This is a genomic window from Curtobacterium sp. ISL-83, from assembly GCF_018613895.1.
Lineage (GTDB): Bacteria > Actinomycetota > Actinomycetes > Actinomycetales > Microbacteriaceae > Curtobacterium.
The window spans coordinates 284,399-341,198 of sequence record NZ_JAGGPH010000009.1; the positions used below are offsets into that span (position 1 = coordinate 284,399).

The following is a 56,800-nucleotide window of genomic DNA, read 5'->3' on the forward strand; positions in this document are numbered from 1 at the left end:
CGAGCAGCCGGCCGCAGGCGAGCGGCGGGGCCGTAGCAGACCCGCAGCGAGACATGCTGAGCCTGACGAAGCGAATTAGGTAGTACCTACCGATGCGGACACATCGACCGCTTGCCTATCGTAGAAGTCGCCGGGATTCGGACCCGACCCGAACGGGTCCGAACCCGGCGACAGGGTCCAAGGTACGCGACATCTGTCACAGCGTGTCAAACCACTCGGCGCGTCGTGCCGCAATCCGCAACGTTCGTGCGTGTTGGCGACGGCAACCGGAGCGACACGCAGTGCGCCCGCCCGTGGGACCCATCAGGCCGCCCGACCAGGCCGACCGATCAGCGTCGATCGTGCACGCCGGGTCACAGGTGCTCGCTGAGCTCCGTGCGCGCGTGCAGGTCCCACTTCGAGAACACCCGCGACAGGTGGGCGTCGATCGTCCGGACCGACAGCCCGAGGTTCTCCGCGATCCGCCGGTTGCTGAGCCCCTCGGCCGCGAGCGTCGCCACCTCGTACTCGCGGTTCGTCAGCGGGGGCTTCGCGCGGCCGGCGTGCACCGCCATCCCGTGGGCGGCGAGCACGGACTGCGCAGCGACGATCCCGGTCCGGTTGTCCGACCGGACCGCGTCGGCGTAGTCCACCAGGGCAGCCGCGAGCGACCCGTCCACCCGGAGCGCGGCCTCCCGGAGCCGTTCCACCGACGCCGTCGTGTCCCGGTCGTGCTGCAGCTCCAACGAGTAGTGCAGGGCGTGTCCGTACATCACGTGCGTCCAGGCGCCGCTCGCGGTCGCGCGGTCGATGACGTCGTCCATGTGCCGTGTCCCCGCGGGGTTGCCGAGCACGGCCTCGGTCCACGCGATCCACACGGCGATCTGTTCGCCGAGGATCCGCATCGCCCGTGGGGGTGTCTCCCGCGCCCGGGCCAGGGCGGCCGTGGCCTCCTCGGTCCGTCCCGCGTAGGCGTGGGCCATCGCGAGCCGTGCCCACGGGTACACCGCGAACCCGCCGTGGTCGGCGATGTCGTAGCGCTCGCAGGCGGCGGAGAATGCGGTGACGGCGTCGTCCCAGCGACGCTGGCTGATCGCGAGGTTGCCGTCGCCGATGAGCTCGAGCGTGAAGTCGTACTTCAGGTACGGGCTCGAGCGGCGCACCGGGACCTCGGTGATCAGGTCGGCGATGTCGCCGCGCCACATCTGCACCTGGTGCAGGACGGACACGATCTCACCGACGCCCCACGGCGACACCTCGAGGTGCTCGACCGCGGTCGCGAGTGCGGTGCGTCCGAACGTCGTGGCGTCGTCGAGCCGCCCGGCGGTGGCGAGCGCCATCACCGCGCACGGCGCCAGGCACAGGAAGGCCGCGGGGACCGTCGGCGCGTGCACCATCCCGGTGCGCTCGAGTTCCTCGCGGACCCCCTCGAACTGGCCGCCCCACCCGAGGTGCGCCAGGCGCAGCAGCCGAAGGCGTTCGGCAGCCTCTGGTCCGACCAGCGCGATCGCGGCGTCGGTGAGCGCAACCGCGGCGGCCACGTCGTCGTCGTGGAACTGCCGGATGTTGGCGAGCGTCTCGCACGCCTCGATGACGGCGGCGTCGTCGACCTCGTCGGGGTGCCGTCGGACCAGGTCCCACGCGGCCTCGGCATCGGTGCGGCCGGCTTCGCGGCCGTCGCTGTACGAGTGCGACAGCGAGCGGAGGACGTGGGCGCCGACCCGTTCCGTCCCGGTCAGCTCGGTGCGGAGCACGGCCGAGGCGAGCACGATGCCGTTCTCGTTCTCCTGCAGCCGCACGGCGATCTGTGCGGCGTCGAGCAGCTGGTCCACCGGCGGCAGGACCCCGCACTCGAGCGACCAGAGGGCGGCACGGAGCCGTGCGGCCGGCGGGGCGCCCTCGTGACGATCGGCGCGGAAGGCGTTGGCCCGGGCGAACAGCGTCGTCCGGCGGGCGACCGGAACGAGTGCGCGGACGACCTCACCGATCAACGGGTGCGACGGCCGGACGACGGGAGCGTGGTCCTCCCCGGACTCGATGCACACCAGGCCGAGCGCCACGACGCGGTCGACGTCGCCGCCGCTGGCGAGGCCGAGCAGCCGGGGGAGCGGGATCGGATCGGCGAGCGCCACGATGTCCACGACGTCCCGGAGGTCCTCCGGCAGCGAGCCGAGCTCCGTCCGGTACATGTCGGCCAGGCTGTTCGACGCGGTGATCGGCCCCCGCCAGTACCAGCCCGAGGCCGTGTGCCGGAGTGCTCCTGACGCCAGGGCGGCCCGGACGACCTCCCGCAGGTAGAGCGGGTTCCCCGCCGTCGCACGGTGCACCCGTTCGGTGGAGGCCGTCTCGAGCTGCGCGCCCAGCGCGGACGCGATCAGTTCGGAGGCCTCGTGCAGGTCGAGCGGCTCGAGGTCGATCCGCTCGAGCAGGTCGTCCTGCCAGAGTGCGCGGAGGGCCTCGGGGATGGCGGTGAAGTCGCGACAGGTCAGGACGAGCCGTGCGCCCTGGTCGCGGACGAGCCAGGCGACGTAGCGCGCCGACATGGTGTCGAGGTGGTCGGCGTCGTCCACGCGGAGCACCACGTCGCGATCGGCCAGGTCCGGGATCGCCCGCAGACGCGCCTCCGCCTCGGAGCCGTCGGACAGCTCCGTGATCGACGCCGGCAGGTCGCCGAACCGTTCGGAGGCAGCACCGAACGGCATCGTGCGACTCGCCGCGACGGCGGTGATCGGGACGACGAGCGTGCGGCCCGAGGCATCACGGGCGGCGACCCGATCGGTCACCCGGGCGGCGACGGTGCTCTTGCCGAGGCCGGGAGCCCCGACGATCGCGACGCTCCACCCGTGCTCGGCGACGACGGCGACGGCGCGGTCCTCTTCCCCACGCTGCACGATCGGCCACGCCACGCGGGCGGGGACACGGGGTCGGCGCTTCCGACCGCGGATCGTCCGTTCCTGCATGCGCCTCACCTCTTCCCCGTGGGATACCGAGCGGTAGCGATCATCCTCCCCTGGATCACGTCGGGGGGACAGACCGGGTGACGTCCCACAGTGGGGGACAATGGGAGCATGAGCGACACCGACCGACCCGACGAACGACCGGTGCCGGCGCCGAGCGCCGTCACTTCCTCCGACGAGGTGACGATCCGACGGGCCCCGAAGTTCGGCGTGTTCATCGTGGGCGGCGCCGTCCTCGGGTTCATCGCGACGCTGATCGTCGTGTCGCTCACCATGAACCTCGACCGCAGCGGCCAACAGGCCACCGAGAGCTTCGGGTCCCTCGTGGGGTACTTCAGCCTCTGGGGCGTCACGCTCGGAGCCTTCGTCGGCGCCGTCGTCGCCGTGGTGCTCGACCGGGTGTTCTCGCGTCGCGCGGCACGCCTCACCGCCGAACGCGTCGAGGTCGAGCTGCCGCCCGAGACCGTCGACGGCGAGCTCGACGGACACGGAGAGCCCACCGCCGGTCGCTGACCGGGTCGCAGCCGCTGCGACTGACGGACTGGAGGCGCGGTGCCAGCTGGCACCGCGCCTCCAGTCGGTCGTTCGGTCGCGAACGCGACCTAGCTGAGCTGGTTCGCCTCGACCCAGGACAGGTACTCGGGGCTGACCGTGCCGGTGACGTACTCGCCGGTGAAGCAGCTCATCTCGAGGTCCGTCACGTCGGAGCCCTCGATGATCGCGTCCCGCATGTCGCCGATCTCCTGGTAGATCAGGTGGTCGCTGCCGAGCACGCGGTTGATGTCCGGGATCTTCCGGCCGTGCGCGATGAGCTCGGCACGGGTCGGCATGTTGATGCCGTACACGTGCGGGAACCGGACAGGGGGAGCGGCGCTCGTGAAGGTGACCTCGTTCGCACCGGCCGCCCGGGCCATCTCCACGATCTCCTTGCTCGTCGTGCCGCGCACGATCGAGTCGTCGACGATCAGGATGTTCTTGCCCTTGAACTCGGACGACATCGCGTTCAGCTTCTGACGCACGCTCCGCTTGCGCTCCGCCTGCCCCGGCATGATGAAGGTGCGGCCGACGTAGCGGTTCTTGTAGAAGCCCTCGCGGTACTCGATGCCGAGCTTCCGCGCGACCTGCATCGCCGCCGGACGGGACGAGTCCGGGATGGGCATGACGACGTCGATGTCACCGGTCGGGGCGTACTGCGCGATCGTGTTCGCGAGCCGGTCGCCCAGGCGCAGGCGCGCTTCGTACACCGAGATGCCGTTCATCACCGAGTCGGGGCGGGCCAGGTAGACGTACTCGAACGAGCAGGGGACCAGGCGCGGGTTCTTTGCGCACTGCCGGGAGTGCATCTGCCCGTTCATCTCGATGAACACGGCTTCGCCCGGGGCGACGTCGCGGACGATCTCGTACCCGCCCGACTCGAGCACGAGCGACTCGGACGCGACGACCCACTCGGGCCGGCCGGCGTCGTCGAGCTTGTGCCCGAGGATGAGCGGACGGATGCCGAAGGGATCGCGGAAGGCCAGCAGCCCGTGTCCCGCGATCGTGGCGATCGTGGCGTACGAGCCCTCGACGCGCTCGTGCACGCGCTCGACGGCGTCGAACACCTGCCCGGGATCGAGGTCGCTGCCGCTCCGGACCTGGCCCTGCAGTTCGTGCGCCAGGACGTTGACGAGCAGCTCGGTGTCCGACGTCGTGTTCAGGTGCCGCCGGTCGATGTCGAACAGCTCACGCGTGAGCTCGCGGGTGTTCGTCAGGTTGCCGTTGTGCACGAGGACGATGCCGTACGGGGCGTTGACGTAGAAGGGCTGGGCCTCTTCCTCGTTGCTCGCCGCGCCCTTCGTGGCGTACCGGACGTGCCCGAGCCCCATCGTGCCGAGCAGGGCACGCATGTCACGGGTGCGGAAGGACTCCCGCACGTGCCCACGCGTCTTGTGCATGTGGTGGATGTGACCCTCGACCGTGGCGATGCCCGTCGAGTCCTGTCCCCGGTGCTGCAGGAGGAGCAGTGCGTCGTAGATGGATTGGTTGGCAGGCCCCTGCGAAACGAGGCCGACGATGCCGCACATTCGCGGAGTGCTCCAGACCGTAGGATCGGGTGGTACCGAACAAGTCTGCCATGCCCAAGCGGAGGACTACGCATGCCCAACCCGTACGCAGAGGCCGGCGTCGACACCGCTGCCGGTGACCTGGCCGTCGAACTCATGAAGTCCGCCGTCTCGGCGACGCACAACCCGTCCGTGCTGGGCGGGGTCGGCGGGTTCGCCGGACTCTACGACGTCTCGTTCTTGAAGGACTTCTCACGGCCGCTGCTCGCGACCTCGACCGACGGCGTCGGGACGAAGGTCGCCATCGCGCAGGCGATCGACAAGCACGACACGATCGGGCAGGACCTCGTCGGCATGGTCGTCGACGACATCGTCGTGGTCGGAGCGCGTCCGCTGTTCATGACGGACTACATCGCGTGCGGCCGGGTCGTCCCGAATCGCATCGCCGACATCGTCGCCGGCATCGCCCGCGGCTGCTCGGCGACGGGGACCGCCCTGGTCGGGGGCGAGACCGCGGAGCACCCCGGGCTGCTCGGGCCGGACGACTACGACGTCGCCGGTGCTGCGACCGGTGTCGTCGAGGCCTCCGCGCAGCTCGGCGCGCACCTGGTGCAGGACGGCGACGTGGTCGTCGCGATCGAGTCCTCCGGGCTGCACTCGAACGGGTACTCGCTCGTGCGGCACATCCTCGCGCAGCGCGGCGTCTCGTACACCGAGCAGCTGCCGGAGTTCGGCGCCGGGGTGTCCGTGGGCGAGGCGCTCCTCGAACCCACGCGCCTGTACACCTCGCCGCTGCTGGCGCTGCTCGAGTCCCACCCGGGTGCCGTGCACTCGCTGTCGCACGTCACCGGTGGAGGCATCGCGGCGAACCTGGCGCGCGTGCTGCCCGTCGGGTCCTGGGTGGAGGTCGACCGGTCCACCTGGCAGCCCCTGCCCGTGTTCCGGGTGCTCGCCGACATGGCCGGCACCCCGATCGAGGACACCGAGGGCACCTGGAACCTCGGGATCGGCATGTTCGCCGTGGTGTCCGCGGGCGCCGCGTCCGACGTCATCGCGTCGCTCGGGGCCGCCGGGATGCCGTCGTGGTCGGTCGGGACGATCGCGATGTCGGCGCGGGAGCTCGACGGGTTCGAGCAGGGTGCCAAGGGCGTCGACGGCGGGGCGGTCCGGCTCGTCGGGAGCTACGCGGGCTGAGGTCGCGCGGGGGCGTGCGCGCATCGGTCAGGTGCGCGCCGTCGGTGCGTGCTGCGCTGCGGCGACCGTCGCCGTGATGCGACGCCGGGCACGCGAAGACGCCGCGCCTCCGAGGAGTGCGCGGCGTCGACTGCCGACCGGTCAGGCGGACTTGTTCTGGTCCTCTTGGGTCTCGAGCTCATCCCCGTCATCGAAGGGTTCCGGGCCGTACTGGTCCGCCCATCGATCGATCAGGGAGTCTTCGTCGGAGTGCGCTCCGGCGGAGAGTTCGCGTTCGAGCGCACCGTAGTTGGTCTGAGGGCTGAAGTACTTCAGCTCCCGGGCGACCTTGGTGTGCTTTGCCTTCTGACGGCCGCGCCCCATGCGTGACCCCCTCGTGATCGGCTCCGGTCCGGTCCTGGCGAGCGAGAATGACACTCGGGGAACCGAACGATTCGTGGTTTGAAATCTGCCGGTCACTCTACCATGTACCCCGATCTGGACATGGCCGCAGGCGCTCCGCGCACAGCAGAATCGGATGTGATGAGCGACGCTGAACAGCCTCCGACCGAGGAGCACGCCCGGGTGGTCGTGATCGGTGCGGGCCAGGCAGGCCTGTCCGTGGGATACCACCTGCTGCGCGCGGGGCTCCGGGCCGGGACGGACCTCGTGGTCCTCGACCGCGCGCCGGACACCGGTGGCGCCTGGCAGTTCCGCTGGGAGGCACTCCGCCTCGGCGTGGCGCACCGCGTGCACGACCTCCCCGGCATGCGCGAGATGGGGCTGCACTTCGAGGACGCCGACCAGTCACGGCCCGCGCGGGACGTGGTGCGTGACTACTACCGGCGGTTCGAGGACCACTACGGCCTCCAGGTGCGGCGCCCCGTGGCGGTCGTGTCGGTGACGCGCCAGGGCGAGGGCTTGTGCGTGACCACGCGGGCACCGGACGGCTCGACGAGTCGCATCACCGCCGAGGTCGTCGTGAACGCGTCGGGGACCTGGGGGACACCGTTCCTGCCGTGGTACCCCGGCCGGGACACGTTCCGCGGTCGCCAACTGGACACGACCGAGTACCGGGACGCGCGGGAGTTCGCCGACCAGGACGTGGTCGTGGTCGGCGGCGGCACGAGCGCGATCGGGTTCCTGCTCGAACTCGACGGCGTGGCGCGGTCGACGCGCTGGTTCACCCGACGGCCGGTGACCTGGTCCGAGGGGTCCGCGCTCGACGTCGAATCGGCGGTGTCCGCGGTTGCCGAACAAGACCGGGCTGCCCGTGCCGGTGAGGTCCTGCCGAGCATCGTGAGCGGGACCGGCGTGCCGGTGTCGGCGCGGATCCGGACGGGCCTCGAGCACGGCGTGCTGGCGGCCGCGCCGATGTTCGCCCGCCTCGACGAGACGGGCGTGGTGACCGCGGAAGGGGAGCACGTCCACGCCGACGCGATCATCTGGGCGACCGGGTTCCGCGCGGACCTCCGGCACCTCGCGCCCCTCCACCTGCGCACCGGGTCAGGCGGGGTGGCCGTCGTCGGCGGACGTGCGGTCGACGAGCCGCGGTTGTTCCTGGCGGGGTACGGCCCGCAGGCGTCCACCATCGGCGCGAACCGGGCGGGACGGCTGATCGCCCGACAGGTGGTGGCGGCGCTGGCGGAGACCCGGGACTCGCGCTGAGCGACCGTTCTCGGCGCGGACGGGCCGAGAACGGTCGCGCCACCGAGTCTCGCCGCCGGACCCGCCGGACCCGCCGGACCCGCCGGCCCCGCCGGACGCGCCAGACCCGACAGCCCCGCCGCGGGCCGCGCGGGCCGGCAGGCTCAGGAGGCGCCGCGGCCGGTCTGCTGCTGGAGACGGTCGATGTGCTCAGAGGCCTCGGCCTTGGTGAGGTCGGCGGAGATCTCCTCGCCGGCCTCCCGCGCGAGCGTGTCGAGGTAGCTGCGCTGCGGCCCGGTCATCGGCTCGTCGCCGGTGACCCACTGCTCCGGGTCCTTGCTGGCCGTCGTCGACGGGTCGGGACGCGGGCCGCCCAGCGTCTCGCCGCTGTGGTCCTGGTTCGTCTGGTCCTGATTGCCGGAGTCCTGGGTGTCGGAGTCCGGGCTCGGTGCGGACTGGGTCTGGTCGTCGGGGTTCACGTCGCTCATGTCGGCGACGGTACGCGGGTCCGCTGACACGACCGCGCGGGAAACGGACACGCGCGGGCGGCATCGGACACGCGCGGGCGGCATCGGACACGAGCGCGCGGGCATCGGACGCGTCCGCGCGGGGAGTGGCACACGCCAGCGCGTTCCGCGACGGTCAGACCGGCGTCGCCTCGTACCGCACGAGGTCCGGCCCGACCCCGCTCGCCGCGATCGGCACCACCGCCTCACCACGCCGGATCCAGATCGTCGCCGCGGGTTCGTCGATGCGCTCGACCCGGTGCAGCTCGCCGTCCAGCAGCACCGCGGCACGCACGAGCACCCGGCCCGACGGTGCGCGCGGCGGGAGCCCCGGGACGTCGTCGCCGTAGACCGGGTACTCGCCGGGTTCCAGGAACGGGGACACCGGGGTCGTCACGAGCTCGAGGCCGTCCGCCACCGCGGCGACGGACACGAGGCGCACCGCCTGGTCCTTCGGCAGGGGCAGGTCGACGACCGGCGCATCGGCGGGGCCGGCCAGTGCGCGGAACGCGGGGCGACCGTCGGGGGCGAGCACGGCCTCCCGTCCGTCGATCCGGACGCGACCGCGCCCGCGCGAGTCGGCGTAGAGGCCGGGTTCGATGCCGGACTGACGCGCCTCGAGCCGGGTCACGACGACGCGGTCCGGGCGGTACCAGTCCCGGAGCGTCGCGGGGTCGACCCACCCGATGCTCGGGACCCCGCGGGAGAGGGCTGCTGATTCGTCGGCGGCACGCTCGTCCAGGGCGCCGAGCGGGTGTTCGCCGCGGACGGGGACGAGTCCGGCGTACGGACCGGAGGCGGTGGGTTCGTGGTCGAGGACCTCGACGCGCTTCGACACCTTGCCGCCGTGGCCGTCGAACGTCGCGTAGGTGCGCAGGTCGGAGTGCGTCATGGCCTCAGATGCTACGTCCGGCGTGCCGTCAGTCGTGTGAGGTCGGCGTGTGGACGGTCGGCGGCGACGCGACGAGCGTGGCCACCTCGCCGGTGCAGTGCGCGGGGTCCACACCCTCGGCGGGTCCGGCGGGACGGGTCGCGCGGCGCGGCTGCAGGCTGTTCCGTCGCGCCGAGCGGACCAGGCGGTCTTCTTCCTGCTCAGCGGACAGCGCCGCGGGCTGTCCGGCACGCCGCAGGGGCGGACGGACCGGCTCGCCACGGCGCTCCTGGCCGGGCAGCGGGCGGGACCGGCGCCCGTAGAGCAGCTCGGAGGAGTCGAGCAGCCACGGCACCAGGGCGACGGTGACACCGTGCACGAGCAGCAGCTTCTTGCGGATCCGACGGCCGCGGTGGTTGTGCAGCAGGCTCTCCCACCAGTGTCCGACGATGAAGATCGGCGTGTAGACCGTGACGACCTCGGAGCCGTGCTGCTGGCGGTGCGCCTTGATGTACTTGATGAGCGGCATCGAGATGTCGCGGTACGGGCTCGGGATCATGGTCAGCGGGACCTCGATCCCGTGCTCGGCCCACTGCTCGCGCAGGTGTTCGGCGTCGGCGTCGTCGATGGCCACGTGGATGGCCTCGAGTCCGGCGTGCTCGGCGGCGATCGCGTAGTCCAACGCCTTGAGCACGGGCTTCTGCAGGCGGTTCACGAGGACGATCGCGTGGTCACCGGTCGCACCGAACTGCGTCTCGGCGTCGGCCGCGATCTCGTGCGAGACGTCGCGGTAGTAGCGGTTCACGCCGAGCATGAGCACGAACAGGATCGGCATGATCACGAAGACCAGCCACGCGCCGTGGGTGAACTTCGTGATCGTGACGATGACGAGCACGACGAAGGTGAAGGTCGCGCCGATGGAGTTGATGGTCAGCGACCGGTAGACCTGCCCGCGGTTCACCGGCTCGGCGGCCCGTCCCGCGCGGTCGTCGCGCAGCAGCCGGGTCCAGTGGCGGACCATGCCGCTCTGGCCGAGCGTGAACGAGACGAAGACACCGATGATGTAGAGCTGGATCAGGCTCGTGACGTTCGCGCGGTAGACGATCAGGAGCACGACCGCGACGAGCCCGAGGACGATGACGCCGTTCGAGTAGATGAGCCGGTCGCCGCGCGTGGACAGGGCCTTGGGTGCGTAGGAGTCACGGGCGAGGATCGAGCCGAGCAGCGGGAAGCCGTTGAACGCCGTGTTGGCGGCCAGCAGGAGGACCGCGGCCGTCGTCGCCTGGATCACGAAGAACAGCACGGTGTTGTTCCCGAACGTCGCCGCCGCGATCTGCGCGATGAGGGACCGCTGCGGGGTCGCCTGGCAGTTCGCGAAGCCCTGCAGGTCGCAGGCGCTCTCCGCGTAGTGCACGCGGGAGACCAGCGCGAGCGTGATGAGCCCGATGAACAGGACGATGGCGATGCCGCCCATGAACACGAGCGTCATCTGCGCGTTCTTGATCTTCGGGCGGCGGAAGGCCTGCACGCCGTTCGCGATCGCCTCGACGCCGGTCAGCGCGGAACAGCCGGACGCGAACGCGCGGAGGAGCAACAGGATGAACGCGGCCTGCGTCGTGTGCTCGACGTTCTGCACCGTGTACGCGGCGGACTCGGCGACGGGAGCGTGTCCGGACGCCACACGGACCAGCCCGGTGACGACCATCACGAACACGCTCGCGACGAACAGGTAGGTGGGGATCGCGAAGGCCTTGCTCGATTCGCGGACACCGCGCAGGTTCACCGCCGCGAGCAGCACGACGAACACGATCGCGAGCTCGACGCGCATGTCGTTGAGGAACGGCAGGGCCGAGATGATGTTGTCGACGCCGGAGGCCACCGACACGGCGACCGTCATGACGTAGTCGACGAGCAGGGCGCTCGCCACGACGAGTCCGGCCTTCTCGCCGAGGTTCCGGTGCGCGACCTCGTAGTCGCCGCCGCCGGACGGGTACGCCTTGATGAGCTGTCGGTAGGACGCGACGACCACGACGAGCAGCAGGACGACCATCGCGGCGACCCACGGCGCGAACGTCAGGAACGACATCCCGCCGAGCAGCAGGATCATGAGGAGCTCCTGCGGCGCGTACGCCACGGAGGACAGCGGGTCACTCGCGAAGATCGGCAGGGCCAGGTGCTTCGGGAGGAGCTGTCCTTCGAGCTTCTCGGAGGGGAGGGGATCCCCGATCAGTCGTGCTTTCAACGACCGGATCTCGTTCGTCACGAGCGGCAAACCTACTCACATCCGGCCGCGAGTCAACACGGGGAGCGGCCACGGTATTCCGAGTTCGTCGAACCTCCGGTTCTGCACCCCGGTGTGGACCCTTGTGGTTGACGCCGCGTCAACGTCTACCGTCGTCAGCATGAGGGAACCGACAGACGGCAGCGGCACGGCTGCGAAAGCGCCCCACGGCATCGCCGAGGTCGCGCGATCCGCCGGTGTGTCCAGCAGGACGCTCCGGCACTACGACGCCATCGGGTTGCTGCCCGCGACCGCGGTGGGCGACGGCGGGCTCCGCCGTTATGACGACCGCGCACTCGTGCGGTTGCAGCGGATCCTGCTCCTGCGCGGCCTGGGGCTGGGTCTGTCGGAGATCCGACGCGTGCTCGACGGCGAGCAGGACGACGTCACGGCCCTCACCGCGCACGTGGCGTTGCTCGAACGAGAACGGGACCGCGTGGCCCGTCAACTCGCCGCCGTGCGCACGACCATCAGCAGGATCGAGAGAGGAGAGGACATGAACGCCACGGACACGTTCGACGGGTTCGACCAGACGCGGTACAAGCAGGAGGTCGAGGAGCGCTGGGGCGCGGAGGCCTGGCAGCAGGGCGCCGACTGGTGGGGCGCGAAGGACCCCGCCGCCAAGGAGGCGTTCCAAGCCGAGCAGCGCGCGATCGCCGTGGACGCTGCCGCGCTCGCCGCCTCGGGTGCCGGCGCCGATTCGGACCGGGGGCGGGCGCTCGCACGGCGGCAGTTCGCGTGGCTCGCCGAGGCGACGCCCGCCGCCGAGCTCACCGCGGAGCGGTTCCGGACGCTCGCCGAGATGTACGTGCACGACGAGCGGTTCAGCCACGCCTACGAGTGGGCCGGTGTCGGAGCGGCTCGTGCCCTGCGCGACGCCATGGTCGCGCTGGCGGACGACGGGTTGTGACCGGTTGCGGTGCTGTGCCCGGAACCAGGTTCCGGGCACAGCACCGCGGCGTTGCGCGGTGCCCTGTCCGGAACCTGGTTCCGTCCGGGAGGCGTACCACGGGACGGACCGCGGACCGCGCACCGCGGGACGCGCCGACCGGGAGGCCCTGGTCCGGACCGCCCCGCCGGCGCGCGCCGTCAGAGCGACCGGCGCAGGGCCTCCAGGCCGTCGCGCAGGCGCGTCACCGTTTCGCCGGTGAGCGTGCCGCGCGTCGCGCGACGCCGTAGGTCGGCGCGCACCTGCTGACGGAACGACGCGAGCGCCATCTCGACGTCGCGGAGCGCCCGAGCGCTCTCGGAGGGCACCGACACCGGCGGCTCGGACTGCGACTGCTGCGCGCTGGCCGCGAGGTCGGCGCGGAGGGACCGCATGGCCTCGCCGACCGAGGCCCGCACACCATCGGCGAGGGACTTGACCGAGTCGGTCACGCCCTCCTCGATGGATGCGACCTCGTCCGCGCGGGCGGCGAGCTCGGTGCGGCCGGCATCGGTGATCGCGTAGACGGTCTTGCGGCCGTCGGCGGTCTTCGTGACGAGGCCCTCGTCCTCGAGCTTCGCCAGGCGCGGGTAGACCGTGCCGGCGCTCGGGACGTACGTGCCGCCGAAGCGGTCGCCGAGTGCCTGGATGACCTCGTACCCGTGCATGGGGTGGTCGGCGAGCAGGACGAGCAGGTACAGCCGCAGGTGGCCGTGGGCGAAGACGGGACTCATTCGGGCACCTCGCTGTCGTGGATCGGCGTGGTCGGGGCGTCGCCAGCCGGGGCGTCGGCAGTCGGGGTGTCCGCCCAGGACTCGGGGGCGGCCGGCGGGGCGTGCAGGACCGCGATGTCACCGGACACCGAGTTCACCCGCAGGTCGAGCCAGGCGCCCGAGAGCTCCCCGCCCTGCTTGACGTACGATCCGCGGACGCCGCGGATCTCGCTGTCGTCGAACTGCAGCTTGCCCGAGGCCGTGCTCACGGTGCAGCGGTAGGGCACGCCGTCCTCGAGCCGGACGCTCACCGAACCGGACACCGTGTTCACGCGGGCCGAGTCCGGGGTGCCGTGCAGGTCGAGCACGACGTCCGCCGAGACCCCGTCGGCCGAGAACCGTGGGACGGTGCCGGTCGCGACGACGTCGCCGGAGACGGTGTGCACCGTGAGGGCGCCCTGCAGCTCGCGGATGGTGGTGGTGCCCGAGACCGCGTTGACGGTCAGGTCGCCGGTCACGTCGTCGACGACCAGGTCGCCCGAGACGGTGTTCAGCGTGGCACCGCGGTCGGTACCGGACAGCAGCGCGCCGGCCGAGACCACGCCGACGGTGATGCCGGCATCGCGGGGGACCAGGACGCTCACGTCGGCGTGCGCGCGGCCGCGGAACGACTTCAGGAAGCCGATCGGGTCGTCCCAGCGGATCTGTGGGTGGTCGATCGTCAGGGTGTCGCCGTCCAGCTCGATCTTGAGCGGCTTGCCCGACACGCTGTGCACCTCGACCCGTGCAGTCGGTTCGTCGTGGGCGACGACGTCGACCTGACCACCGGCGAGTCCCACGCGGAGCATGCGGACGATCCCGGTGTCGATGACCTTCGGCTCCTCGACGAGCCATTTCTCCTGCGCCATGTTGCGTCTCCCAACTCGCGATGTATCGCGTCTGTTGCGGACACGTTATATCGCGAGTCGACGGCGCGCAAGGGTTCGGCGTGCTTCCCCTGGACTTCCCGACGGACGCACACCGCGCCTCCAGCCCGGCCGCGGTTCAGGCGACCTCCGAGGCGGAGGTGGGCCGTGCCTCCAGGCCGCGCCGGGCGCTCCCGGCCCGCTCCGGGCTCCAGGGGAACCGGCGGAAGACGGGCATGAGCGGCTGCACCACCGGGCCGATCGCGAACGCCGCGATCACCGTCCCGACGCCGACGTCGCCGCCGAGGATCCAGCCCACGATGACGACGCTCACCTCGACGACCGTCCGCGCCAGCCAGACGGGCCAACCGAGTCGGTCGTGGAGGCCGACCATCAGTCCGTCACGGGCGCCCGTGCCGAACCCGGCGCCGATGTAGAAGGCGGTCGCGACCGCGAGGAGCAGCAGACCTGCGACGAACAGGCCGATCCGGGCCCACAGGCCGTCGGGGGACGGTACGAGCCACAGCACCAGGTCGGCGCTCGGGCCGATCGCCAGCGCGTTCAGCAGCGTCCCGATCCCGGGTCGCTGCCGGAGTGGGATCCACAGCAGCAGGATCACCCCGCTCGACACCACGGTGATCAGGCCGAAGGACCACGGGACCACGCGCTCCAGGCCCTCCGTCAGGACCGTCCACGAGCTCACGCCGACGACTGCGCGGACCTGCAGGGCGGTGCTGGCGCCGTAGAGGAACAGCCCGACGACGAGCTGGACGAACCGGAGGGTGAGGGCGGGACCGCGGGACATGCGTCGATCATGTCGCGGGATTGGACTGCTGGTCGAGAGCCAATCGCGCTACGGTGGACCCATGACGCCGGTCCTGCTCAGTGCTCGTTCCGCCGCCCTGCTGCTCACCGACTGGCGAGCCGGACCGGACGTGCCGGCGTACGAGGCCCTGTCCGACGCCCTCCGCGTCCTGGTCATCGACGGCCGGGTCCCGCTCGGCGTCCGGCTGCCGGCCGAGCGCGGCCTCGCCACGGCCCTCGGCGTCTCGCGGACCACCGTCGCGAACGCCTACGCGCGGCTGCGCGAGGACGGCTTCCTGGTGTCGGTCCGCGGGTCCGGGAGCGTCGTGCGGCTGCCCCGCGACCTGGTCGGCCGACCCGACCCGGAGCGGCTCGGCGGGGTCGTCGAGGGTGACGTCCTCGACCTGCGGAAGGCCGCGATGCACTCGGCGCCCGGCGTCGCCGAGGCAGTGGAGCGGGCGATGCGGCACGTCCCCGCCGCGCTCGCCGGCATCGGCTACGACACCGTCGGGGACCCCGTGCTGCGTGCGGCCATCGCTGCCCGGTACGCCGAACGGGGGCTCCCGACCGATCCCTCGCAGATCATCGTCACCATCGGGGCACAGCACGCGATCGCGCTGCTCGCGCGCGTCCTGGTCCGGCGCGGGGACGCGGTGCTCGTCGAGTCGCCGACGTACCCGCACGCGCACGAGGCGTTCCGCGAGGCCGGCGGCAGACTGGTGGGCGTGCCCGTCGACGCCCGGACCGGGTGGGACGCCGCGGCGCTCGAGACGACGCTCCGCCGCACCGCGCCGGCGGTCGCCTACGTCATGCCGGAGCTGCACAACCCGACGGGGGCGACGATGCCCGGGGCGACGCGGGAGCTGCTGCTGTCGGTGGCGGCCTCGGTGGGGACGACGGTGATCGCCGACGAGACCATGGGGGAGTTGCGGATCGACGGGGAGCCGATGCCGCCGTTGGCGGTGTGGGGTCCGTCAGGTGGTCCTGGGCCGTCAGGTGCGTCCCGGTCGTCGGGTGGTCCCGGCGGGCCGGGTGCGTCCGTCGTCATGATCGGGTCGGCCGCCAAGATCTTCTGGGGCGGTCTGCGGATCGGGTGGATCCGGGCGTCGCCCGAGCTCCTGCAGCGGTTGCTGCTGGCTCGGCCGACGGGCGACCTGGGCACCCCCGTCCTCGACCAGCTGGTGGCGCGGGAGCTCGTGCCACGGACGGCGGCCGTCCTGGAGGCGCGGCGTGCCTCCCTGCGACAGGGTCGCGACGACGTCGTGGGTGCGTTGCGGGCGCGACTCCCGGAATGGGACGTGCCGTCGCCGGCGGGCGGGTTGACGACGTGGGTCGGGCTGGGGCGGCCGGTGTCGAGCGCGCTGGTGCTGGCGGCCCGTGCCGAGGGCGTCGTGCTCGCGTCCGGCGGTGTGTTCGGGGTCGACGGAGGGTTCGAGCGGTTCCTCCGGGTGCCGTTCACGATGCCGCCGGCGGATCGGGCGCGGATGGTCGACGTGCTCGAGCGGGCGTGGGCGCGCGTGGGTGGGGAGAGCTCGGGCATGCGGGGGTCGTTGGCCGCGGTGGTGTGAGGGGTGTGCTGGGTGCTGGTGCTCGCGCGCTGTCGCGGCTCGGGTCATCCTGTGGGGGGACCCGGGTGAGCGCTTCTCGGTCCGAGGGGTGATGTGCGGCGGCGACCGTCCGGCGATCCTGGGACGGTGAACGCGACCCTGACCGACCGCCCCGCCGGACCCGCCCGTCCGGCGCCGGCCCCGACGTACCCCGTGCCCGCCGTGGCCCGGGTCTCGATGGCCATGACCGGTGCGCTGCTCGTCGGAGTGCTCACGTCGTTCGGCCAGGCCGTGCACGGCCTGTCGACCCTCTCGAACTCCGCGGGCCCCTGGTTCGTGGCCGCCGTCGCGCTCTGCCTGGCCATCCGGCCGGGGAGGGGCCGCCTCGCGCTCCCGCTCGCGATGGTGTCCGGAGTGGTGCTCCTCGAGCTCATGCACATCGGCTACTGGGCGACGACGAACCTGCGCGGGTACCCGGACGTGCTGTCGCCCACGAGCTCCTGGGTCGTGATGGCGCTCCCCGCGGGGGTGCTCGCCGGTGCGGTCGCCGTGGGGGTGCGGTCGCGCGACGGCCGGTGGCGGGGCGCTGCCACCGGGGCGACCGCGGCGATCCTGGTCGGCGAGGGCGTGCGGTCGCTCCTGCAGGTGGCGGCCACGACCGGCGCCGGCACGTGGATCGTCGAGATCGGCGTCGGCGTCGTCGTCCTCGCTGCCGGGGTGCTCCTCGCGCGGTCCGCAGTGGGACGCGTGGTCGCGCTCGGCACGGGGGTGCTCGGGACGGTCGGGGTGCTCGCGGTCTACCTCGCCCTCGGCGGCTGACCGAGTTCTCCACAGCCTGGGCCTGTGCTGATGACGGCCGTCCGCGGCCTGCGAGGATCGAAGCGTGCACCTCCTCTCGGTCTTCAGCCTGCGCAACCGGGCGCTCATCGCGCTCATCACCGTCGTCGTGGCGGTGTTCGGTGGCATCGCGCTGACCAGCCTGAAGCAGGAACTCATCCCGAGCGTCGAGTTCCCGCAGGTCGCGATCGTCAGCGCGTACCCCGGCGCCACGCCCGAGGTCGTGTCCAACGACGTCTCGACCAAGATCGAGCAGGGGATCCAGGCCGTCCCCGACCTGAAGTCGACGACCGCGACCTCCTCGACCGGGCAGAGCGTCGTCTCGGCCGAGTTCCAGTACGGGTCGAACCTCGCCAGTGCGGAAGACAAGATCCAGACCGTCGTCAACGCGTTGTCGCTGCCGGACTCGGTGCAGACGCAGATCGTGACGGGCTCGTTCGACGACCTCCCGGTGATCCAGCTCGCCGTGTCGGCGAAGGGTGACCAGGAACAGCTCGTCGACCGCCTGAACGCCACGGCGATCCCCGACCTCGAGAAGCTCGACGGTGTGCGTCAGGCCGACGTGTTCGGCAACCCGGGCCGGCGCGTCGTCGTCACGCCCGACCGGGCCGCCCTCGCCTCCAGGGGGCTCGCCGAGACGGCGATCTCCGACGCCCTGAAGGACAACGGGAAACTGATCCCGGGCGGGACGATCACCCAGGACGGCACCACGCTGTCGGTGCAGACCGGCGCCCGCATCGCCTCGCTCGCCGACATCGAAGCCCTGCCCCTGACCGGCGGGAAGGCCACGGCGACGATCGGGGACGTCGCCAAGGTCGCGATCAAGGAGTCCCCCCGGACGTCGATCAGCCGGGTGGACGGCCAACAGGCGCTGACGATCGCGATCACGAAGACGCAGCAGGCGAACACCGTCGACGTCTCCACGACCGTGCGGGATGCCCTGCCCGGGATCGAGCGGAAGATCGCGGGCGATCCCCGCGTCACCGTCGTGTTCGACCAGGCGCCGTACATCCAGCAGTCGATCAACTCCCTGGCCGAGGAAGGACTGCTCGGCCTCGGGTTCGCCGTGGTCGTGATCTTGTTGTTCCTGCTGTCCGTCCGGTCGACGATCGTCACCGCGATCTCCATCCCGACATCCGTGCTGCTCGCCGCGATCGGCATGCGCGCGGCCGGGTACACGCTGAACATCATCACGCTGGCCGCCCTGACGATCGCGATCGGCCGCGTGGTGGACGACTCGATCGTCGTCATCGAGAACATCAAGCGGCACCTGCAGCCCGGGGTGGACCGACGTCAGGCCGTGCTCGACGGCGTGCGTGAGGTCGCCGGAGCGGTCACCGCGTCGACGCTGACGACCGTGGTGGTGTTCCTGCCCGTCGCGTTCGTGGCCGAACTCGTCGGCGAGCTCTTCCGGCCGTTCGCGCTGACCGTGACGATGGCGCTCATCGCATCACTCCTGGTGGCGTTGACGATCGTGCCGGTGCTCGCGTACTGGTTCCTCCGCGCGCCCAAGGTCCACCGGCACGCCGGATCGCCGGAGCCGACCAGCGCGCGGTCGCAGGCCGACGGCGGGTCGTCCGCCGTGCCTCCCGTCGGATCGGACGCCGCCGCGGGTCCCGCGCGAGTCGACTCGCTGACGTCCGCCGCCGACCTGCACGACGCCGCCGCACCGGATCGACTCCGTCGGGGGTACCAGCCCGTGCTCCTGTGGGTGCTGCGCAAACCGTGGACGGTCCTGGTCCTCGCCGTGGTGGTGCTCGGTGGCACCGGAGCGGCCCTGCCGTTCGTCCAGACGAACTACCTCGGCGACTCGGGTCAGAACACCTTCACCGTCACCCAGGACCTCGCGCCCGGCAGCAGCCTCGACGTGCAGTCCGCCGCGGCGCGCAAGGTCGAACAGCAGCTGCGCGCGGTCTCCGGGGTCACCACCGTGCAGACCACGATCGGCACGAGCGGGCAGTCCTTCCAGGCCGCGTTCGGCGGGGGCAAGTCCGCGTCGATCCAGTACGCCGTCACGACCGACGCAGCACAGGACCAGACCCGCATCCAGTCAGACGTCCGCAAGCGGCTGGACCGACTCGACGGCGCAGGGACGCTGACGCTGTCGTCGTCCGGCAGCGGGTTCGGCGGCAGCAGTGACATCGAGGTGGACGTGACGGCGCCGACGCAGGCCGGGTTGCAGACCGCGGCCGACCAGGTGTTGCGGGAGATGCGGCACGTCGCCGACACGACCGCTGCCTCGAGCAACCTGACCGCCGCGGAACCGTACCTGGCGGTCCGGGTCGACCGTGCGAAGGCAGCAGGACTCGGGCTCACCGAGACGCAGGTCGGTGGCCTCGTCGCCGCAGCCGTCTCGCCGCAGGACACCGGGACCGTCGTGATCAACGACGCCTCGCTCGACGTCTACATCGCCGACCCGACCCCACCGACGACGATCGCCGCACTCCGCGCGCTCTCGGTGCCGACCGCCACCGGCTCGGTACCGCTCTCCGACGTCGCGACGATCGCCCGCGCTGAGGGGCCCACGACGGTGACGACCACCAACGCCGTCCGGACGGCCACCATCACGGTGACGCCGGACTCGGCGAACCTCGGGGCCGCCGTGCAGTCGGTGACGAGCGCGGTCGATGCGCTCGAGCTGCCACGGGGTGCCTCGGCGTCCATCGGTGGCGTCGCGTCCAGCCAGTCGTCCGCGTTCAGCCAGCTGCTCCTCGCCGCGCTCGTCGCGATCCTGATCGTCTACGTGGTGATGGTGGCGACGTTCCGGAGCCTGTACCAACCGCTGCTGCTCCTGGTGTCCGTGCCGTTCGCGGCGACCGGCGCGATCCTGCTGCAGATCGCGTCGGGCATCCCGATCGGGGTGGCGTCGTTGATCGGCGTGCTCATGCTGGTCGGCATCGTCGTGACGAACGCGATCGTCCTCATCGACCTGGTGAACCAGTACCGACGCCGCGGGCTCCGCGTGCGTGAGGCCCTCGTGGAAGGCGCCACGCGACGCCTCCGGCCGATCCTGATGACCGCGCTCGCGACGGTGTTCGCCCTGCTGCCGATGGCGATCGGGCTCACCGGGAAGTCCGGGTTCATCTCGCAGCCGCTGGCGGTCGTCGTGATCGGCGGACTCGTGTCGTCGACGCTGCTCACCCTCGTGGTGCTGCCGGCGTTGTACTTCGTCGTGGAGCGGGCGGTCGAGCGCCGCGCGGACCGGCGGGCGGGCAACGGCGGTGGCGACCCGGCCGGGCACGGAGCCCATGTCGCGGGTGCGGCTCGGGCCGGGGTGGACCTGCCCGGGTAGGGGTCAGCGCTCGGCGGGTGCGGCGGTCTCGACGCCGTGGAACCACGACACCAGGACGCACGTGGCGGTGACGACGAACACGATCGCGGCAGCCTGCGCCAGGACCGCCAGCTGGCCGGTCGACGCCGAGTAGCCGCCGAAGGCGACCGCGGCGGTGAACGACAGCCCGAGCAGCAGTTCGGCGACGGTGCGCACAGTCGTGCGGTTCGGCCACTCGGCTGGGGCCGGGCGTGCGGGACGGGTCGTGGTGTCGGTCACCCCGGAAGTCTGGGGTGCGGCGGCCGCTGCCGGCAGTCCCGATTCCGGGTGCCACCCACGTGGGGCACGGACTTCGCCGGGGCGGTCGCCGGCCCGGGCACGTGCACGGGCTCGGGCACGTGCGCAAGCGCGGGCACCCGCACGGCCGCGGTCGCGCGGTGACGGCCGTGCGGGTGCGGTGCCAGGATGGGGAGTGAGACCGCAGGAGGACCCGTGAGCCGTCGCAAGGCCTGGAACGCCGACCCCGAGCCGTTGCTCCGAGTCGAGGAGGGGTTCCGACTCGACCAGGTCGACCCCGACGCCACCCCCGGCTTCCCCGGTCGGAAGATCGACGGCCTCGAGGCGCTCGCGGCCGGTGCGCCCCGTCTCTCGGCGATGCAGGAACGGCTGCACGCCGCCTCCACCGCTGGCGACCACCGGCGGATCCTGCTCGTCCTGCAGGCCATGGACACCGCCGGCAAGGGCGGGATCGTCTCGCACGTCGTCAGCGCGGTGGACCCGAACGGCGTTCACTACGCGGGCTTCGGAGCGCCCACGGACGAGGAGCGTGCGCACGACTTCCTGTGGCGGGTCGAGCGCCAGCTGCCGTCGGCGGGCAAACTCGGGGTCTTCGACCGGTCGCACTACGAGGACGTCCTCATCCAGCGCGTGCGGGCCATGGCACCACCCGAGGAGATCGAACGCCGGTACGGGGCGATCGTCGACTTCGAGGACCGCTTGGTCGCCGAGGGCACGACGATCGTCAAGGTCATGCTCCACATCTCGAAGGACGAGCAGCGGGAACGGCTGGGAGACCGGCTCGACCGCCCGGACAAGCACTGGAAGTTCAACCCCGCCGACATCGACGAGCGGCTGCTGTGGGACGACTACCAGCAGGCGTACCAGACCGTGTTCGACCGCACGTCCACCGAGCGGGCGCCCTGGTACGTCATCCCCGCCAACCGCAAGTGGTACGCGCGCCTGGCGGTGCAGCAGCTCCTGCTGGGCGTCCTCGAGGACATGGACCTCTCCTGGCCGCCGGCCGACTTCGACGTGGCCGAGCAGCGCCGCCGGCTCGCCGAGTCCTGACCCGGCGGTTCGGACGGGAGGGCCGGATCACCTGATCACGCGCCATCCTCAGCAGCGGGGCTGGCCCCGGTGCGCCCGATCGCGTAGACTCCATCGGTCGGCCTTCGGCGCCGTGACATTGTGATCACGGGATTTCGTTTGGGTGTGTGTTTGCTCGAGGGCTGGATTCACGTCGATCCGCGACGGGAAGAACCCCCTCTCCGCATGCAGCCCCCGCCGATGTCGCTGCCGGGCGCTGCGGACGTCTGCACCCTCAGGAAGTAGCAATGGCCCCGTACAACAAGGGCGGCGCATCTTCGCGCCCCGACGACCGAGCTCGCCATGCGAACGGCACCCCCGCCGCCCGCAGCAGCAAGCACCGTGGCTTCAAGGCGCCGGAGACGTCGCAGCCGCGGCAGAAGCAGCGCTGGGACGCCGACGAGCGTCGCAACCGTTCCTCGCAGGGTGAGCGTCCGGCGCGTCCGAACTGGGAGCCCCGCGACGCCGGCCAGCGTCGTCCGGAGCGTGACGACCGAGGCGGACGTCGCTTCGACCGTGACGAGCGTGCCCCGCGCACGTTCGGCCGTGACGAGCGTGCTCCGCGCACGTTCGGCCGCGATGACCGTGCTCCGCGTCGTGACCAGGACGACCGCGCTCCGCGTCGTTTCGATCGTGACGAGCGCGCCCCGCGCACGTTCGGCCGCGATGACCGTGCTCCGCGTCGTGACCAGGACGACCGCGCCCCGCGTCGGTTCGACCGTGACGACCGGGCACCTCGCACGTTCAACCGTGACGAGCGCGCCCCGCGTCGTGACCAGGACGAGCGCGCTCCGCGTCGCTTCGATCGTGATGACCGTGCCCCGCGCACGTTCGGCCGCGATGACCGTGCTCCGCGTCGTGACCAGGACGACCGCGCCCCGCGTCGTTTCGACCGTGACGAGCGTGCTCCGCGCACGTTCAACCGTGACGACCGCGCCCCGCGTCGTGACCAGGACGAGCGCGCTTCGCGTCGCTTCGACCGTGACGAGCGTGCCCCGCGCACGTTCAACCGTGACGATCGGGCACCGCGTACGTTCGGCCGCGACGAGCGCGCCCCCCGCCGCGACCAGGACGACCGCCCGCGCCGCTCCTTCGAGCGCGAGGACGCCGAGCGCAAGCCGTTCGTCCCCGCGGACGACGTGAAGCTCGAGAAGCTGCAGGCCGACGCGATCGTCGCAGCTGACGTCGAGGGCGTGACCTTCGGCGACCTCGGCATCGGCGGCAACATCTCCCGCGTCCTCGCTGAGCTCGGTGCGACCAGCCCGTTCCCGATCCAGGCGGCGACCATCCCGGACGTCCTCGCAGGCAAGGACGTGCTCGGGCGCGGTCGGACCGGCTCGGGCAAGACCATCGCGTTCGGTGCGCCGCTCGTCGAGAAGCTCATGGAGAACGGCGGCGGCACGAAGCGCAAGATGGGCCGCGCCCCGCGCGCGCTCATCCTCGCCCCGACCCGCGAGCTCGCGCTGCAGATCGACCGCACCGTGCAGCCGATCGCGCGTTCGGTCGGTCTGTTCACCACGCAGATCTACGGCGGCGTCCCGTACGGCCGTCAGACGGGCGCCCTCGAGCGCGGAGTCGACATCATCGTCGGCACGCCGGGCCGCGTCGAGGACCTCCTCAACAAGGGCCACCTCGACCTGAGCGAGGTCGTCATCTCCGTGCTGGACGAGGCCGACCACATGTGCGACCTCGGTTTCCTCGAGCCCGTGCAGCGCATCCTCGAGGCGACGGCGCAGGTCACCCCCGAGGGCAACCGCGCGCAGAAGCTCCTCTTCAGCGCCACGCTGGACGCGCAGGTCGCGGCTCTCGTGTCGCAGTTCCTGCACGAGCCGTCGGTGCACGAGGTCGCGGGGGAGGACCAGGCGTCCTCCACGATCGACCACCGGGTCCTCGTCGTCGAGCAGCGTCAGAAGGACCAGCTCCTCGAGGAGCTCGTCTCGGGCGACGGCAAGACGATCGTCTTCGCCCGGACCCGCGCGTACGCCGAGCGCCTCACGGAGCAGTTCGAGGACGCTGGGATCCGCGCGACCTCGCTCCACGGCGACCTGAACCAGTCGCGACGGACGCGGAACCTCCAGCTGCTCACCAGTGGTCGGGTGAACGTGCTCGTCGCGACGGACGTCGCCGCGCGCGGCATCCACGTGGACGACATCTCGCTGGTCGTGCAGGCGGACGCGCCGGACGACTACAAGGCGTACATGCACCGCTCCGGCCGCACCGGTCGTGCCGGCAAGGAGGGCACCGTCGTCACGATCGTCCCGCGGAGCCGTCGCCGGAAGATCGAGGGCATCCTCGAGAACGCCGAGATCCAGGCGGACCTCGTCGACGCCGCGCCCGGCGATGGCATCGTCCGGGAGCTCGCCGCGCGCTAGTCGTGCACCGTCGAACGCCCCCGTCCTGCTCCAGCAGACGGGGGCGTTCGTGTGTCCCGCCGCCGTGCGCGCGAAACGCCCCCGTCTCGCCAGGACGCCGTCGTGTTGTCGAGACGCCGGCGTTTGCTCGAGACGCCGTCACCCGTTCGAGACGCCGCGGAAAGTCGCGGCGTCTCGGGTTCGTGCGGGTGTCTCGCGGGGACGCCGCCGTCTCGCCGTCAGCGGTTGAAGAAGAGCAGCCCGCGCACGTAGCCGGCCTGGCCGGCGTGCTGCACGCAGTCGTCGAGGATGCTCACCAGCCGGACGCCGGCGGTCACGGGCGGGTCCCATGCCTCGTCGACCACGGCGTCGAGGTCCTCGGCGGCGAGGGTCTCGATGTACGCAACGGTCCGCTCGTGCGCCGCGCGCAGGTACCCGGTCAGGAGTGCTGCGGAGGCCCGAACGCGTCCGACGTCGTCGCGTGACATGCCGTACCCGAGGGCGTCGGCGGGGAACGGCAAACCGAACCGCTCCACCCAGCCGTCCGCGGTCCAGACCTGCTCGGTACCGGCGAGTCCGGCGATCTGCGCATCCTGACCGCGGGCGATGTGCCAGGACAACCACGCCAGGGTGTTGGCCCCGGCTGCCGGGCGGGACGCGAGCTGGTCCTCGGACAGACCGTCGACGGCCCGCTCGACGGTCGCGGGGACGCGGGAGAACGCTTCGATGAGGAGTGCACCAGGGGTCATGGGCAGCACGCTACGCCCGCGCCCCGACAGGCCGTCCGCAGCTGGGCGGTCGCGGCGCAGGTCAGGCGGCGGTCGCGGCGGGGGCGGGGGCCTGCCCGTGTCGGCCGAGCGCGGCACCCATGCGGTCGAGGGCATCGGCGAGCTGACCCCGGTCCTCGGGCGCGACGACGTGACGGAACGCGGACGTGTAGACGGCGCCGACCTCGCGGGCGATGCCCAAGCCGGACGCGGTCAGGTGCAGGAACACGCTCCGGCGGTCTCGGAGGTTCGGGCGGCGTTCGAGGTGGAACCGCTGCTCCAGCCGGTCGATCAGCGACGTCATGCTCCCCGTGGAGAGTTCGAGGTACTCCCCGGCCTGCTTCGGGGTGACCCCGCTGCCGTCGGCCGCGGCGAGGAAGAAGACGAACCGGGTGTCCGTGGCGTTGAGGCCGCGGGCAGCGCTCTCGTGGTGCAGGACGCGGGCGTGTTGGGTCTGCAGCGTCCGGAACGACCGCATGAGTCGGGCGAGGTCGGTGTCGACGCGGTACAGGATCGCAGAGGTGGCGTCCGTCATCGGGGGAACTCGTCTTCTCGTGGGTGGCCGCTGGCGCGACCGGCACGACGGACACACGTCCGCCGTGGACCCATTCAACAGGTACCTTGATGATAAAGATACCCCGTCTCCGGGGGCGCGGTGTCCGACAACGACCGCCCCGGGACCCGGCGACTTGTCCACAGGGCCCGCGGCGGACCCGGAGATGTCCTCGGCCGCCGCTAGCGTGACGGCATGCGCATCCTGCACACCGGCGACTGGCACCTCGGTCGCACACTGCTGGGTGCCGACCTCCTCGAGCACCAATCGGCCTTCGCGGACTTCCTGGTGGACCTCGTCCGGGAGTGCGGTGTCGACCTCGTCGTGATCGCTGGCGACGTCTACGACCGGGCGATCCCGCCGGTCGACGCCGTCCGCACGCTCTCGCGGACGCTGGAACGCCTCGCCGAGACCACGACGGTCGTGCTCACCCCTGGCAACCACGACTCAGCGGCGCGACTCGGCTTCGGAGCCGGGGTCATGGGGTCCCGTGTCCGGATCCTCGCCGAACCGACGGGCGTCGCCGACCCCGTCCTCATCGACGACGACCACGGCACCGTCGCGGTGTACGGCATCCCGTACCTCCACCCGGACCTGACGCGGTACGCCCTCGCGACGGTGCCCGACGAGCCGCTCGCCCGGTCGCACCAGGCCGTGGTCGGAGCCGCCATGGACCGTGTTCGTGCCGACCTCGGGGCCCGCCCGGGCGCGCGGAGCATCGTCGTGGCCCACGCCTTCGTCGGCGGCGCCGAGCCGAGCGACAGTGAGCAGGACATCCGTGTCGGGGGTGTCGACATGGTCTCGGCGTCCGTGTTCGAGGGCATCGACTACGTCGCGCTCGGCCACCTGCACGGACCCCAACGGGTCGCGTCCCACGAACACATCCGGTACGCCGGGTCGCCCCTGGCGTTCTCGTTCGGTGAGCGCAACCACACGAAGTCCGTGACGGTGATCGACCTCGACGCCACCGGTGCCGTCACCGTCGAGACCGTCCCGACGCCGGTGCCCCGTCGACTGGTCGACGTCCGCGGCACCATCGACGAGATCGAGTCCGGCGCGTTCCGGTCCGCCGCCGACGCCTGGGTCCGCGTGGCCGTCACCGACCCGGTGCACCCCGAGCGGTTGTACGCCCGCGTGAAGGACCACTTCCCGCACGCGCTGGCGGTCACGCACGAACCCGCAGACCGGGCGGAGCGGCCCGCTGCGCACGCCGTGACCGCGACGTCGGATCCAGTCGAGGTCGCCGCCGGGTTCGTGTCCTTCGTGACCGGCGCGGCCCCCGACGACGACGAGCACGCGATCCTGACCGAGGCGTACGAGTCCGCCGCGCTCACCCTGCACGGCGAGGGGGCGCGCTGATGTACCTGCACCGACTGGAACTCCGCGCGATCGGCCCGTACCCGGACCTCGTGACCATCGACTTCGCGGCGCTGGCCGCCTCCGGTGTCTTCCTGCTCGAGGGACCCACCGGATCCGGGAAGTCGACGATCATCGACGCGGTGGTGTTCGCGCTGTACGGCGGACTCGCCGGTGCGGACGCGAGCACCGACCGACTGCACAGTCAGCATGCGGATCCCTCGGTCGAGCCGTACGTCGAACTCGTCTTCGAGACCGGTGCCGGGGTGTACCGGGTGCGTCGGACGCCCCAGTACGACCGTCCGAAGCAGCGCGGGTCGGGGACCGTGAAGCAACAGGCGTCCGTGCACCTCGTCCGGCTCGCGAGCCCGTCCGACACCATCGGTGAGCCCGTCTCCGCCCGCATCCCCGAGGTAGCGCTCGAGATCGGCCGCATCATCGGACTCGACCGGGCCCAGTTCCTGCAGACTGTGGTCCTGCCGCAGGGCGAGTTCGCCCGCTTCCTCCGCTCCCCGGGCGAGGACCGCCGGAAGCTCCTGCAATCGTTGTTCGGCACCGAGGTCTACGACCGCACGGCCGACGAACTCGCTGCCCGCCGTCGCGCCGTCCTGGCCGAGGTCGAGGGTGCCGACGCGCGGGTCCGTGACGCGATGGCACGCTTCGCCCAGGCGGCTGGTGTCGACGACGTCGACGAGGGCGGGGTCACGGCCGTCGTCGCAGGCCTGGAGGCAACGGCTGACGTCGCCGAGACCGCTCGGCGGACCGCGGTCGACGCCTCGGCGGCCGCCGAGGCGCACCAGCGGGCGCTCACGGCCCGCGCAGCAGCGCTCGACCGTCGCACCACGCTCCTCCGGCGTCGCGCCGAGCTCGATGCGGCTGCGCCCACCGTGGACGCTGCTCGCGTCCGACTCGCGGTCGACGAGCGCGCAGCCCGGGTCGCCGTCGCCGCACGGGGACTGGACACCGCGCGGGAGCGGGCAGCCGTGACCGCAGCGGCGGCGGAGGGACTCCGCGCGCAGCACGGCGTGACCGCGAGCGGCGCGGCACTGGTCCAGCAACGCTCGGCGATCGAGCACGACCTCGCTGCCGTCCACCACCTCGTCGCCGTCGAGGCCGACCTGCCCGCGCGGCGTCAGGCGACGGAGGCCTCGGTCGCGACGGCAGAGCGTCTCGCCGCGACACTCGTGGAACTCGACGCCGCACTCGACGCTCGACCGGCCGAGCGCTTCCGGATCGTCGAGGCAGCCCGGAGCGCCGCCGAGACCGCCACGGGAGCGGAGGCCGCGCGGCACGAGGTCGAACACGCCGAACGACTCCGAGCCGACCTGACGGCGCGCGCCACCTCGGAACAGCGGGTCACCGACGCGGAGTCCGCCGTCGCGACGACCCGGCAGCGGGCGGAAGCCTCCCTCGCTGCCGAACAGCAGCTCCGGGAACGCCGGATCGCCGGTCTCGCGGGTGAGCTCGGTGCGGCGCTCGTTCCCGGCGACCCCTGCCCGGTGTGCGGCGCGACCGAGCACCCGGCCGTCGCCACCCCGCAGGACGGCCACCCCACCACCGACGACATCGAGGCTGCGGCGGCCGAGGCGCGACGATCCGAGCGCGCACTCGCTGACGCGGCCACCGTCCTCGCGGTCGAGCGTGCCGAACTCACGCGGCTCGGCACGGTGCTCGGCGACACCGACGCCGCGTCGGTCCAGGCCCTCGCGGACGCCGCAGCGTCGCGGGTGCGTGCTGCCCACGACGCATCGGTACAGGTCCTCGACCTGGAACGACGACGGCACGCCCACGACGAGGGCACCCGCGAGCTGCAGCGGCAGCGCAACACCGTGGACATGGATCGTTCCGTGCTCCTGGCCGCCGCGGCGTCCGACTCGGAGCGCATCGACCTCGACGTCCGGACGATCCGGGCCGCGACCGATCGGTTGTCGGTGCACCTCGAGGACCGTCCGGCGACGCTCGGGCTCGCCGTCGAGCGGCTCGACGTGCTCCTCGGCACCTGGCGCGCCGTCTCCGACGCCGACGACTCGGCAGCGGTGGCGCAACGCGGCCTGAGCGAGCGCGCCCAGGAGGTCGAACGCGTCCTCGCCGACCAGGGGTTCACGGACGTCGCGACCGCGCGCGAGGGGGTCCTGGACCCCCGAGACGCCGAGCGCCTGCGGGCTGAGGTCACCGCCGCCGACCGTGAGCGTGCCGTGGTGGACGACGGTCTCACCGAACCGGCGGTCGTCGCGGCTGCCGGGGACGCTGCGGACCTGCTCGACGTCGAGGGCGGCCGATTGGCCGCCGAGGCCGCCGTGCGTGCGGCCGACGACGCCACCCGCGTCGCGGTCACCGCGAGTGACCGTGCGAAGGCGGCGCGCACCTGTGCGAGCGAGGTCGACCGGGCGCTCCGGGCACGCGACGACATCTCCGCGCGCAGCCGGGCCGTGGTCCGCCTCGCCGACATCGCGAACGGTGCGACCGCGGTCAACCCGGCGGGGATCACCCTCGGAACCTACGTGCTCATGCGACGGTTCGAGGACGTGGTCGCGGCGGCGAACGACCGGTTGCGGGGGATGCTCGCTGGGCGGTTCGCGCTGCAGACCTCCGACGAACGCGAGTCGGGGTCGCGTGCGCGGCGGACCGGTCTCGCGCTGGCCATCCGGGACCACACGACGGACACCGTCCGGGACCCCCGGAGCCTGTCCGGCGGCGAGACCTTCACGGTGTCGCTGTGCTTGGCGCTCGGTCTCGCCGACGTGGTGCAGGCCGAGGCCGGCGGCGTGTCGCTCGGGACGCTGTTCGTGGACGAGGGGTTCGGCACCCTCGACCCGGAGGCGCTCGACGAGGTCATCGGGCAGCTGTCACGGCTGACCGCAGGCGGTCGACAGGTCGGCATCGTGAGCCACGTGGAGGAGCTGAAGACGCGGATCCCCGAGCGGATCGCGGTGCGGCGGACGGCGTCCGGCGCATCCCGTCTGACCACGACGGTCTGAGTGACAGCGACAGCGACAGCGACGCCGACGCCCACGGCAACGCCGACGCCGACGCCGACGGCAACGCCGACGCCGACGGGAACGCCGACAGCGACGCCGACGCCGACGCCGACGCCGACGCCGACGGCAACGCCGACAGCGACAGCGACGCCGACGCCGGCAACGCCGACAGCTACGGCGACGGCGCCGTGCTCACCGTGCCGTCCGGCGGCGGCAGGATGTCCGCCGCCACCCAGGGGAACACCCACGTGAACAGGACGTACACGATCGCCGCGAGCAGCACCAGCAACTCGAGCACCTTGAGGACGGTCGGGCCGGGCAACAGCCGCCAGACGAACGGGAAGATCACTTGGCGGTCTCCGAGAGTTCCTTCGGGGTGCCCTCGGACACGGGCATCCAGTAGTCCATCTTCGCGTGCACGACGAAGCGCTCCTTCGCGGACCACATCGGGTGGCACGCGGTCAGGGTCAGCCAGCGATCGCTCGCCCCGGGCGTGACACCGGGCTTGTTCGGCACGGGTGCGATGGTCTCGATGTGGTCGGGTGTGACGATCTGCGAGTCCGTCACCTTGTAGACGTACCAGGTGTCGAACTTGGTCTTCGCGTCCGTCACCCGGACCACGACGGCGTCGCCCGGCTTCAGGTCGGCGATCTGGTTGAGCGGCTTGCCGTAGGTCACACGGTGCCCGGCGACCGCGAAGTTCCCCTGCGCACCCGGCATCGCGGTGCCCTGGTAGTGGCCGAGGCCGATCGTGTTGAGGACCTTCTCACGATCCGTGCCCTCGCCGATGGGACGGTCGTAGTCCTTGCCGAAGCGCGGGATCTGCATCGTGCCGAACACCGACGTGATGTTCGGTGGTTCGTGCAACACGGGGGCCGCTCCGCGGTGTTCGACCGCGCCGGCCTTCTTCGGCGGGTCGTGCTGCTGGAGGCCCGCGACGAGCTTGGTCTGCTCGCTCACGGCGACGACGTCGGTCCACCAGGCCGTCCACAGGACGTACAGGCCCGTGCCGGCACCGGCGATGATCAGGAGTTCGGCGAGGAGCGAGACGAGCACGCCGCCGACGGTCTGTCGCCGCCGTGCCGGACGCCCGGGAGGCACACCCGTCGGTCCGTCGTCGCGCTCGCCCCCGCGAGACGGAAGGGTGTCGTGTGCGGTCACGTGGCTCCTGATCAGGGAAGGTGGTCGGACAGGTCTATCAGACCATGACGAACAGCCGGTGACGACGTTCTCCACAGGACCGTTACCGTGAGGAGATGCAGCACGTGCTCCGGCCCTTCGCCGATGCCGACACCGAGGCCGTCGTCGCCCTGTGGGAGGCCGCCGGTCTCGTCCGCCCCTGGAACGATCCGCGCCGTGACATCGCCCGCAAGCGGTCCGTGCAGCCCGAGCTCTTCCTGGTCGCGGAGGACCTCGACGACCCGCAGCGCGCCGTGGTCGGCGTCGGCATGGCCGGGTACGACGGACACCGCGGGTGGGTCAACTACCTGGCGGTGCGGCCGGACCTGCAGGGCTCCGGCCTCGGGCGGGCGTTCATGACGGAGTTCGAGCGACTGCTCACCGCCCTCGGATGCCCGAAGCTCAACCTGCAGGTGCGGTCGGGGAACGAGCAGGTCATCGACTTCTACCGGGCACTCGGGTACGCACCGGACGACACGGTGTCCCTCGGCAAGCGGCTCATCCCCGACGACTGACCCGGCACGTGACCGGGCGCGTGACCCGGCGCCGTGATCGGGCGCGTGACCCGACGCCGGACCCGGGGGGCGATCCGCGTCACGCCAGGGCCAGCCCGATCGACGCCGCCACCGCCAGCGCGATCCCGGCACCCTGCACCACCGTCAACCGTTCCCGCAGCACGACCCCGGCGAGCACGACCGTGCCGATCGGGTACAGCGCGTTGAGGACGCTCATCACCGGCAGGGTCAACGGGCCGTCACCCGAGCGCAGGCCCGCCTGGATGAACACGTTCGCCAGCGCGTCGGACACCCCGCAGGCGACGACGACCAGCACCAGCCGCACCGGCCAGCGGCCGGCGCCAGCCGGGCGACGCGCACCCGCAACCGCACCCGAACCCGAACCCGAACCCGCACCAGCGCCAGCACCAGAACCAGCGCCAGCACCCGCACCACCGTCAGCCGACGGACCGGCGTCCACCGCGCCTCCCGTCCGTCGCCGCGCCACCATCCCCGACACCACGGCCGCCGTCCCCAGCAGCACCGCCTGCAACACCCGCGCGACCACCAGCGGGACGACTCCGGAGTCCGCTGGCGTCGCGTCGTAGGCGAGCACGATGCCCCCGAACCCACACCCGGCGACCACGGCGGCGACCAGGCCACGCAACGTCAGCCGAGCACCGGAGGCGTCCCGCACCGACGCGACCAGCACCACCGCGACCAGTGCGACGACCAGGGCGACGATCGCGAGCGGCGACAGCACGGTGCCCCGCACGACCGAGACGAGCACCGGCACGGCCGCCGCGAACACCGCGGTCACCGGAGACAGCACGCTCATCGGTCCGATGGCGAGCGCGGCGTACAGCAGGAGCACGCCGACGCAGCCGGAGAGTCCCGCGGCGCTGCCCCACAGCAGCGCCTCCCGTGACCACGTTCCGCCGAAGACCGCCAGCCCCACCGCCAACGGCAGGATCCCGATCGCAGCGGCGGTGGCCGCGACGGTCACCGCACGGAGGCGGCGCGACGCCAACCCGCCGAGGAAGTCGGCGAAGCCGTAGACGAGGGCTCCGGCCAAGCCGAGGACGACGGTGATCACGGCACCCATCCTGCCCCGCCCGGTAGCCTGCGCACGTGAGCGTTCCCTACACCCGTCTGCCCCGTGTCGACGCGCGCTGGCGGTGGTGGCGTCCGCTCGTCGCCCTCGCGTTCCTCGCCGGCTGGTACGTCGCCTCGCAGTTCGCGATCGCGGCGGCGTACTTCATCCCGATCGGTGCGACCCAGGGAGCGCAGGGTCTGGTCGACCTCCAGCACCGTCTCACCTCCGGCCTGCTCGACCCGACCGACCCGCTCGTGCTGTCGCTGTCGCTCGTGTCGCTCGTGGTGCTGCTGCCGGGGATCCTGCTCGCGATGAAGGTGGCGCGGATCGGACCGGCGAACATCCTGTCGTCGACGCGGTTCCGGGTCCGCTGGCGGTGGGCCGCGTGGTGCCTGCTGCCGACGGTCCTCATCTCCGTCGTGATGTTCTTCTTCCAGGCAGCGGGGATGTTCACGCTCGCGGGGGGCCTCCGCTGGAACACCGCCGACATCGGGCAGTCCACGGTGACCCTGACGACGCTGACCATCACGATCGTCCTGGTCCTGGTGCTCGTGCCGTTCCAGGCCGCCGCCGAGGAGTACATCTTCCGCGGGTTCCTGATGCAGACGATCGGGTCGTGGATCCCGCTCCGCCGGCTCGGCACCGTGATCGCGGTGCTCGTGTCGACCGTGGTGTTCGCGCTCCTGCACATCCCGAACGGCTACAACGTGTGGGGCATCCTCGACGTCGGGTCCTTCGGCCTGGTCGCGGCGATCATCGTCCTCCGGACCGGCGGACTCGAGGCGACGGTCCTCCAGCACGCGTTCAACAACATCCTGATCTTCGTGATGCAGGCCCCGGGCTGGTCGGGGATCGACCTGTCGTCGTCGGACGGCACCTGGCAGGGCTGGCTCCTCACGCTCGCGACCTCCCTGGCGTACTGGGGCATGATCGAGGTGCTCGCGACGTGGCGTCGGCTCGACCGACGGTTCGCGGGACACGAGGCACCGCGGTTCCGCGGTTCCGTGCCGGTCTGGGCAGGCGGGCACCGCTGGATCCGGCCGGGAGGCACGGGCTGGGACGGCGCACCGGTCCGGGACGACGGGGTGGTCACCCCGCGGTCGACTGTGGACGGTGGAGCGGCTGTGGAACGTGGGGTGGGTGTCGCCCGCCGCCCGTAGGCTCGGGGGATGAGCACCACGTCCACGCCCGCCGCCGTCTCGGATCAGGGGACGGGTCCCGCGTCCCGCCCGGTGGGTGGCGCGACGGTCGCGGCTGCTGGTGCGCCGGACGCCGTCGGCTCCGCGGTGTCCGCGTCGCGGACGGCGGCGCTCGACGTCCTGCACCGGGTGTGGGGGTACGACGCCTTCCGTGGAGCACAGGCCGCGATCATCGACCAGGTCGTCGCCGGCGGCGATGCGCTCGTGCTCATGCCGACCGGTGGCGGCAAGTCGCTCTGCTACCAGGTGCCGGCCCTCGTGCGCGACGGCGTCGGCGTCGTCGTGTCACCGCTCATCGCCCTCATGCAGGACCAGGTCGACGCGCTCGCCGCGAACGGTGTCCGCGCCGCGTTCCTCAACTCGACGCAGGGGCCCGACGAACGGTCGCGCGTCGAGCGTGCGGTCGTCTCGGGCGAGGTCGACATGCTCTACCTCGCGCCGGAGCGGCTTCGGCTCGAGTCGACACGCAGCCTGCTCGACCGCGCGCGCATCGCCCTGTTCGCGATCGACGAAGCCCACTGCGTCGCGCAGTGGGGGCACGACTTCCGCCCGGACTACCTCGAGCTGAGCGTCCTGCACGAGCGCTGGCCGACGGTGCCCCGGGTCGCGTTGACGGCCACCGCGACGCCGCAGACCCACCGCGAGATCTCGGCACGGCTCGGGCTCGACGACGCGGCCCACTTCGTGGCGGACTTCGACCGCCCGAACATCCAGTACCGGATCGAACCGAAGACCGGTGCGCTGCAGCAGCTGCTCACGTTCATCCGCACCGAGCACAGCGGCGACGCCGGCATCGTCTACTGCCTGTCCCGCAACTCGGTCGAGCGCACCGCCAGCGCCCTGGCCGACCAGGGGATCGCGGCGTTGCCGTACCACGCGGGGCTCGACGCGAAGGTGCGGGAGCGCAACCAGTCGCGGTTCCTGCGCGAGGACGGCATCGTGATGGTCGCCACGATCGCGTTCGGCATGGGGATCGACAAGCCCGACGTCCGGTTCGTCGCGCACCTGGACCTGCCGAAGTCGGTGGAGGGCTACTACCAGGAGACCGGTCGTGCCGGCCGTGACGGCCTCCCGGCGACCGCGTGGTTGGCGTACGGCCTGAACGACGTCGTGCAGCAGCGGCGCATGATCGACCAGTCCGAGGGCGACGCCGCGCACCGCCGGCAGCTCAGCGCGCACCTCGACGCGATGCTGGCGCTCTGCGAGACCATCGAGTGCCGACGGGTGCGGCTGCTGGCGTACTTCGGCCAGGAATCAACCGCCTGCGGCAACTGCGACACGTGCATCGCCCCGCCGGAGTCCTGGGACGGCACGGTGCCGGCGCAGAAGTTCCTGTCCACCGTGGTCCGGCTCGAGCGTGAGCGCGGACAGCGGTACGGCGTCGCGCACCTCGTCGACATCCTGGTCGGCAAGCAGTCGCCGCGCGTGCAGGAGCTCCGGCACGACTCCCTCGCGACCTTCGGCATCGGTGCCGACCTGTCCGAGGGGGAGTGGCGCACCGTTGCTCGGCAGATCCTGGCCCAGGGGTACGCCGCGATCTCGGGCGACGGGTTCGGGACCGTCGTGCTCAGCCCCACGAGCGCGGAGGTCCTCGCCGGCCGCGTGCAGGTGCTCATGCGCCGCGATCCCGTGAAGGCGCCGCGGGCCAACCGCTCCCGGCGCACCGTCGTGACGGACATGCCGCAGGAGTCCCTCGGCCTGTTCGAGGCCCTGCGCACCTGGCGCGCGGCACAGGCCCGCGAGCAGGGCGTCCCCGCCTACGTCGTGTTCAACGACGCCACCCTGCGCGGCATCGCGGCGGTGCGGCCCTCGGACGTCGACCAGCTCGGCGAGATCTCCGGCGTCGGCGCGGCCAAGCTCGAGCGCTACGGCCGCGCGGTGCTCGACGTGGTGGCCGCCGACGTCTGAGTGATCCGCCGCTGCGGCGGTACATGCCAGAAGACGCATGTGCCCGCGGCGCGCTCACTACACTCGGAACCTCCGCCACGAGGAGGCACCGGTGACCGGATCGACCAAGTTCGCCACAGCGTTGAGCCGCGCGGTGGTGACCCCGCTCGCGCGGGCGCTCTGGCGGCCGCGGATCATCGGCCGACGGAACGTGCCGAAGCGCGGCGCGGTGATCCTCGCGAGCAACCACCGGTCGTTCATCGACTCTCCGGCGATCACGCTCATGGCGCCCCGGAAGGTGTCGTTCCTGGCAAAGCAGGAGTACTTCACCGGCACGGGTCTCCGCGGTGCGGTGTCCCGCGCGTTCTTCGGCGGCATCGGTGCGATCGGCGTCGAGCGTGGCGCGGGGTCGGCAGCGCAGCACGCCCTCGACATGGGGCTCGAGCGCCTGCAGGCCGGTGAGGCGTTCGCGATCTACCCCGAGGGCACCCGGTCTCTGGACGGCCGCCTGTACAAGGGCCGCACCGGGGTCGCGTGGCTCGCGTTGACGAGCGGTGCCCCGGTCGTGCCGGTCGCCCTGACCGGGACGGAGGCCGTGCAGCCCGTCGGGTCGCGTGTGCCGAAGCTCGCCCGGGTGACGATCGAGTTCGGGAAGCCCCTCGACCTGTCCCACTTCGGCGAGGCATCGTCGGGGCGTGCCCGGCGTCACGCGACGGATGCGGTGATGGCCGCCATCCAGGAGCTCAGCGGGCAGGAACCGGCGAACGCGTACAACAACCCGCCGTCGTCGATCGTGGAGCGGGTCCGACAGGTGTTGCGGCGGGACGACCCGACCACTGCCTCCGTCGATCCAGACTGAGGCTTCGTCGTCCTCGTATTGCATATCCGAAATATCTGTGCTGAGATGGCACTCGCGCGTCGCGCATCCCTCCGGACCGCCAGGGTCGGTCCGCCCATCTCGACCCAGATCGGAAGGCAAGCAGCATGTCGTCCACGCCCCTCTTCGACTCCATCGCCCGTCGGAGCGAACCCGCCACCGTCCCGACGGAGCGGGCCGCCCGTGCCGGACGCCCCGACGCTGTCCAGCACTCGGCTGTGACCCGTCCGTCGGCTGCCCGTGTCACGTGGTCGCCGGCCCCGACGTCGCCTGCCTCGGCTCCGGTCGCCGCAGGTGACTCCACGCTCGTGCCGGACGCCCTGGTCGCGGCGATCGACGCGATCCCGGAGCGGGTCGCCGTGGCCGTGCAGCACGAGCACGCGGTGCGCGGCGAGCAGCTCGTCCTGGTCGAGGCGGTCGCCGACGCGATCACCCGCGTCGTCGTCGATGCGGTCGTGCACGAGCTCGACCGCATCGTCCGTGACGGCGTCGTCCGCGCCTGACCCGGGTCGCCGTCGATGCAGTCCGCCCACGAGGGCCTGCCCGCCCGTCCTCGTGGCGCCGAACGGCACGCGGCCAACGTCGCCGCACGGCGCGCCGCGCGGGTGACCCCCTCGAAGCCCCCACGAACCGCCGGGGTGATGGTGTCCCCTCCCGTCATCCCGGCTCCCACCTCCCGACACGAGCGGCGGCCCCAGCATGGCGCTCGTCGTGCGGCCGGACGCCGTGCGGCTGCACCCCGCCGGATCCGTGGCACCCGCCCGTTGCGCCAGACCCGGGCGGTCCCGGTCACCGCGACCGTGCTGGCAGCCTGTCTCGTCGCGGCGTTCGCGTCCCCGCAGGCTGCGATGGCGGCCACGCCGGTGCTCGAGGCCGCGGTTCCACTCGCCCACGCGCCGGGGTACCCGGAGGCTCGGGTCCTGGCGGTCCGTGTCCCACAGCAGTACCGCGCCACCGGTCCGGAACCCGTCCCCTCCCCGCGCGACGGGTTCTCCGTCGGGGGCTCGGCGGCGCCGTCCCCGAGCGGCACGACCACGGGACTCCGCACGGGGCAGCGCGTCGTCCGTCCGGTCGCGGGGGACGTCCCGACGGCGGGCGGGTTCGGCTCCCGCTGGGTCCGCGGGTGCGGCGCGTGCTCGACGAACCACCAGGGCCTGGACTTCGCCGCCCGGTGGGGCTCGCCGGTCGTCGCCTCGATGGATGGTCGTGTCGCCGCCGCCGGGGTGCTCGGCGGGTACGGCAACCAGGTCCTGCTGCAGCACCCCGATGGCTCGCGCACGCGGTACGGGCACCTGTCGCGGATCGACGTCCGTGCGGGGCAGACGGTCGCGGTCGGGCAGGTGCTCGGCGCGGTCGGGAACACCGGGGTGTCCACCGGGGCGCACCTGCACTTCGAGGTCATCGTCAGCGGGGTCCCGAGGGACCCCGCGGTCTGGCTCCGGGCGCGCGGGCTGCTCTGAGCCACGGACCGCAGGCGCGAAGCCGCCCACCGCCCCGTGTCGACCACCCCGTGCCCACCACCCCGTGCCTACCACCCCGTGCCCACCGCACCTGCCCGACGGCGCCCCGCCCCAGCCTCCGCGTCCGCCTCCGCGTCCGGAGCAGGGTCCGAGCCGGTGCGCGTAGCGTCGGGAACGTCGTAGCACGGCGCCGCGACAGGACGGAGACGCTCGTGCGGGTAGCAGTGCTGGGAACGGGTGCGATGGGCGCCGGAGTCGCTGGATCACTGCTCCGCGAGGAGCACGACGTCACGGTCTGGAACCGCACGCCTGATCGCGCAGCGCCCCTCGCCGAGCAGGGTGCGACGGTCGCGACCGATGCGGGCGACGCGGTCGGTGACGCCGAGGTGGTGCTCCTGACGCTGTTCGACACCGATGCCGTGGTCGACGTGCTCGAAGCCGCGGCCGGGGAAGCACCGACGGATGCCGTGTGGGTCCAGAGCTCGACCATCGGGGTCGACGGCACCGAGACCGTCGTGCAGCTCGCTGCCAAGTACGGCATCACGCTGGTCGAGGCGATGATGCTCGGGACGAAGGCGCCCGCCGAGCAGGGCAAGCTCACCCTCCTCACCGGTGGGCCGTCCGCGGACGTCGACCGCATCCGCCCCGTACTCGACGCGATCGGCGTGAAGACCGTGCACGCGGGCGACCGCGTCGGAGACGGCACCGCGCTGAAGCTCGCCGCCAACGCGTGGATCGCCTCGCTCACCGCGGCCACGGGCCAGTCGCTCGCGATCGCCCGGGCGCTCGGACTCGACCCGGACCTGTTCCTCGACGCGATCGAGGGCAGCGCCAGCGACTCCGCGTACGCCCACGCCAAGGGGGCGGTGATGATCGCGGGGGAGTTCCCGGCGCAGTTCGCGCTCGACGGCCTGCGGAAGGACATCGGGCTCATCACCCAGGCGGCCGGTGCCGCAGGGGTGTCCACCACCCTGCTCGACGCGCTCGGACGCGTCTACGCGGATGCGAGTGCCGCGGGGCACGGCGGAGACGACATCGCCGCGGTCGGAACCGCGTTCTGACCCGCTGACCGCTCCGGCGGAGGTGACGGCTGCCCCGCGGGCGACGTCACTCCCGCCGGGGCCAGCGACGGAACCAGCGCTGCAGTGCGCTCGTGAGTCGGCCGATGCCCTCGTCGTTCATGGTGTTCGCCAAGTCGAACGCCTCACGCGTGGGGTCGGCACCGGCCCGGATGCGACGGAGTGCGGCGTCGGCACGCGCACGGGCATCGAGTTCCGCGAGGGGCATGTCGTCCTCGGGGTCGTGCGGCATCTCCCCGTGCGCTCCGGTGGTCGCCATGCGCGGCAGGTTACGCCCGTCGCCGGAGAACCGGGATCTCGACCCGGTCGGCCGCGCGCGCCATGGCCTGCAGGAACTCGACGACGATCGCCCGCTCGTCGGCCGGGAGCTGCTCGGCGACCTCGGCCTCGCGGCGGTCGAGTTCCTCGATCACACGCAGCGCCTGGTGCATCGAGGGCCCCGTCGCCGACAGGATCACACCGCGACGGTCGTTCGGGTCCGAGCGGCGCTCGACGTGTCCGCTGCGCACGAGCCGTTCGACGAGCGCAGAGGTGGAGGCGGCGGTGATCCCCACGCGGTCCGCGAGTTCCTTGGCGTTCACGGACTCGCCGCTCTGCCCCGCCTCGACGAGCACGCGGAGCGCGAGCAGTGCGTTCTCACCGACGCCGAGGGCTTCACGGGCACGTCGCTGGGCCGCGCTCTCGGACGCCCGGTAGCGCCGGAGTGCCGCGAGGACGTCGACCGCGTCGACCCGGGACTGCTCGTCGTACCAGTACCCCGCGATGCTCGTCGTCAGCTCGGAGGTCATGGCCAACATGCTAGACGGTGTCGTTAGGCCGTCTAGCGAATCCTCCGGTCCGGCACCGCAACACCGGTGACGCGGTCCCGAAACACCCCGGCAACAGCCGGTCAGTAGGTTCGCCGCATGGAGGAGCCGACGTGCTGAGCCGACTCGCGGGGAGCGTGTTCCACGTCGGGGCGGCGGTGGAACGCACGGACGTCGTCGCGCGGCTGCTCGACGTCTACCTGGCACGTCGTGACCCGGCGCTGCCCGCGGACGACCGGGAGGTCGCCGCCGCGCTCCGAGCCGTCGTCGGTGCCGCGAGCGCTGGCGCCGACGCGGACCGGACGGCGACGATCGACGCCCTCGCACTCGACCGGCACGAGGCGGCCTCCATCGCCCACGCCATCGCCGTCGCCCGCGACCACGCCCGCCGTGCCCGCGAGGTGGTGTCTACCGAGCTGTGGGAGTGCCTGGACGTGACGCGGTCCCGGATGCCCCGCAAGATCGCGCCCGGGCGTGCGCACGAGTTCCTCGGGTGGGCGCGTGAACGGAGTGCGCTCGCCGTCGGGGTCGTCGAGGGGGACGTCAGCCGTGACGAGGTGTGGGAGTTCTTCACGCTCGGCCGGTCCCTCACCCGGTGTGCCGTCACGGCCCGGTTGCTGGCGTCCGGCTTGCTCGATCCCGCGTCTGTCGCCTCGTGGGCGACCGCGCTGCGCGCCTGCGGAGCGGGGGAGGCCTTCCAACGCGGCCGCGAGGTGCCCGGCACTGCCGCCGACGCTGCGGCGTTCCTGTTGCTCGACGAGCACAGCCCGCGGTCGCTGCGCTTCCTGGTCCGTCGTGCCCACGACTGTCTGACCGACGTCGCACCCGCGTGCGTGGCGGACGAGGTCGCGGACTTCGCGGCAGCGGCGCAGGCACTCGGAGCCGTCGCTCCCGCAAGTGCTGCCACCGCTGCTCGGCGTGCGGGTTCCCGGTTGGCCGAGGCCGCGGAGCGCGTGGTCGCCGCGCTCGACGCGCGGGTCTTCGCGGAGGGGGCACCGGTCCGCTGACCGTGGGCGTCCGAGTCGCCGGACGCACCGGTCGCGACGCTCCGGTGCCGACGCTCGGATCGCCAGAGCGGTCCGGGTCGGTCCGTGTGTCGGTCCGCCTGTCGGGACGGGAGGCGCGGGGCGGGGCCGACCCGTGCCTCCCGTCCGGATGGTGTTCGGGTCAGGCCGCGCCGGAGCGGTCGGAGACCGCCTCGTCGTGGTCCCGCTCGCGGCGCAGGCCGCCGCGCGCCGGACCCGCACCGACGACCGGCATCGCGTGCGTGATCGCCATGTGCAGCCGGTTGTCGGCGTCGTAGCGGACCCGGACACGCTGGAAGCGGATGAGCCACACCAGACCGATCGCGAGCGCCACGAACCCGGAGGCCGCGCCGACGGCGATCGCCCACCGCGGCCCGTACGCGTCGGCGATGGCACCGACGATGGGGGCGCCGATCGGGGTCCCGCCGGCGAAGACCGCCATGTACAGGGCCATCACGCGGCCGCGCATCACGGGCTCCGTGGTGGTCTGCACGAGCGCGTTCGCCGTGGTCATGAACGTCAGCGAGGCGAGGCCGACGAACATCAGGACGATCGCGAAGCTCCAGTAGCTCGGTGCCAGGGCGGCGGCGGTGCAGGCGACGCCGAAGCCCGCGGCCGCGATCACGAACGTCCGCATCCGCGGCTTGTCCCGCCGGGCGGACAGCAGCGCACCGAGGACCGACCCGACCGCCATCACCGAGTTCAGCAGCCCGAACTCGCCCGCGCCCTTGTGGAACTCCACCCTGGCCATCGTCGAGGTGAAGATCGGGAAGTTCACGCCGAACGTGCCGACGACGAAGATCATGCAGAGCACCACGATGATGTCGGGACGGGTCCGCACGTACTGGAAGCCGGCGACGATCTGCCCCTTGCCGCGCTTCGGGTGGATGCGCTCGGCGAGCTGGGAGGGGTCGACGAACCGCAGCGCGATGAGCACCGCCAGGAACGAGCCCGCGTTGATGACGAAGACCCAGCCGGAGCCGATCGCCGCGATGAGCACGCCGGCGACCGCGGGGCCGATCAGCCGGGCGGCGTTGAACGAGGCGGAGTTGAGCGCGACCGCGTTCGCGACGTTCTCGCCGTGCACGACGTCGGAGACGAACGCCTGGCGGGTCGGCGTGTCGAACGCGGCGACGACACCGAGCGCGAGGGCGAACCCGTAGAGCGACCAGAGCGTCGCGGTGTTCGTCAGCACCATGATGCCGAGCGCCAGCCCGAGCGTGCCCATCAGCCCCTGGGTGATCATGAGCATCGTGCGGCGGTCGAACCGGTCCGCGACGAGGCCGGTGACCGGCAGGAGCAGCAGCTGTGGGCCGAACTGCAGCGCCATCGTGATGCCGACGGCGATCGCGTTGTTGTGGGTGAGCTGCGTCAGGACGATCCAGTCCTGCGCGGTGCGTTGCATCCAGGTGCCGACGTTGGACACGAGGGCACCCGAGAACCAGATGCGGTAGTTGCGTCCCGACAGGGACCGGAACATGGCACTCACTGCTGGGCCAGCCTCCTCATGATGTCGGTGGCCTCGGCCAGGGTCCGGCGTTCGGCCGGGGTGAGCGCGGCGAGGCGCGGGGTGAGCCAGCCGTCGCGGCGTCGTCGGGTCTCCTCGACGAACGCGGCACCGGCGGCGGTGGCGCAGAGCAGGACCTTCCGGCGGTCGTCGCCGTGGCCGCCCTTCGAGACGAGGCCGCGGTCGATGAGCACCGCGACGGTTTTCGTCATCGAGGGCGGGGTGACGCCGTCCTGCCGGCTGAGCTCGGCGAGCGTCATGCCGCCGTCGCGGTGCAGCCGGGCGAGGGCGGAGAACTGGGCGTCGGTGACGCTCGAGTCGGCCTTCTGTGCGCGGAGGGTCCGGGAGAGGCGGTTCACCGCGATCCGGAGGTCCGTCGACAGCGAGGCGTTCGGCGCCGAGCGGCGCACGGGCGGGTCGATGGTGGTCACGGTCGTTAGCCTAGCAAATTAGTTCAGCGAACGAACTGGTTGTGCGGGGAGGGGGTGGGGGTTAGTGGGTGGGGTGGTGGTGGCGGGAGCGGGGGGTGGTGGAGCGCACGCCCGCGCCGCCCTCCGGTCGATTCGCGCGTACCAGGCGGTTTCGCGCGTACCGGGTCGCCAGAACCGACCGAGTACGCGCGATTCCGCTTGGCATCGCGGGCGTCATGGGAAGGAACGCGCGGACGGGAGGCGCGGATCACGCAGCCGCGACGTCCCGCCGCTGACCCCGGCCGGTTCGCGCGACCCCGTGGTTGCGTGGACCGCGGGTTCGCGCGTACCTGGTGGTTTCGCGCGTACCTGGTTGCCAGAACCGACCGAGTACGCGCGATTCCGCTTGGCATTGCGGGCGTCATGGGAAGGAACGCGCGGACGGGAGGCTCGGGTTCCGCAGGCGCGGCGCCTCGCCTCCGCCAGTGGGCCGATTCGCGCGCACCCGGTGGTTTCGCGCGTACCTCAGCGGGTCGCGCGTACCCGGTTGACCAGGTGGGCTCAGGACGCGCGATTCCGCTCGGGATCGCCGGCGCCTGGGGAAGGAACGCGCGGCCTCAGTGGAACTGGGGGATCGTCCACCAGATGCCGTACAGCACCGCCGCCGCGCACACCGCGAAGCACAGCCCGGCAGTCGCGAGTGCCGCCGGAGGAGTCCTGCCGGCACGGGCGGTCTCGTCGGCGTACTGCGTGTGGTCGCCCGCCGCGTCCGCCGGCTGGCCCGTCCCGAGGAACCGCAGGCCCAGCGTGTACAGGAGCACCACGCCCACTGCGGCGACGAAGCCGACGCCCGCGACCGTGGCGATGGCGGTGAAGTCGATGTGCATGCTGATCCCTCTCAGGCGGAGACCGGCTCAGCGGCCGGCTGCTCGTCGTGGACGTCCTCGGCGGTGATCGGCTTGCGCTTCGCGAGGACGTAGAACGTGAGGCCCGCGGCGAGGGCGAGCACCGCGACGATCACCAGGCCGAGGGTCGAGGTCGCCGCGATCCAGGTCGCGAGACCCCCGACCACCGCGGCGGCCGGCAGCGTGATGACCCACGCGATGACGATGCGTCCGACGACCGACCAGTGCACGTCGGCCAGCTTCTTGCCGAGGCCGGACCCGATGACGGACCCGCTGGTGACGTGCGTTGTGGAGAGCGCGAACCCGAGGTGCGACGAGACCAGGATGGTCGCTGCGGAGCTGGTCTCGGCGGCGAAGCCCTGCGGGGACTGCACGTCGGAGATCTTCTTGCCGACGGTCTGCATGATCCGCCAGCCGCCCAGGTAGGTGCCGAGGGCGATCGCGACGCCGCACGCCAGGATCACCCAGACCTGCGGGCCCGTCCCGGCACTCTGGTAGTTCGCGGCGATGAGGGTCAGCGTGATCACGCCCATCGTCTTCTGCGCGTCGTTCGTCCAGTGGGCGAGGGACACGAGCGACGCGGAGATCGTCTGCCCGTGCCGGAAGCCCGTCGCGGCACCGTGGGTGGTCGCGTTCTTCGTGAGCGCGTAGGCGACGTAGGTGGCGACGAGGGCGATCACCCCGGCGATGACCGGGGAGAGCAGCGCGGGCAGGACGACCTTGGACACCACCGTCGCCCAGTCCACCGAGTTGAGTCCAGCGCCGATGATCGACGCCCCGATGAGGCCGCCGAACAACGCGTGCGTCGACGATGACGGCAGGCCGAAGTACCAGGTGGCGAGGTTCCACAGCACGGCACCGACGAGCCCGGCGAAGATCATGGTCGGCGAGATGTGGATGCCGTCCTGTCTCTCGCGGATGATGCCCTGCGACACCGTCTTGGCGACCTCCGTGGACAGGAACGCGCCCACCAGGTTCAGGACGGCGGAGATGAGCACGGCGGTGCGGGGCTTGAGGGCACCCGTGGCGACCGAGGTGGCCATGGCGTTCGCGGTGTCGTGGAAGCCGTTCGTGAAGTCGAACACGAGGGCCACCACGATCACCAGCACGACGGTGACGAGGACATCCATGGGCGAGACGGTAGGCCCGCCGCGGACGTGCTGCGTGAACGCCGGGTGAACAGGTGCGGAGCGCCCCTCGTCTGTCAGGATGACGAGGTGCCCACGTTCTCCGCCGCCCGAGGCGATGCCTCGTTCGTCGACGCGCACGGCGTCGAGATCGTCTACTCCACCTGGCGTGCCGCACGGCCCAAGGGCATCGTGCAGATCGCCCACGGGGTGGGGGAGCACTCCCTCCGGTACGAACCCCTCGCGCAGGACCTCGTCCGCGCCGGGTACACGGTGCACGCGAACGACCACCGCGGTCACGGGCGCACGGGTCTGGCGCAGTGGGAGGGGGACCACACCAAGCTCGGTCGTCTCGGTCCCGGTGGGCTGCGGGCGGCGATCGCGGCCGTCGAGCAGATGACCGAGGTCGCGCGGGCGGACACACCAGGCGTCCCGCTCGTCCTGCTCGGGCACTCGTGGGGGTCGCTCATGGCGCAGCGGGTCGTCAACACGTCCTCCGAGCGGTACGAGGGCGTCGTGCTCTCCGCGAGCGCGTACCGCCTGCCCGGGTGGATGAACAGCGGTGACCTCAACGCCCGGCACGCCGGCTCCGGTCCGACCAAGTTCGAGTGGCTCACCCGCGACCGTGCCGTGATCGACGCCGTGGGCGTGGACCCCCTGGCGGTCGAGGCCGACGTCCTCGGGCTGTTCGGGCTGCCGGACACGCTCCGGCTGCTCGGGGTGCCGCGCCGGGGCATCCCGCACGACCTGCCCATGCTGCTGCAGGTCGGCTCGGAGGACCCGCTCGGCGGCCCCCGCTCCGTCGAGCGCCTGGCCCAGGCGTACCGGAAGCGCGGGCGACTCTCCGACGTCACCGTCCAGGTCTACGAGGGCGCCCGGCACGAGGTCTACAACGAGACCAACCGTGACGAGGTCGTCGCCGACCTCGTCACGTGGCTCGACCGCATCACCGCGGCCTGACGTCTCGCCAGGAGGCGCCGACGACGGAACCACGGTCCGGACACCGCACCGTGTCGCGCCGCGGTGCGGTGTCCGGAACCGGGTTCCGCGGGTGGGTGGTGCGCCGAGACGGACGGGAGGCGCGGTGCGGGGCCGCCCCGCGCCTCCCGGCACACGGTCTGCCGGAATATGGTGGGAGCCGTGCATGGTGAGTACAAGGTCCCCGGAGGCAAGCTCGTCGTCGTCGACCTGGAGGTCGTCGACGGGCTGATCGACCAGTTCCGGCTGGCGGGTGACTTCTTCCTCGAACCCGACGACGCGCTGCCGCTGATCGACGCGGGGGTGAACGGCCTGCGCGCCGACACCGACGCCGCGGGCATCGCGGCCGCCGTCCGAGCGTCGCTGCCCGAGGACGCCGTGCTCCTCGGGTTCACCCCCGAGGCCGTCGGGGTCGCCGTCCGCCGTGCACTGTCCCGCGCGTCGACGTGGCGGGGCTACGACTGGGAGATCGTCCACGAGGGGCCGATCAGCCCGAACGAGCATCTCGCGCTCGACCAGGTCCTGACCGAAGAGGTCGGTGCCGGCCGTCGTGGACCGACGCTGCGGATCTGGGAGTGGGAGCAGCCCGCGGTCGTGATCGGTTCGTTCCAGTCGCTCAAGAACGAGGTCGACCCGGCCGGCGCCGAGAAGTTCGGCGTCGAGGTGGTCCGGCGCATCTCCGGCGGCGGCGCGATGTTCATGGACGCCGGGGCCGTCATCTCGTACTCGCTGTACGTGCCGACCGACCTCGTGCAGGGCATGACGTTCGCCGACTCGTACGCCTACCTGGACGAGTGGGTGATCGAGGCGCTGAAGTCCCTCGGCATCGAGGCGTACTACCAGCCGCTCAACGACATCACCTCGACCAAGGGCAAGATCGGCGGAGCCGCCCAGAAGCGCCTCGGGACCGGGGCGCTCCTGCACCACGCCACCATGAGCTACGACATGGACGGCGAGAAGATGGTGCAGATCCTGCGCATCGGCCGCGAGAAGATGAGCGACAAGGGCACGACCAGCGCCGCGAAGCGCGTCGACCCGCTCCGCTCGCAGACCGGCCTCACGCGCGCCGAGATCATCGACCGGCTCATCGGCACGTTCACCAAGCTGTACGGGGCGCACGAGGGGCACGTGACGGACGCGGAGCGGCAGCGGGCGCAGGAGCTGGTGGCGACGAAGTTCGCGACGAAGGAGTGGCTCGAGCGGGTGCCGTGAGCGGTCGCGCGCCGGTGCCGGGCGCCGGTGCCGGAGGCAGCCCGGTGCGGAGACCGTCGGATCAGCCATGTGGATCGTGAGAATCACCCGCGCGGCGGATGCCGGGACCGGATGCCTGACGTAGCGTCACTCGCGTGAACTGGTTGATCCTCCTGGGGGCGGTGGCCGCTGCGGTCGTCGCGATGTGGATCGCTGATCGCGTGGGGTGGATCGACCTGTCGAACAAGTCCACGGCGAGCGGCGGATCCGGCGGCGTGATCTCGATGATGGACGAGGTGTTCGCACCGACGCGCCACGAGACGCAAGCCGAGTACGAACGTCAGGCGCGCCTCCCGGCAGAGGCCCCGACGCCGGCGGACCACGACCACGACCTGCTCAGTGGGACCGTGCTCATCCGGGTGCCGACGGTGCGGAGCGCCGGTCGGCACGAGGCCCGCGCGGGGACGCACGACCGCTCCTACTGAGCGGCGCAGCGGCGCCGCGCGCGGTCCCCGCGGCTAGCGGGTCGTGAGCTCCTGGTAGTCCGGGTGCCGCTCGATCCACGCGTGCACGTAGCTGCACTGCGCAACAACGCGGCGGGTGGACCCCGAGCGGACGTCGTCGAGCGCACGCTCGACCAGGATCGACGCGTGCCCGCCACCCCGGTGCGACGGATCGACCTCGGTGTGGACGAAGCGGATCTCGTCGTCGTCGAGCTCGTACGCCGCGAAGCCGATCACCTCGCCGTCCTCCACCAGGGAGTACTGCTGCTGATCGGTGTCGTTGTGGACCTCGGGTGCTGCCATGCGTCCGACGCTACGCCGCGGCTCCCGAAGAAGGGGCTGCGAGGCCGTCCGACGCGCCACTAGTCTCGGCCCGTGCAGCACGAGACCCAGCCTCTCCGTTTCCGGACGCCGCCCGGGTGGCCGACCCCCTCCGCCGAGTGGATCGCGATGTACCAGGGCGCGGAACCGCCGACGGGCTGGACTCCCGCGCCGGGGCTGCCGGCGGCACCGGCGGAATGGGTGTTCTGGCGCGCCGAGCGTCGGGCGTTCCGTGCCGCCATGCCTCCGCGGGCCCGTCGACTGCGCGTCCTCGGTTCGATCGGCGCTGCCGTCGCCCTCGTGGCGCTCGCCGCCGTGGTCCTGGCGGCCCTCCTCGGTGGTGCCGGCGCGGCCGCTCCCGCCGTGATCGGTCTGGCGCCGCTGGTCGCCGGGGTGGCGCTGTGGGTGATCGCGGCGTCCCGCTCCGCCGACCTCGCGGTCGCCACCGCCGAGCGGGTCCGACAGGAGGCTGCTGGTCGCCGCGCGACGGAGCTCACGATGGTCGCGCGGTCCGGTCGTCCGGACCTCGACGAGGCGGCGGCCCTGGAGGCGTGGCATGCGACCGCCTGGGGCGTTCCCGCTGGGCAGGCGGTCACCGGGCACGACGGCTCCGGTTCGGGACCGGGTGCGACGCCGGGTTCCGGGCCGGCTCCGGGTGCGGCTGCGGCTCCGGGCACGGTTGCGGCTTCTGCTGCGGCTTCGGGCCGGGCGGTTGCCGGTTCGACTGCTGACGGCTCGGCGCAGCGGCTGACGTCGTCGCCCCTGCGCCGCCGGGCCCGGAGCGTCGTCGGCCTGACCGCTGGTGCCGCGGCGTTCGTGCTCGTCCTCGGGGCAGCGACGGCACTCGCACCGGTCGTGTCCCGAGCGCAGCAGGTGGGTACGAGCAGCGCGCTCGGGCTGGGCCTGCAGGACCTCGGCGCGCCCGGGGACCAGGCGTCGTCGGGAGTGGACGGTTCGGACGGTTCGGGGAGTTCCGATGGTTCCGGCAGTGCGGACGGGTCGGCCGACTCGAGCGCCCCGTGGGTCTCGGACGACGGCGCCTTCCGCGCCACGTTCGTCACCGCCGACGACGACTGGAACGCGACCTGCGGCACCATCGACACGACTGACGACTGCTGGGCGTGGTCGATCACGGGCGACTGTTCCGGCACGGCGAAGGTGACGGTCGACTTCTCGGCCTCCGCGGAGGGCCGGGCCACCCGCACCGTCACCCGCGGCGTCATGATCGGGTCCGGGACGCCACTCGTCCTCACCGAACTCGGGAACGAGGACTACGCCGGGGTCTCGAAGATCACGTGCGACCCCGCCGTCGCCACGCCGGTCGGGATCACGAAGACGTCGATCGACCCGGACGGTGCGGCGAACGCAGGCAGCTGGCCGGACGCCTGCTACGACGCCGGGTGCGCAGGCTGGCGGGTCACGCCCGAGGCGGACTGCCCCGCCGCCACCGTCCAGTTCTCGGTGCGCGACGAGGCCGGACACCTGCCGAACCCGCACGCGCTGGTCGTCACCACGCCCCTGCACGCCGGGAAGCCCGTCGACGTCTGGGCAGGCGGCGCGCAGTCCGCCGACGACGCGACCCTCGACGAGGTCTCCTGCTCCTGATCGGTGCGGGATGATGGACCTCGTGCACAGGGGAGACGACCGCGGCCCGGATCGCGTGGTCCTCGGCGACAACCTCGAGGTCCTCGCGACGCTCGATGACTGCTCGTTCACGCTGGTGTACCTCGACCCGCCGTTCAACACCGGGCGGTACCAGCGGCGGCACGCGAGTTCGGCGGTCCCGACGGCCGACGGCCCCGTGATGGGTTTCCACGAACGCACCTACGAACGGGTGCGCGGCGACCTGATGCGGTTCGACGACCGGTTCGAGGACTACTGGACGTTCCTCGAGCCGCGCCTCCTCGAGGCCTGGCGCGTCTTGGCCGACGACGGGACGCTGTACCTGCACCTCGACTACCGCGAGTCCCACTACGCGAAGGTGCTCCTCGACGCGCTGTTCGGCCGCGACTCGTTCCTGAACGAGATCGTCTGGGCCTACGACTTCGGCGCGAAGTCGCGCTCCCGCTGGCCGACGAAGCACGACACGATCCTCGTCTACGTGAAGGACCCGGAGCGCTACCACTTCGACTCGACGGCGGTCGACCGCGAGCCGTACATGGCGCCGGGACTCGTGACCGCCGAGAAGCGCGAGCGCGGGAAGCTGCCCACGGACGTCTGGTGGCACACGATCGTGTCGCCGACCGGTCGCGAGAAGACCGGCTACCCGACGCAGAAACCCGAGGGGGTGCTGCGGCGCATCGTCCAGGCGTCGTCCCGTGAGGGGGACTGGGTGCTCGACTTCTTCGCCGGCAGCGGGACGACGGGGGCGGTGGCCTCCGCGCTCGGTCGGCGGTACGTGCTGGTCGACGACAACCCGGAGGCGGTCGCGGTCATGCGTCGGCGCCTGCCCGGGGCGGCGTTCTCGGTCGCGCCTCCGGCTCCGGGGATCGCGCCCGCGGTCTGACGCGCGACTGGCGGGGCGGCTGGCTGCGACTGGCAGTGCGGCTGGCTGCTACTGGCGGGCCGTCGCGCTGCTGGAGGCGGGCGTGAACGGCCGACGTGGCGGCGGGGGTGCGGGCCGCCGACGTGGCGGCGTGGACGCTCGGCGTGGCGGCGCGGCGTGGCCGGTGCAGGAACGACTCGACCGCTGTCGTGCGACAGCAGTCGAGTCGTTCCAGGACGATGATGCGGTGTGGCTACTCGGCCGAGTGACGGCCGTGCGCGTGCTCGCCGTCGTCCGGCCGGGAGGCGCGGCTCGCCTCCGCCGCGTCGGCCGCGACGGGTGCAGCGTGCGCCGCGCGGGTGCGGATCGCACCGGTCGTCGCCGGGGGTTCGTCGACGGGAGCCGCGGCCGAGTGCGCACCGTGCGTGGTCGCATTCGGGAGCGGGGCCCTGGTGTCGCTCGCCGCTGCCGGTGCCGTGGTCGCTGCGACCGGAACACCGTTCGCGGGGACGGCTGCACGCGGCTGCGCCGGGACGTCGGGCGAGGTCGGAACGGCCTGCATCGACCCGGTGTCCGGCGAGACGAGCGCACCCGCCGTGGCGGCGGCGCCCTGGGCCTCGACCGTCAGGCGGTCGGCGTCCTTCGCTGCGTTGGCCTGTTCCTGGAGCGCCGACACCTTGCGGAGCGGTGGCACCCGGAAGAACCAGGTCAGGATGAAGGCGATCAGGATGACGCCGAGCCCGACGAAGTAGACCGTCACGGTCGAGTTGCTGAACCCGACGAGGAACGGGCGGGTGAGCCGCTTGTCCGCCCCGTTCAGGAACGACGTGTCACTCGTCGCTGCGGAGCTCGACGAGTTCGCGCTCGACTTGCCCTTCTTCAGCTGAGCGATCAACTTCGGGGCGGCCTGGTCCACGACGTTGCCGCGCTGGTCGGCGTTCGCGTAGTTCACCTGCAGCGTGCCGTCCACGACCTCGGCCTTGGCCTTGGTCGCAACGGTCTGCAGCGCCTGCTGCTCGGCGGCGGGCTTGGCGCTCGCCACCTGCTGCGCGATGACGGTCTGCGCGGCCGCAGCCGGGACCCGACCGGCCGCGACCTGCTGCTGCACGCCGGCGGTCACCTGCTTCGTGACGGCGGCATCAGCGACCTCCTTCGCGGAGACGGCGGCCTTGTCGAGCCCGGTCTGCACGTTCTGCTTCACCGGGTCGACGATCTTGTTCCAGATCTGGTTCATCACGCCCTTGTTGTCCGCGGCGTTCGCGACGGACGGCGTGAGTGCGGCGTTCAGGGCCGGCTTCAGGTCGGAGGTGTTCTGCATCGCCGTCGTGATGTTCGTCGGCATCAGGGTGAACAGCACCGACAGGAGCACCGCGGTGCCCATGGTGCCGCCGATCTGCCGGAAGAACGTCGCGGCGCTCGTCGCCACCCCGATGTCCCGCGGGCTGACGGAGTTCTGCGCGGCAAGGGTGAGCGTCTGCATGAGCTGCCCGAGCCCGAGCCCGATGCCGAACATGCCGAGCATCAGGAACCACAGCGGGCGGTCGGCGGTCAGGAAGGTCAGAACCGTGAAGCCCAGCGCGGTGAACGCGGTGCCGGTGATCGGGAAGACCTGGTAGTTGCCGGTCCGCGAGATGATCTGGCCGGAGGCGATCGAGGAGATCATCAGGCCGAGCACCATCGGGAGCATCGCGAACCCGGACTCGGTCGGGGTCACGCCCTTCACGATCTGCAGGTAGAGCGGGATCGTGAGCATCGCGCCGAACATGCCGAAGCCGACGAGGACCGACAGGATCGCGGACATCGAGAACACCCTGGAGCCGAACAGCTTCAGCGGCAGGATCGCGTCGTCGCCCATCGCCCGCTCGACGATGATGAACGCGATCAGGCCGGCAGCGCCGATGCCGTAGCAGGCGAAGGCACCCAGCGAGCTCCACCCCCACTCACGACCCTGCTCCGCGATCAGGAGCAGCGGGACGAGGGTGACGATGACGAGGCTCGCGCCCCACCAGTCGATGCGGGGCTTCCGGCGCTCACCGAACTTCGGCAGGTGCAGGAAGGTCAGGACCATGAACAGCGCGAGCACGCCGATCGGCACGTTGATCAGGAAGACCCAGCGCCACCCGGAGATGAACAGGAGCTCGTTCGCGCCGGCGAAGACACCGCCGACGAGCGGGCCGATGACCGAGGAGATGCCGAACACGGCGAGGAAGTAGCCCTGGTACTTCGCGCGTTCACGCGGAGCGAGCATGTCGCCCATGATCGCGAGGGGCAACGACATCAGGCCACCGGCGCCGAGGCCCTGCAGCGCGCGGAACCCGGCGAGCATGAGCATCGACGTCGAGAACGACGCGGCGAACGACCCGACGATGAAGATGCCGATCGCGGTGATGAACAGCGGCCGACGGCCGAACAGGTCGGACAGCTTGCCGTAGATCGGCGTCGTGATCGTCGAGGCGATCAGGTACCCCGTGGTGACCCAGGCCTGTTGGTCGAGACCGTGCAGGTCGTCGCCGATCGTGCGGATGGCGGTCCCGACGATCGTCTGGTCGAGGGCGCCGAGGAACATCCCGGCCATCAAGCCGTAGATGACCAGCAGGATCTGCCGGTGGTTCATCACGGCGTTCGACGACGTGGTGGGTCCCGCGGGTGCGGTCACGGTCTGGGTCATGTGCAGGGTCTCCCGAGGTGCGAGGCAGAACTTTGCGCTCCCTGCAAAGTTACATCTGCCGCAATTGAGGTGTCCCCGATCGCGCCCTTCCTGAGTGGATCGGCAGGAACGCTACGCCCTAGGAGCCGAGCGCAGCGTCGACGATCTCCTTCGCTTCACGCTGCACCTGCTGGAGGTGCTCGGGACCGACGAAGCTCTCAGCGTAGATCTTGTACACGTCTTCCGTGCCCGACGGGCGGGCGGCGAACCACGCGTTCTCGGTCACGACCTTGACGCCGCCGACGGCTGCGTCGTTGCCGGGCGCCTTCGACAGCTTCGCGGTGATCGGGTCGCCCGCCAGGGTGTCCGCGGTGATGGCATCGCCGTCGAGCTTCGACAGGCGGGCCTTCTGCTCCTTGCTCGCCGCGGCGTCGACACGCTGGTAGACGGGGTCGCCGAAGCGCTCGGTGAGCTCCGCGTAGAGCTGGGACGGCGTCTTGCCCGTGACCGCGATGATCTCCGACGCCAGCAGGGCCAGGATGATGCCGTCCTTGTCAGTCGTCCACGCCGTGCCGTCCTTGCGCAGGAACGACGCACCGGCGGACTCTTCGCCACCGAACGCGACCGAGCCGTCGATCAGGCCCGGCACGAACCACTTGAAGCCGACCGGAACTTCCCACAGGCGGCGACCGAGGGATTCCGCGACCTTGTCGATGATGCTCGACGACACGAGGGTCTTGCCGACGGCAGCGTCCGCACGCCAGGCCGGCCGGTGGGCGTAGAGGTACTCGATCGCCACCGCGAGGTAGTGGTTCGGGTTCATCAGGCCGCCGTCCGGCGTGACGATGCCGTGCCGGTCGGAATCGGCGTCGTTGCCGGTCAGCACGTCGAAGTCGTCCTTCCGGGCGACCACCGACGCCATGGCGCTCGCGCTCGACGGGTCCATCCGGATCTTGCCGTCCCAGTCGAGCGTCATGAACGCCCACTGGGGGTCGACCTCCGGGTTCACCACGGTGAGGTCGAGGTCGTAGTGGTCGCGGATGAGGTTCCAGTACGGCAGCGATGCGCCACCGAGCGGGTCGGCACCGATCTTCACCCCGGCACGCTTGATGGCGTCGATGTCGATGATGTTCTCGAGGTCGGCGACGTAGTGCTGCAGGTAGTCGTACGTGCCGGCGTCGGTCTGCTCGGACCGCTGCACCTCGGCGTTGCCGCCGGCGATGATCGCGTTCGCGCGGTCTGCGATCCACGAGGTGGCGTCGCTGTCGGCCGGCCCGCCGTGCGGGGGGTTGTACTTGAAGCCGCCGTCACGCGGCGGGTTGTGGCTCGGCGTGATCACGATGCCGTCCGCGGTGTCCGGGTTGCCCGCGCGGTTGTAGGCGATGATCGCGTGGCTGAGCGCGGGCGTCGGGACGTAGCCGTCGCGGCTGTCGGCGAGCACCCGGACGCCGTTGGCCGCGAGGACCTGGAGCGCCGTCTGCTCGGCGGGAGCCGACAGGGCGTGGGTGTCGCGACCGATGAAGAGCGGGCCGTCGGTGCCCTGCGAGCGCCGGTACTCGACGATGGCCTGCGTGATGGCCGCGATGTGCGTGTCGTTGAACGCCGTGTCGAGCGAGGAACCGCGGTGCCCCGAGGTGCCGAAGACGACCTTCTGTTCCGGCACGGAGACGTCCGGCACACGGTCGTGGTACGCCGCGATCAGGGCGTCGAGGTCGACGAGGTCATCTGCGGTCGCTGGGGTGCCGGCACGGTCGTTCATGTCCCCATCCTGGCATCGTGCCGTGCGGCACGCCCAGGAGAACCAGGACCTGTGGACAACCCGGCGGACCGGGTGTCAGCCGATGAGTTCGCAGAACGTCCGACCGCTGGCCGTCCAGCTCTGCCGCGCGGTGAGGCCCGCCGCCTCGGCGTGCCGGAGGAGCGCGTCCACGCCGACCTCGGCCCACGGGAACGCGGCGCTCTCGTGGCCGTCGGCGTCCACGACCCGCGCGGTGTAGGTGCGGTCCACCGAGCGGTCGGCGTGGGCCTCGACCACGACGCGGCCGCCGACCCGGACGATCTCGCCACAGCGCGCGAGCAGCGCGACCGGGTCGCCGCCGATGCCGATGTTCCCGTCGATGACGAGGGCGGTGTCCCAGTGGCCCTCGTCCGGCACGGTGTCGAAGACGGAGCCCTGCAGCGCCGAGGCGCCGGACCGACGGGCGATCGCCACGGCCTCGGCGGAGACGTCCACCCCGAGTGCGGGGAGGCCCAGGGTTCGTGCCGCCACGAGCATGCGGCCGGGTCCGCACCCGATGTCGATGACCGGACCGTCGGCGCCGTCCAGCAGGGACCGGTCGACGCGGTCGGCGGCGGCGCTCCACCGACCGACGTCCAGGGTCACCACCGAGCCGGGGCGGTCAGGGTCGGTCAGGTGGAGCTGGCCGTCCGAGCGGAGGGCGCGGGCGTACGGCTCACCACCGCCGGTACCGAACGTGACGGGCGCGTGCATGGTCATCGGGCACCTCCGGTGATCGGTGTGGTCGCGGGAGTCGCTGTGGTCGCTGTGGTCGCGCGAGTCTCGGGGCCGGTGGACGTCGTGGCCTCCGCAGCCAGTGCGGCCGCGAAGCCGGAACCGGGGACGAGCGCCGCCACGCGGTGGGCATCGGGCGCCGTGTCCACGTCGAGCAGCGTGCTGAGCACCCCGACGTCGAGACCGGCGTCGACCAGGCGGGCGAGCTGCACCGCGCCCGTGTCGTCCTGGGACATCGGCACGCCGCGGAGGTGTGCGCCGTCCGGGTCCCGCAGGTAGAGCGACCAGAAGCCGCCGTCCTCTGCCGGGCCGAACCATGCGTCACGCTCCGGCTCGTCGAAGACCGGTGCGACGTCGTCGGCGCCGAACTGCGGCGTGTCCATGCCGACCAGCAGCAGCGGGCCGTCGATCGCGTCGAACAGGGCGCCGAGGCGTTCGTCGAGGCCGCCGGACGGCTGCGGCAGGACGTCGAACCCGTCGGCCGCGTCCGGCACGACCTGTCCGTCGAAGAACAGGACGCGGTGGGCGGCCGGCAGCGACCGGACGGTGGCGAGCGTGTCGGCGAGGCTGGCGGCGGCGACCCGGGCCGCGCCCTCGGGCGACAGGGCCGGCGTCAGTCGGGTCTTGACCTTGCCGGGCAGGCACTCCTTCGCGACCACGGCGACGGTGACCGCGCTCACGACCGGACCTCTTCCGGCTGGGACCCGGCCGCCTGCGGGGCGGGGGCCGACGCGACGGGGTCGAGCTGGGCCTCCCGAGCCGCCCGCGGAGCGGAAGCACGGTACGTGCGCAGCAGACGCGACATGTCGCGGACGGCGTTCACCGTGCCACGGAGCGTGCCGGTGACCTTGCTGTCCCCGATGCGCTGCGCGTACCCGATGTCGGACTCGTCGACGCGCCAGCCGGCGGCGTGGACGGCGAGGACCATCTCGAGCGGGTAGCCGCTCCGGCGGTCCTGCAGGTCGAGGGCGACGAGGTCCTCGCGCCGCATCACGCGCATCGGGCCGAGGTCCGTGAGCCGGTACCCGGTCGCACGCCGCATGAGGACGGCGAGCACGCGGTTCGCGAAGCGCGCGTGCGGTGCCCAGGCGCCGCGGGAGGTCGGGACGCGTCGGCCGAGGGCGAGTTCCACGCGACCGGAGGCCACGCGTTCGACCAGGGCCGGGAGTTCGGCGGGGTCCATCGAGGCGTCGGCGTCGCAGAACGCCACGAACTCGGCCGTCGCGGCGGACACGCCGGCGGCGCAGGCGGACCCGAAGCCCTTGCGCGGTTCCGTGACGA

General features: G+C 72.0%; 51 protein-coding genes (1 of these 51 only partly in view). 24 read left to right on the forward strand and 27 right to left on the reverse strand.

Going from position 1 to position 56,800, the window contains the following annotated elements; all coding sequences use genetic code 11:
• Nucleotides 1-353: 353 nt before the first annotated feature.
• On the reverse strand, nt 354-2,939 hold the full coding sequence (locus J7E22_RS09465; RefSeq protein WP_214981390.1) for a LuxR C-terminal-related transcriptional regulator: 2,586 nt from the start codon (nt 2,937-2,939) through the stop codon (nt 354-356).
• 108 nt (nt 2,940-3,047) lie between these two features.
• On the opposite strand from J7E22_RS09465, the gene J7E22_RS09470 reads away from it, so the two are divergent.
• Entirely contained in the window at nt 3,048-3,449 is a 402-nt protein-coding gene (locus tag J7E22_RS09470; protein WP_214981391.1) for a hypothetical protein, read from the forward strand.
• Nucleotides 3,450-3,538: 89 nt separating this feature from the next.
• On the opposite strand, the gene purF is transcribed toward J7E22_RS09470, so the two are convergent.
• Nucleotides 3,539-4,999, reverse strand: coding sequence for an amidophosphoribosyltransferase (gene purF / locus J7E22_RS09475; RefSeq protein ID WP_214981393.1), 1,461 nt, complete (start codon nt 4,997-4,999; stop codon nt 3,539-3,541).
• A 72-nt stretch (nt 5,000-5,071) separates the two neighbouring features.
• Here purF and purM point away from each other — a divergent pair, with 72 nt between their 5' ends.
• Complete coding sequence (purM, locus tag J7E22_RS09480) at nt 5,072-6,172, forward strand: phosphoribosylformylglycinamidine cyclo-ligase (protein WP_214981395.1); 1,101 nt, start codon at nt 5,072-5,074, stop codon at nt 6,170-6,172.
• Nucleotides 6,173-6,313: 141 nt separating this feature from the next.
• Here purM and J7E22_RS09485 read toward each other — a convergent pair whose 3' ends face one another.
• On the reverse strand, nt 6,314-6,535 hold the full coding sequence (locus tag J7E22_RS09485; protein WP_214981397.1) for a DUF3073 domain-containing protein: 222 nt from the start codon (nt 6,533-6,535) through the stop codon (nt 6,314-6,316).
• Between the two features lie 159 nt (nt 6,536-6,694).
• Between J7E22_RS09485 and J7E22_RS09490 the strand changes: the two genes are divergently transcribed.
• The gene (locus J7E22_RS09490) at nt 6,695-7,819 is read left to right on the forward strand and encodes an NAD(P)-binding domain-containing protein (RefSeq protein ID WP_214981399.1); all 1,125 of its coding nucleotides are present in this window, start codon (nt 6,695-6,697) and stop codon (nt 7,817-7,819) included.
• 143 nt (nt 7,820-7,962) lie between these two features.
• Here J7E22_RS09490 and J7E22_RS09495 read toward each other — a convergent pair whose 3' ends face one another.
• The 3 genes from J7E22_RS09495 to J7E22_RS09505 all read right to left on the reverse strand — a co-directional run bounded on the left by J7E22_RS09495 (nt 7,963) and on the right by J7E22_RS09505 (nt 11,447).
• Nucleotides 7,963-8,175 carry a DUF3072 domain-containing protein gene (locus J7E22_RS09495; RefSeq protein ID WP_214981568.1) on the reverse strand — a complete coding sequence of 71 codons (213 nt, stop codon included), beginning with the start codon at nt 8,173-8,175 and terminating at the stop codon, nt 7,963-7,965.
• A gap of 265 nt (nt 8,176-8,440) precedes the next feature.
• On the reverse strand, nt 8,441-9,196 hold the full coding sequence (locus tag J7E22_RS09500) for a hypothetical protein (protein ID WP_214981401.1): 756 nt from the start codon (nt 9,194-9,196) through the stop codon (nt 8,441-8,443).
• Between the two features lie 28 nt (nt 9,197-9,224).
• Nucleotides 9,225-11,447 (reverse strand): APC family permease, encoded by a 2,223-nt coding sequence (locus J7E22_RS09505; RefSeq protein WP_251008884.1) that lies wholly within the window; start codon nt 11,445-11,447, stop codon nt 9,225-9,227.
• A 130-nt stretch (nt 11,448-11,577) separates the two neighbouring features.
• On the opposite strand from J7E22_RS09505, the gene J7E22_RS09510 reads away from it, so the two are divergent.
• Nucleotides 11,578-12,366, forward strand: a complete 789-nt coding sequence (locus J7E22_RS09510) for a MerR family transcriptional regulator (RefSeq protein ID WP_214981403.1) — start codon at nt 11,578-11,580, stop codon at nt 12,364-12,366.
• Between the two features lie 179 nt (nt 12,367-12,545).
• On the opposite strand, the gene J7E22_RS09515 is transcribed toward J7E22_RS09510, so the two are convergent.
• From J7E22_RS09515 to J7E22_RS09525, 3 genes are all read right to left on the reverse strand, one after another.
• Nucleotides 12,546-13,118 (reverse strand): PadR family transcriptional regulator, encoded by a 573-nt coding sequence (locus tag J7E22_RS09515; RefSeq protein WP_214981404.1) that lies wholly within the window; start codon nt 13,116-13,118, stop codon nt 12,546-12,548.
• Nucleotides 13,115-14,005 (reverse strand): DUF4097 family beta strand repeat-containing protein, encoded by an 891-nt coding sequence (locus J7E22_RS09520; protein ID WP_214981405.1) that lies wholly within the window; start codon nt 14,003-14,005, stop codon nt 13,115-13,117. Before J7E22_RS09520 ends, J7E22_RS09515 begins: the two co-directional genes overlap by 4 nt.
• A 136-nt stretch (nt 14,006-14,141) precedes the next feature.
• Nucleotides 14,142-14,807, reverse strand: coding sequence for a YitT family protein (locus tag J7E22_RS09525; RefSeq protein WP_214981406.1), 666 nt, complete (start codon nt 14,805-14,807; stop codon nt 14,142-14,144).
• Nucleotides 14,808-14,868: 61 nt separating this feature from the next.
• On the opposite strand from J7E22_RS09525, the gene J7E22_RS09530 reads away from it, so the two are divergent.
• From J7E22_RS09530 to J7E22_RS09540, 3 genes are all read left to right on the forward strand, one after another.
• Nucleotides 14,869-16,374, forward strand: a complete 1,506-nt coding sequence (locus J7E22_RS09530) for a PLP-dependent aminotransferase family protein (protein WP_214981407.1) — start codon at nt 14,869-14,871, stop codon at nt 16,372-16,374.
• Nucleotides 16,375-16,500: 126 nt separating this feature from the next.
• Nucleotides 16,501-17,172, forward strand: a complete 672-nt coding sequence (locus tag J7E22_RS09535) for a DUF6518 family protein (RefSeq protein ID WP_214981408.1) — start codon at nt 16,501-16,503, stop codon at nt 17,170-17,172.
• Nucleotides 17,173-17,236: 64 nt separating this feature from the next.
• Nucleotides 17,237-20,482 (forward strand): efflux RND transporter permease subunit, encoded by a 3,246-nt coding sequence (locus J7E22_RS09540; protein WP_214981409.1) that lies wholly within the window; start codon nt 17,237-17,239, stop codon nt 20,480-20,482.
• 3 nt (nt 20,483-20,485) lie between these two features.
• Here the strand turns inward: J7E22_RS09540 and J7E22_RS09545 are convergent, their stop codons facing one another.
• Entirely contained in the window at nt 20,486-20,740 is a 255-nt protein-coding gene (locus J7E22_RS09545; RefSeq protein WP_214981411.1) for a hypothetical protein, read from the reverse strand.
• A gap of 186 nt (nt 20,741-20,926) precedes the next feature.
• Here J7E22_RS09545 and J7E22_RS09550 point away from each other — a divergent pair, with 186 nt between their 5' ends.
• Together J7E22_RS09550 and J7E22_RS09555 are read left to right on the forward strand one after the other, a co-directional pair.
• Nucleotides 20,927-21,808 carry a PPK2 family polyphosphate kinase gene (locus J7E22_RS09550; protein ID WP_214981413.1) on the forward strand — a complete coding sequence of 294 codons (882 nt, stop codon included), beginning with the start codon at nt 20,927-20,929 and terminating at the stop codon, nt 21,806-21,808.
• Between the two features lie 266 nt (nt 21,809-22,074).
• Entirely contained in the window at nt 22,075-24,198 is a 2,124-nt protein-coding gene (locus J7E22_RS09555; RefSeq protein ID WP_214981421.1) for a DEAD/DEAH box helicase, read from the forward strand.
• Nucleotides 24,199-24,416: 218 nt separating this feature from the next.
• Here J7E22_RS09555 and J7E22_RS09560 read toward each other — a convergent pair whose 3' ends face one another.
• Nucleotides 24,417-24,926, reverse strand: a complete 510-nt coding sequence (locus J7E22_RS09560; protein ID WP_214981422.1) for a DUF664 domain-containing protein — start codon at nt 24,924-24,926, stop codon at nt 24,417-24,419.
• Nucleotides 24,927-24,987: 61 nt separating this feature from the next.
• The gene (locus J7E22_RS09565) at nt 24,988-25,479 is read right to left on the reverse strand and encodes a MarR family winged helix-turn-helix transcriptional regulator (protein ID WP_214981429.1); all 492 of its coding nucleotides are present in this window, start codon (nt 25,477-25,479) and stop codon (nt 24,988-24,990) included.
• A 213-nt stretch (nt 25,480-25,692) separates the two neighbouring features.
• Between J7E22_RS09565 and J7E22_RS09570 the strand changes: the two genes are divergently transcribed.
• Nucleotides 25,693-26,856 (forward strand): exonuclease SbcCD subunit D, encoded by a 1,164-nt coding sequence (locus J7E22_RS09570; protein ID WP_214981431.1) that lies wholly within the window; start codon nt 25,693-25,695, stop codon nt 26,854-26,856.
• Nucleotides 26,856-29,831, forward strand: a complete 2,976-nt coding sequence (locus J7E22_RS09575) for an AAA family ATPase (protein ID WP_214981433.1) — start codon at nt 26,856-26,858, stop codon at nt 29,829-29,831. The genes J7E22_RS09570 and J7E22_RS09575 overlap by 1 nt, the downstream gene beginning before the upstream one ends.
• A 172-nt stretch (nt 29,832-30,003) precedes the next feature.
• On the opposite strand, the gene J7E22_RS09580 is transcribed toward J7E22_RS09575, so the two are convergent.
• The gene (locus J7E22_RS09580; RefSeq protein ID WP_214981581.1) at nt 30,004-30,180 is read right to left on the reverse strand and encodes a hypothetical protein; all 177 of its coding nucleotides are present in this window, start codon (nt 30,178-30,180) and stop codon (nt 30,004-30,006) included.
• Entirely contained in the window at nt 30,177-30,887 is a 711-nt protein-coding gene (locus tag J7E22_RS09585) for a class E sortase (protein WP_308159201.1), read from the reverse strand. The genes J7E22_RS09580 and J7E22_RS09585 overlap by 4 nt, the downstream gene beginning before the upstream one ends.
• A 200-nt stretch (nt 30,888-31,087) precedes the next feature.
• Here J7E22_RS09585 and J7E22_RS09590 point away from each other — a divergent pair, with 200 nt between their 5' ends.
• On the forward strand, nt 31,088-31,525 hold the full coding sequence (locus J7E22_RS09590) for a GNAT family acetyltransferase (protein ID WP_214981435.1): 438 nt from the start codon (nt 31,088-31,090) through the stop codon (nt 31,523-31,525).
• A gap of 79 nt (nt 31,526-31,604) precedes the next feature.
• Here J7E22_RS09590 and J7E22_RS09595 read toward each other — a convergent pair whose 3' ends face one another.
• Nucleotides 31,605-32,600 (reverse strand): EamA/RhaT family transporter, encoded by a 996-nt coding sequence (locus J7E22_RS09595; protein WP_214981437.1) that lies wholly within the window; start codon nt 32,598-32,600, stop codon nt 31,605-31,607.
• A gap of 35 nt (nt 32,601-32,635) precedes the next feature.
• On the opposite strand from J7E22_RS09595, the gene J7E22_RS18225 reads away from it, so the two are divergent.
• The 6 genes from J7E22_RS18225 to J7E22_RS09625 all read left to right on the forward strand — a co-directional run bounded on the left by J7E22_RS18225 (nt 32,636) and on the right by J7E22_RS09625 (nt 39,084).
• Complete coding sequence (locus J7E22_RS18225; protein ID WP_214981439.1) at nt 32,636-33,760, forward strand: CPBP family intramembrane glutamic endopeptidase; 1,125 nt, start codon at nt 32,636-32,638, stop codon at nt 33,758-33,760.
• 9 nt (nt 33,761-33,769) lie between these two features.
• A complete protein-coding gene (gene recQ / locus J7E22_RS09605) occupies nt 33,770-35,707 on the forward strand; it encodes a DNA helicase RecQ (protein ID WP_251008885.1) in 1,938 nt (645 codons plus the stop codon).
• A 91-nt stretch (nt 35,708-35,798) separates the two neighbouring features.
• On the forward strand, nt 35,799-36,545 hold the full coding sequence (locus J7E22_RS09610; protein ID WP_308159202.1) for a lysophospholipid acyltransferase family protein: 747 nt from the start codon (nt 35,799-35,801) through the stop codon (nt 36,543-36,545).
• A gap of 125 nt (nt 36,546-36,670) precedes the next feature.
• A complete protein-coding gene (locus J7E22_RS09615; RefSeq protein WP_214981443.1) occupies nt 36,671-37,066 on the forward strand; it encodes a hypothetical protein in 396 nt (131 codons plus the stop codon).
• Nucleotides 37,067-37,327: 261 nt separating this feature from the next.
• On the forward strand, nt 37,328-38,023 hold the full coding sequence (locus J7E22_RS09620) for a M23 family metallopeptidase (RefSeq protein WP_214981445.1): 696 nt from the start codon (nt 37,328-37,330) through the stop codon (nt 38,021-38,023).
• 212 nt (nt 38,024-38,235) lie between these two features.
• On the forward strand, nt 38,236-39,084 hold the full coding sequence (locus J7E22_RS09625; protein WP_308159203.1) for an NAD(P)-dependent oxidoreductase: 849 nt from the start codon (nt 38,236-38,238) through the stop codon (nt 39,082-39,084).
• A gap of 46 nt (nt 39,085-39,130) precedes the next feature.
• Here J7E22_RS09625 and J7E22_RS09630 read toward each other — a convergent pair whose 3' ends face one another.
• The gene (locus tag J7E22_RS09630) at nt 39,131-39,361 is read right to left on the reverse strand and encodes a hypothetical protein (protein ID WP_214981447.1); all 231 of its coding nucleotides are present in this window, start codon (nt 39,359-39,361) and stop codon (nt 39,131-39,133) included.
• 10 nt (nt 39,362-39,371) lie between these two features.
• On the reverse strand, nt 39,372-39,890 hold the full coding sequence (locus J7E22_RS09635) for a MarR family winged helix-turn-helix transcriptional regulator (protein ID WP_214981457.1): 519 nt from the start codon (nt 39,888-39,890) through the stop codon (nt 39,372-39,374).
• Between the two features lie 131 nt (nt 39,891-40,021).
• Here J7E22_RS09635 and J7E22_RS09640 point away from each other — a divergent pair, with 131 nt between their 5' ends.
• Complete coding sequence (locus J7E22_RS09640) at nt 40,022-40,915, forward strand: alpha-E domain-containing protein (protein WP_214981459.1); 894 nt, start codon at nt 40,022-40,024, stop codon at nt 40,913-40,915.
• Between the two features lie 160 nt (nt 40,916-41,075).
• Here J7E22_RS09640 and J7E22_RS09645 read toward each other — a convergent pair whose 3' ends face one another.
• From J7E22_RS09645 to J7E22_RS09660, 4 genes are all read right to left on the reverse strand, one after another.
• A complete protein-coding gene (locus tag J7E22_RS09645; protein WP_251008950.1) occupies nt 41,076-42,413 on the reverse strand; it encodes an MFS transporter in 1,338 nt (445 codons plus the stop codon).
• Nucleotides 42,414-42,418: 5 nt separating this feature from the next.
• Nucleotides 42,419-42,871 carry a MarR family transcriptional regulator gene (locus J7E22_RS17595; protein ID WP_214981469.1) on the reverse strand — a complete coding sequence of 151 codons (453 nt, stop codon included), beginning with the start codon at nt 42,869-42,871 and terminating at the stop codon, nt 42,419-42,421.
• Between the two features lie 596 nt (nt 42,872-43,467).
• A complete protein-coding gene (locus J7E22_RS09655) occupies nt 43,468-43,737 on the reverse strand; it encodes a hypothetical protein (RefSeq protein ID WP_214981471.1) in 270 nt (89 codons plus the stop codon).
• An 11-nt stretch (nt 43,738-43,748) separates the two neighbouring features.
• Nucleotides 43,749-44,885 carry an inorganic phosphate transporter gene (locus J7E22_RS09660; protein WP_214981472.1) on the reverse strand — a complete coding sequence of 379 codons (1,137 nt, stop codon included), beginning with the start codon at nt 44,883-44,885 and terminating at the stop codon, nt 43,749-43,751.
• 87 nt (nt 44,886-44,972) lie between these two features.
• On the opposite strand from J7E22_RS09660, the gene J7E22_RS09665 reads away from it, so the two are divergent.
• From J7E22_RS09665 to J7E22_RS09675, 3 genes are all read left to right on the forward strand, one after another.
• On the forward strand, nt 44,973-45,842 hold the full coding sequence (locus J7E22_RS09665; protein WP_214981473.1) for an alpha/beta hydrolase: 870 nt from the start codon (nt 44,973-44,975) through the stop codon (nt 45,840-45,842).
• Between the two features lie 180 nt (nt 45,843-46,022).
• Complete coding sequence (locus J7E22_RS09670) at nt 46,023-47,072, forward strand: biotin/lipoate A/B protein ligase family protein (protein WP_214981474.1); 1,050 nt, start codon at nt 46,023-46,025, stop codon at nt 47,070-47,072.
• Between the two features lie 134 nt (nt 47,073-47,206).
• Nucleotides 47,207-47,536 carry a hypothetical protein gene (locus J7E22_RS09675; protein ID WP_214981475.1) on the forward strand — a complete coding sequence of 110 codons (330 nt, stop codon included), beginning with the start codon at nt 47,207-47,209 and terminating at the stop codon, nt 47,534-47,536.
• Nucleotides 47,537-47,569: 33 nt separating this feature from the next.
• Here J7E22_RS09675 and J7E22_RS09680 read toward each other — a convergent pair whose 3' ends face one another.
• Nucleotides 47,570-47,857, reverse strand: a complete 288-nt coding sequence (locus J7E22_RS09680) for a GNAT family N-acetyltransferase (protein WP_214981476.1) — start codon at nt 47,855-47,857, stop codon at nt 47,570-47,572.
• A gap of 72 nt (nt 47,858-47,929) precedes the next feature.
• On the opposite strand from J7E22_RS09680, the gene J7E22_RS09685 reads away from it, so the two are divergent.
• A complete protein-coding gene (locus J7E22_RS09685; RefSeq protein ID WP_214981477.1) occupies nt 47,930-49,480 on the forward strand; it encodes a hypothetical protein in 1,551 nt (516 codons plus the stop codon).
• Nucleotides 49,481-49,493: 13 nt separating this feature from the next.
• Nucleotides 49,494-50,381 (forward strand): site-specific DNA-methyltransferase, encoded by an 888-nt coding sequence (locus J7E22_RS09690; RefSeq protein WP_374193265.1) that lies wholly within the window; start codon nt 49,494-49,496, stop codon nt 50,379-50,381.
• A gap of 232 nt (nt 50,382-50,613) precedes the next feature.
• Here J7E22_RS09690 and J7E22_RS09695 read toward each other — a convergent pair whose 3' ends face one another.
• From J7E22_RS09695 to J7E22_RS09715, 5 genes are all read right to left on the reverse strand, one after another.
• Nucleotides 50,614-53,028 carry an MDR family MFS transporter gene (locus J7E22_RS09695; RefSeq protein WP_214981479.1) on the reverse strand — a complete coding sequence of 805 codons (2,415 nt, stop codon included), beginning with the start codon at nt 53,026-53,028 and terminating at the stop codon, nt 50,614-50,616.
• A 118-nt stretch (nt 53,029-53,146) separates the two neighbouring features.
• On the reverse strand, nt 53,147-54,766 hold the full coding sequence (gene pgm, locus J7E22_RS09700) for a phosphoglucomutase (alpha-D-glucose-1,6-bisphosphate-dependent) (RefSeq protein WP_214981487.1): 1,620 nt from the start codon (nt 54,764-54,766) through the stop codon (nt 53,147-53,149).
• 75 nt (nt 54,767-54,841) lie between these two features.
• Nucleotides 54,842-55,504: a class I SAM-dependent methyltransferase gene (locus tag J7E22_RS09705; protein ID WP_214981488.1), complete on the reverse strand. Its 663-nt coding sequence runs from the start codon at nt 55,502-55,504 to the stop codon at nt 54,842-54,844.
• The gene (locus tag J7E22_RS09710) at nt 55,501-56,199 is read right to left on the reverse strand and encodes a DUF2064 domain-containing protein (RefSeq protein WP_214981489.1); all 699 of its coding nucleotides are present in this window, start codon (nt 56,197-56,199) and stop codon (nt 55,501-55,503) included. The genes J7E22_RS09705 and J7E22_RS09710 overlap by 4 nt, the downstream gene beginning before the upstream one ends.
• Nucleotides 56,196-56,800, reverse strand: partial view of a glycosyltransferase family 2 protein gene (locus tag J7E22_RS09715; protein ID WP_308159205.1) — the 3' portion only. It continues 151 nt past the right edge of the window; only the last 605 of its 756 coding nucleotides appear in the window; its start codon lies beyond the right edge, outside the window — the gene reads right to left on this strand; its stop codon occupies nt 56,196-56,198. Before J7E22_RS09715 ends, J7E22_RS09710 begins: the two co-directional genes overlap by 4 nt.

What these genes read in the sequence shown, in the direction of transcription:
- J7E22_RS09680 (WP_214981476.1), bottom strand. Translation starts at nt 47,857, where the DNA reads ATGGCAGCACCCGAGGTCCACAACGACACCGATCAGCAGCAGTACTCC.
- J7E22_RS09490 (WP_214981399.1), top strand. Translation starts at nt 6,695, where the DNA reads ATGAGCGACGCTGAACAGCCTCCGACCGAGGAGCACGCCCGGGTGGTC.
- J7E22_RS09520 (WP_214981405.1), bottom strand. Translation starts at nt 14,005, where the DNA reads ATGGCGCAGGAGAAATGGCTCGTCGAGGAGCCGAAGGTCATCGACACC.
- J7E22_RS09695 (WP_214981479.1), bottom strand. Translation starts at nt 53,028, where the DNA reads ATGACCCAGACCGTGACCGCACCCGCGGGACCCACCACGTCGTCGAAC.
- J7E22_RS09660 (WP_214981472.1), bottom strand. Translation starts at nt 44,885, where the DNA reads ATGGATGTCCTCGTCACCGTCGTGCTGGTGATCGTGGTGGCCCTCGTG.
- J7E22_RS09645 (WP_251008950.1), bottom strand. Translation starts at nt 42,413, where the DNA reads ATGTTCCGGTCCCTGTCGGGACGCAACTACCGCATCTGGTTCTCGGGT.
- J7E22_RS09485 (WP_214981397.1), bottom strand. Translation starts at nt 6,535, where the DNA reads ATGGGGCGCGGCCGTCAGAAGGCAAAGCACACCAAGGTCGCCCGGGAG.
- J7E22_RS09630 (WP_214981447.1), bottom strand. Translation starts at nt 39,361, where the DNA reads ATGGCGACCACCGGAGCGCACGGGGAGATGCCGCACGACCCCGAGGAC.
- J7E22_RS09555 (WP_214981421.1), top strand. Translation starts at nt 22,075, where the DNA reads ATGGCCCCGTACAACAAGGGCGGCGCATCTTCGCGCCCCGACGACCGA.
- J7E22_RS09560 (WP_214981422.1), bottom strand. Translation starts at nt 24,926, where the DNA reads ATGACCCCTGGTGCACTCCTCATCGAAGCGTTCTCCCGCGTCCCCGCG.
- J7E22_RS09570 (WP_214981431.1), top strand. Translation starts at nt 25,693, where the DNA reads ATGCGCATCCTGCACACCGGCGACTGGCACCTCGGTCGCACACTGCTG.
- J7E22_RS09635 (WP_214981457.1), bottom strand. Translation starts at nt 39,890, where the DNA reads ATGACCTCCGAGCTGACGACGAGCATCGCGGGGTACTGGTACGACGAG.
- J7E22_RS09525 (WP_214981406.1), bottom strand. Translation starts at nt 14,807, where the DNA reads ATGTCCCGCGGTCCCGCCCTCACCCTCCGGTTCGTCCAGCTCGTCGTC.
- J7E22_RS09500 (WP_214981401.1), bottom strand. Translation starts at nt 9,196, where the DNA reads ATGACGCACTCCGACCTGCGCACCTACGCGACGTTCGACGGCCACGGC.
- pgm (WP_214981487.1), bottom strand. Translation starts at nt 54,766, where the DNA reads ATGAACGACCGTGCCGGCACCCCAGCGACCGCAGATGACCTCGTCGAC.
- J7E22_RS09590 (WP_214981435.1), top strand. Translation starts at nt 31,088, where the DNA reads ATGCAGCACGTGCTCCGGCCCTTCGCCGATGCCGACACCGAGGCCGTC.
- J7E22_RS09510 (WP_214981403.1), top strand. Translation starts at nt 11,578, where the DNA reads ATGAGGGAACCGACAGACGGCAGCGGCACGGCTGCGAAAGCGCCCCAC.
- J7E22_RS09470 (WP_214981391.1), top strand. Translation starts at nt 3,048, where the DNA reads ATGAGCGACACCGACCGACCCGACGAACGACCGGTGCCGGCGCCGAGC.
- J7E22_RS09575 (WP_214981433.1), top strand. Translation starts at nt 26,856, where the DNA reads ATGTACCTGCACCGACTGGAACTCCGCGCGATCGGCCCGTACCCGGAC.
- J7E22_RS09530 (WP_214981407.1), top strand. Translation starts at nt 14,869, where the DNA reads ATGACGCCGGTCCTGCTCAGTGCTCGTTCCGCCGCCCTGCTGCTCACC.
- J7E22_RS09550 (WP_214981413.1), top strand. Translation starts at nt 20,927, where the DNA reads ATGGGGAGTGAGACCGCAGGAGGACCCGTGAGCCGTCGCAAGGCCTGG.
- J7E22_RS09565 (WP_214981429.1), bottom strand. Translation starts at nt 25,479, where the DNA reads ATGACGGACGCCACCTCTGCGATCCTGTACCGCGTCGACACCGACCTC.
- J7E22_RS09705 (WP_214981488.1), bottom strand. Translation starts at nt 55,504, where the DNA reads ATGACCATGCACGCGCCCGTCACGTTCGGTACCGGCGGTGGTGAGCCG.
- J7E22_RS09465 (WP_214981390.1), bottom strand. Translation starts at nt 2,939, where the DNA reads ATGCAGGAACGGACGATCCGCGGTCGGAAGCGCCGACCCCGTGTCCCC.
- J7E22_RS09690 (WP_374193265.1), top strand. Translation starts at nt 49,494, where the DNA reads ATGGACCTCGTGCACAGGGGAGACGACCGCGGCCCGGATCGCGTGGTC.
- J7E22_RS09515 (WP_214981404.1), bottom strand. Translation starts at nt 13,118, where the DNA reads ATGAGTCCCGTCTTCGCCCACGGCCACCTGCGGCTGTACCTGCTCGTC.
- J7E22_RS09615 (WP_214981443.1), top strand. Translation starts at nt 36,671, where the DNA reads ATGTCGTCCACGCCCCTCTTCGACTCCATCGCCCGTCGGAGCGAACCC.
- purM (WP_214981395.1), top strand. Translation starts at nt 5,072, where the DNA reads ATGCCCAACCCGTACGCAGAGGCCGGCGTCGACACCGCTGCCGGTGAC.
- recQ (WP_251008885.1), top strand. Translation starts at nt 33,770, where the DNA reads ATGAGCACCACGTCCACGCCCGCCGCCGTCTCGGATCAGGGGACGGGT.
- J7E22_RS09655 (WP_214981471.1), bottom strand. Translation starts at nt 43,737, where the DNA reads ATGCACATCGACTTCACCGCCATCGCCACGGTCGCGGGCGTCGGCTTC.
- purF (WP_214981393.1), bottom strand. Translation starts at nt 4,999, where the DNA reads ATGTGCGGCATCGTCGGCCTCGTTTCGCAGGGGCCTGCCAACCAATCC.